The organism is Pedobacter sp., from assembly GCF_031119335.1.
GTDB lineage: Bacteria > Bacteroidota > Bacteroidia > Sphingobacteriales > Sphingobacteriaceae > Pedobacter.
This window is the reverse complement of sequence record NZ_JAVHXT010000014.1, coordinates 56283-113953: the sequence shown is the minus strand read 5'-3', so window position 1 is coordinate 113953 and position 57671 is coordinate 56283. Positions and strand designations below refer to the sequence as shown.

Here is a 57671-nt window from a genome sequence, read left to right as displayed (position 1 = left end):
TCGCTATTACCTACCACCACTTCGTCTTGATAGTTGTGTACGAAGGTTTGCTCATTGTTTCTGTTTAAAAACACTTCGCGACCGGTAGCTGGATCTATGCCTAGAGAACGTACTGCCCATAAATCAGAAGGACTGCCGCCATCATAGTAACGCACTAAGTTTCTGCTTCTGTTGTTCTCGTTAAAGCTATTTAGTTGATTGCCCATGTTTTCGTAACGGGATCTTAATTGGCGCATATTCATGTTTACTCTCCAATTAAAATTATTACGTCTAATTAGGTTGTAGTCTGCTACTATGGTGAAACCCTTTGTTACTTGTCCACCAATGTTTTGTGCCACTCGCTCTACACCTGTAGACGAAGGAAGTGTTGCAAAAACGAGCAAAGGGTCTGTGTTTTTGACAAAATAATCAGCGTTAATTCTTAACCTATTGTCTAGAGTTATTAGATCTAGACCGATGTTTCTATCTAACGTAGTTTGCCATTTTAGATTTCTATTTCCAATATTGCTGATGATGGTACTTGCACCAAAAGGGTTTCGGTTTTCGTTATTGTAACGATAAATCCGCATCGAGATATAATCATCGAAATTTTGGTTTCCAGGATTACCTACCGAGCCACGCAAACGAAGTTGATTTATCCCTTTGAGATTATCTTTAATCCAGGTTTCTTTATGGATATTCCAACCTAAACCTACAGACCAAATGGTAGAAAATTGCCTGTCGGAACCATAAATTGAGGAACCATCTAGCCTCATGGTAAAATCTACCAAATAGCGCTGGTCATAAGCATATCCACTATTGATAAAGAAGCTGGCGCCTCTTCGAATTGATTCTGTATAATCTGCACGTCTGCCCGTAGCGTAGCCCAACGCAAAATTCGGATTTGCAAATTCATCGTCAACAAAACCCTGTGTTTGAAATGCACTTCTATGACGGGTGTTTTGCTCCATACGCATACCTGCGACAGCATTTACCATGTGTTTTGCCGAAAAAAGTTTTCCAAAAGTCAAACTGAAATCGCCATCTAGGTTAACATTTTTGCCATTAGCCTCATTATATAAGCCTTTTTCCAATGGGTCTGTTTCTTCGAACTCGCTATTAAATGGCGAACGAAATAATTCTTCGCTAGAAGATATACTGCGTATACCAAAACGACCTCTAGCACGCAGCGATTCTAAAATTCGCCATTCCATCTCCAAATTGTTGGTAAAGCCCCAAGATCTTTGCGAATTGATGTTCAGGTTGCCTTGATCATACATTGGGCTAAAAATAGGATCAAGATCGGCAATGCCTGTAGTGCTAAAATCTTCCAAAATCTTGACTACATTGCCAAACTCATCGTATTTTCTGAAATATGGATTTGCCCTAGAGAAACTTGCAAAGGTTTGGGTTTCCTTATTGGCTTTCACATCATCAATACTCAAAGAGTTATTTACCGATAGCTTACCTTTTCTGTATAATAAACGGATGTTACCATTGGTTGCCTGTCTGTCAGATCCATGCATTACACCATTAGTTAAACCATAATTAAAAGATGCACTGTAGCGTAGATTTGCGTCACCACCTTCGGCAAAAAGTGTATGTCTTTGCGTTAAAGCTGTACGCAAGGGTTCGTTTGCCCAATACGTATTTACACCTCTATTTACTTCTTTTAGACGAGAAAAATATTGAGCCTCATTTTGCAAGTTGGCGCCTACAATGATATTCCCGTCGGCATTTAGGTTTCCATAAAAGCCAGATAACAACTCAAATTGCAGTTTTTCTTCTGCATTCATCAAATTATAATCCGTAAGGTCGGCAAAGCTAACCGTAGAATTTAGATTATAGTTAATCCTTAGCTGTCCGGCTACAGGCCTTTTTGTTTCTACTACAATTACACCGTTTGCAGCTTTTGATCCGTAAATGGCAGTAGCCGACGCATCTTTTAAAACAGTAATGCTTGCAACCCTATCCATACTCAAATCGCTGATAATAGCTAATGTGCTTTCAAAGCCATCTAAAATAAACAAGGGCTGATTTGGATTGGAGCTAAATTCGTCTGTTAAGCCAATCACACTGCTTTTTCCCCTTACCTCAACATCTGGAAAACGGTTGGGGTCGGAGCCGAATAAATTATTGTCTATGATGGCGAAAGATGGGTCTAGCGTTTTTAAACTCTGCAGAATGCCTTGGTTACCTACAACTTGTAAATCTCTGGTTGTATAAACTGCAGAAGAACCCGTATGGATTTCTCTATCACGTTGGTAAATTCCCGTTACCACAATTTCGTTAATTACGCTTTCCTCAGATTTAAGAGCTACGTCTAGTTTAGGTTGTTTTAGGTAACTAATTTCCTGCGCTTTCATTCCAATGTAGCTAAAAACTATCACCGGATTTTCTTTATTGCTAGGTATACTTAGTTGATATTGACCTTTCGCATTGGTTTGCGTTCTAAAAGAGGTGCCTCTTAGACTAACATTTACGCCTTCTAGGGGCTGCTTTGTTTCTGAGTTCGTAACCGTTCCAGTAATGGTAAACTGCTGTACACTTGTAGACTGAGTTGGGTTGGGTAACGTTTTAGGAACTGCACTTGTAAGTGATATGGTTTTATCTTCTATGGTAAAACCTATGCCTTGCCCTTGTGTTACCTGCTCCATAAATTGAGCTAACGACATATTTTTTACGTCGATAGTAATAGGATTGGCAGCCTCAAGTAACTTTTTTGTGCCGAACACCGTATATCCGGTTTGTTTTCTAATAGCATCCATCACATTAGAAAAAGAAATATCTTTTCCTTTGAGCGTGACTTGTTGGGAGTAGCTGGAAGCGCTTACGGTCATAATTCCAGCTAAAAGAATGAACATGATGATCTTCATCACTCTTGATAAGTAATTTTTATTCATTAATTTTAGTTTGTTGGTTAGTTCAATTGTGCTTTAAGAGGAGCTACTATGGCTAGCCGATATTTTAGTGGGGAAGGATGCCAGTCCTTTCCCATTTTTCGTTACCATAGTTTTTAGGTTAGATTGTGTTTACTTCATGGTTGGTTTTTTAGGGTTAAATGTTGTTTTATTTTTTTCCTTTGATAATCAATTTTCTACTGCGAACATCTAAGTGGTAGTCTATCTCTGCTACTTCTAAAAGGCGTAACACAAGGTGGATATTTTGGTTACGGAAAGCATCTCCAATTAATTCTTCGTTGGGAATGGTCTTTTCATATATAATATCTAAATTATACCATCTGCCAATTTCCTGCAGCGTTTCTTTGAGTGTTTTGCCATCGAAACTAAATTTGCCTTGTTGCCAGGCAATGTAGTGCTCGCTCGCTACTTCTCTTATGGTTGTCTTGTTGTTTAATGTTATAGCTTGTTCGTTTGGCTTTAGCATAAACCTGCCATTTGCATTAGCTACAGCTACCTTGCCCTCAACTAAGGTGGTTCTCGCATCTAATTGGTCTTCGTAACAGCTCATGTTAAATTTAGTGCCCAATACCTCTACCAGCTGCTGGCGGCTCTGTACCTTAAATGGAATTTTAGATCCATCGGCCTTATAAGCTGCTTTAACTTCAAAGTATGCCTCGCCCTCAAGTTCAACCACACGTTGTTCGGCAGCAAAAGTAGATGGGTATTTGAGTGTAGATTGGGCGTTTAGCCATGCTTGTGTGCCATCTGGAAGTGTCACTTTATAAGTGCCTCCTCTTGGCGTGCGTAGTGTGAAAACTTGTGTAGTTAATTCTGGATTTATATCTCCAATCGATTCTCCATCTGCGTAGGTTACTGCTTTATTTGAAATAATACCAGCTTGGTTGTTGCTAAGCACAATTTCTCTCCCATCTTCTAAAACTAAAGTAGCCTTGTTACCTCCTGGCACAATTTGTTGTTGGGCAAGATTTTGTTGCTCAGTTGACTTTCTGTTACTTAAGATGGCCCAAGTACCTAAAGTTAATAGCAATATTGCAGCTGCAGCAGAAATCCACGATGATCTATGAAGACGTTTTACAGAGATTTCAGATGGTTCTTCTTTTATCTTTTGTGAAATAACTTCCATCATCCGCGACTTTACAGAAGCTGCGGAGTCTGATTCTGTAACAATCGTAACTTGTTCATCATTGTGGCTGTTGTACCAATCCGTCAGTGTTTTTAGTTCATCAGTACTAATACTGCCTTGGTTAAATTTATAAGCCAAACGCTCAATAAGCTCGTAATTTTTAGACATATTTATGCTTTTCTATTTACATAGACAGCAAAAATGTGAGTAGGGGTGGGTGTTGATGTGTTTTATTTGAAATTTCTCACTCTAAGTTCGAAACATACAACAAAAAGTATTGTACTTTATCGGGTTATAGAACAACCTTCCTCCTCTGCAGTCATGAACTAGCGGTTCTAAATCAGCAGAATAAAAAAACAACCGTCATGAATATTCGTTAATTTAGCTGTACCAATAAAAAATCACTCATGCCAAAAATTGCCATTATATCCGCCAGCGTTAGAAAAGGACGCAAAAGCCATAGCGTAGCCTTATTTTTTCAAAAGTACTTAGCGCAAAAACAATTAGCAGAAACAGAAATTATAGACTTAGATGCATTTGATTTCCCCATTTTCGAAGAACGTCTGCGTTTAATCGAAAATCCAACAGAAGAAATGTTGCAACTGGCAAAAACCATCACGGCAGTAGATGGTGTCATTATCGTTACTCCAGAATATAACGGTGGTTATCCTGCAAGCTTGAAAAATGTAATAGATTTATTATATGCAGAATGGAAACGCAAACCAATTGCGATCGCAACAGTTTCTGCTGGACCTTTTGGTGGGTCGCAAGTAATTACTTCGCTACAGTTCATTCTTTGGAAAATCGGTGCCTTGCCTGTTCCGGCAATGTTTCCTGTAGCCGCCGTAGAAAAATCTTTTAGTGAAGATGGTACACCTACAGATCGAGAAGCTTCAGATAAAAGAGCCAATGTTTTTGTTAACGAATTGCTGTACTGGATCAAGGCCAAAGCGGCAAATGAGACAGATAAATGATGCTTAAAAAACAAATTTAAAATTCATTTGCAACAGATATTAAAATGTTTATCTTTGCAACCTCGTTACGAAATCCTAGGATCAAATAACAGAGAAAAAGGTGATACCACCATCGGGGTGTAGCGTAGCCCGGTATCGCGCCACATTTGGGATGTGGAGGTCGTAGGTTCGAATCCTGCCACCCCGACTTCAGAGGACAAATCAAATTTATGTTTGGTTTGTCCTTTTTTATTTTCCTCTAAATTCTTGTTAATCAGATGTTATATGGGCTGCCGTATTGAGCCTGGCGGTTCTAACACCATGTCCGTCAAATGTTAAATTTTCTTTCTATCCCAAATAAATTTTTCTTTAATTACCTTATGATAATTTTATAGAAGAAGAAGATAATTACTTGCATATCCCTTATGGCTATAAAATAGAGATTTGTTGCTGTAACTAAATATAAATTATGGGTGCAACAAAAAACGAGAGTTTATTTCTAAATCTCTATCCTGTCTGGATAATTCTGTCCTCTTTAATCGCTTTTTTATATCCGCCCGCTTTAATGTGGTTTACAGGTAATTTTATGGTGGTTGGTTTAAGCATTGTGATGCTGGGCATGGGCTTTACTTTAAAAGTAAACGATTTTAAGCAACTACTAAAAATGCCGGGTTCCGTAGTATTAGGTTTTGTAATTATGTATTCGGTAATGCCTATTTCGGCATGGACTATTGCTAAATTTTTAAATCTGGAGCCTGGATTAGCCGTTGGTCTGATTTTACTAGGTTGTTGCCCTGGAGGAACGGCATCTAACGTTATTGCATTTATCGCCAGAGCTAATGTGGCTTTATCGGTTATTTTAACAACAGCATCAACCCTCGGTGGTATTATTGTGAAGCCCCTGGTGTTTCAGGCATTGGCAGGTCAATATATTCCTATAGAACCTTGGGGTATTTTCTTCACCATGGTTAAAATGATTTTAATACCGGTAGCTATTGGAGTGTACTGTAACTATAAGTTTCCAAAATCAGTAGGTAAAATTTCAGTATACGGTCCTTATGTTTCGGTAATAGCGATCATATTTATTGCTGGAGGTATTGTTGCCCAAAGTTCACATGCAATTGCAGAATATGCAGGTAAGTTGTTTATCGCAGCTTTCCTTTTGCACATACTAGGGTTTTTACTAGGCTATTTTATCACAAAAATATTCAAATACGATGAAAGAACTTCGCGTACCATCTCTATAGAAACGGGTATGCAAAACGGTGGTTTAGCTGCCGTGTTAGCTAAAACTAATTTCCCTATGCAACCTCTTGTGGCTGTACCTGCTATTTTTAGTAGTGTAATACAAACATTGGCCGGAGGTGTGATTGCTGCTTATTGGCGAAGTAAAAAAATAGAAGATACAGATACGGAGAAATAAGCATTTGATATGGAAATTAGAAAAAATATATATTATTGGAAGTCTGATAGACCTTATGCAGAGGGCAATGTTCAAGTTAACGATGAAGATGATGTAGAAGACATAGAAGCCTCATTAGAAAACTATTTGATTGATTATTTTGGAACGGATAATTTTACGCTGCTGCCAGGTAGTGGACAAGGAAACCATAAAACTTATGTGGTAGCACATAAAGGCACAAAATATTTCATCAGGATAGAAAATGGTCCCGAAAAAGATGATTATATGGATGTGGAATCCGAAATCATTGGGCTTATTGGAAAAATAGGCGTGCCTTGTCCAACGGTTTTCCATTCCGATGCCAACAGGAATAAAGTGCCCTACGCCATTCAACTGTTGAACTTTATTGATAGTAAGGACCTCAACGAGCTTTACAAGAACGATGAGTTAAGCCTTAATGAAATAGCGCCGAGCATAGGGAGGTATATTGCCACCTATCAACAACTAACTTTTGATAATTTTGGTTTGTTTAACCCCATTAAACTAAGGAAGGAAGGAAAGCTGATCGCTTACCATGAGACCTATCTCAAATACTTTTTTTTAAATTGGGAAGGACATTTGGAGTTTTTGACAAAGGAAAACTTCTTAAGTGCCGAAAATGTAGTTGAGATAAAAAAGACGGTGAACCAATATATCAGTCTTTTGGATGTGGAAAGGGGCTGCTTGGTACATAAAGATTTGGCACTCTGGAATATTTTAGGGACTTCAAAAGAAATAAAATCAATTATAGATTGGGATGATGCCATTAGTGGCGATCCAGTAGACGACATTTCGCTACTAGCTTGTTTTCATTCTGGAGATATTATTTTACAGGTCATGGAAGGTTATCGGTCTGTAAAACCATTACCAGCTAATTTCGAGAAGCGATTTTGGTTGCATCTTTTAAGAAACATCATTTTCAAATCAATCATTAGGGTTAGGGGAGGTTATTTTAATATGGGACAAGATTTTTTTATGTCCAATAACAATCATACTGTTTCGTTAAAGGAGTTTACATTTCAACGCATATTATTCGCTTTAGAAGGATTAAAGGGTAAATATCAAATTAAAGATTTAAATTAATGGCAAATACCAACACATTTTATGGAACATGGCTAACTGCTGGAAACCCAGCATTAGCAGAGTTGGCTAGCATGTACAACTTCGATTGGTTTCTGTTTGATTTGGAACATGGCTTTTTAACCGTTCACGATTTATTAGGCAATCTGCAAGCGGTAAAAAATAGCGCTACTAAAAATATGGTGAGGGTTGGTGGTGTTGATCCTATTCAGATTGCCAAAGTATTGGATTTAGGAGCAAATGGTATCATGGTGCCACACGTGTCAAATGCTGTATTGGCAAAAACTTGTGTCGATGCTATGCTATATCCGCCATATGGACATAGGGGCTTCAGTAGCTCTGTACGTGCATTCAATTATGGGTTAAATGTGCCAAGCGATATACATGCAGATAAACCAGTGTTGCTTGTACAGATAGAAGATGTAGAAGGAGTGAAAAATGCAGATAGTATAGCTGCTGTAGATGGTGTAGATGTATTATTTGTTGGTCCTGCAGATTTGAAATTAAGCTTAAAGCATCAAGAAAAGGAAAATGCCATTTCGTATGAAGAAGCATTACAAACGGTAATTAACGCTGTTAAAAAGAATGGTAAGTTGGCGGGTATTTTAGTCCGTAGTTTAGAAGATACTTCGCACTTAATAGAAATGGGTTTTACCTATATTGCCCTAAGTTCTGATACTGCTATCTTGAAATCGGGCTATCAAAATATAGTTAAGTTTATAGACGAGTTAAAGAAATAAGATGAAACGTATACTTGCTTTTGCTTTGCTTAATGTTTTTTGTGGATGTGTATTAGCACAAAATATTAAGGATACTTTATATAATGGCATTGTGATCTCAAAAGTATGGCCGCCAAAAACTCAAAGTGTCAAATCAAGTACGCCAATGGAGGTGCCTTACCTAAAGCATATTCCCGAGGTAATTCCTATAAACAAGGGCAGACAATTATTTGTGGATGACTTTTTGATAGCACAGACTAATCTTATTCGTGAGTTTCACCAAGCAGAAAAGTACGAAGGCAACCCGGTTTTTAGGCCTACAACAGCAGAAGAGTTTGCAGTTAAAGATGAAAATGCAGCGGTTACTTATTTGGGACATGGCGGCGTATTTTATAATCCTCAAAAAAGTATGTTCGAAATGTTTTACACGGGGGGCTGGCGTGGCGGATTAAGCTTGGCATTAAGTAAAGATTTGATGAATTGGGAGCGCCCAAACTTGGGGATTAACAAAGGCAATGTTGTGTTGCCATCGGGCGCAATGATGGCGGGGGGCGATAATTCGATATGGTTAGACCTTGATACGAAAGACACTTCGCAGCGATACAAGGCAATTATTGAGAGAGGAGTAGATGGTGCCTGGCAACAATATTTCGATAAGAAAACAGATGGCCCAACACATACCATTCATTTTTCTGCCGATGGCAGGCTTTGGTCGCAGGGAATTACTACAGGGCGAGCCGCAGATTATACTTCTATTTTTTATAATCCTTTTAGGTCGGTTTGGGTTTACAGTATCAAACAAAATACCGATAGGGGTAGGGCAAGAGCTTATGCAGAAAGTAAAGATTTTATGCGTGGAGCAGAATGGAAGAATAGGGTGTTTTGGGTAAATGCAGATAAGCTTGACCAGCCAGATCCAGAAATTAAAGACTCTACACAATTATATAGCTTAAATGCTGTAGCCTACGAAAGTCTGATGTTAGGCCAATTCTATATCCATTTGGGACCTCATAACAAAGTAGCGGAAGAGGGAAAATATCCTAAAGTTACAGAAATAAAAATGGGCTTTAGTAGGGATGGATTTCATTGGGATAGACCAGACCGCTCTACTTTTATTGCCGCTTCTAGAAAAGAAGGTACTTGGGATAGGGGTTATGTACACGGCACTACTGGAATAGTTTTGGTCAAAGGCGATAAATTATGGTTTCCTTACACCGGATTTTCGGGCATCGCCCCAGATGGGCACAAAGGAATGTACACCGGAGCAAGCATTGGCCTGGCCACACTAAGACGCGATGGTTTTGCTTCTATGAATGCTTCAAAAAAAGAAGGTACATTAACTACAAGGAAAGTTAGTTTTGACGGCGAATATTTATTTGTAAACGTTGATAGCAAACAAGGCGAACTAAAAGTAGAAGTACTTGATGAAACTGGTAAAGTGCTTGCAGGGTTCTCTAAAAAAGATTGTGTTGGTGTAAAAACTGATAAAACTATACATCAAATTACATGGAAAAATGGTGGAAAGCTTGCTTCTTTAAAAAATAAGCAGGTGAAATTCAGGTTTTATTTAACTAACGGAAAACTGTACTCATTTTGGGTTAGCCCAAATGAAAATGGAGCCAGCTTAGGATATGTTGGCGCAGGTGGGCCAGGTTACGAAGGAACTATTGATGATAAGGGCATATTAGCTTATCAATAACAGTTAAATAAAGACATTTTCATACAGATACTTTCGTTTGTACTCTGCTGGCGTAAGTCCGGTAATGTTTCTAAAGTGACGGTAAAAGTTAGATAAATGATTGAAACCACATTCGTAACAAACTAAATCGGTGGTAGATAGTTTATCCTCTATCAACATTTTTTTAGCCTGATTAATTCTAGTATGTATCAAAAACTCATGAAATGTTTTCTTGGTCATCATTTTAAAGTACCTACAAAACGAGGTTACACTCAGGTTGGCAATTTCCGATATTTCTTCAAGCGTAATCTCTTTTTGATAGTTGGCAACTACATAGTCGTAAACTCTAGTTAATCTGTCTGTATCGTTTTTATTTATACTTATCTTTAATGGACCGGTACATATTGACGTAACCTCTTCACTTTCACTTAAAATTGTCAACATCGAAAGGATGGAAAGGATACGTTTCATCCCGGTAGTTTTAACCGTGTTTTTCATGTGTGCCAATAGTTTCTTTTTTGTGGCACCAGTAATTACCAAACCTTTTTTTGCTCTTTCAAAAAGCACCAATATTTGTTCTGCTTCTGGTTTGTTTAAAAAGTCTTTGCCTAAAAATTCTGGAAGAAAGTGAATGACGATGGCCTCGGCGGTTATGTTGGGATTGTTCTGGAAATATTCCTCATTACATCGCCACATATGAGGTATGTTTTCGCCTAGTAGTAACATTTCACCTGCTTCGAAGCTACTGATGTTGTCTCCGACAAAACGCACACCTTCACCCCTAATGATATAATGGAACTCCAGTTCTGGGTGGTAATGCCAAACAGTCCCGAAATTGGGCAGTACATGTTGTCTGGAAAGGTAAGAGGCCTGCATATTGCCCGGCACCAAATGAAATTTTGGCTTCATACGTAAATTGTTTTGGTTAGCTCTAATTTAGACCATTAATATTAATTATACAATAAAGTAAAGTGCGTATGATTTAGATTTTGTTTTTATTTTGTTGTTTTTCAGATGTTTATTTGTTTTTTGTTTGTTTTTTGATGATAATTTCATGCATATATATGATAATTTTGTGCACTATAAAAAGCGAAATTTAAGAGAGTTTTGAGATAAGTTTTATCTAACCAATAAGTATGAACCCTATCTTAAAAAGCAGTGCGATATCAAAACTGCTACTAATGGCGGTAATTTTTTTTTACGCCGCTACTTCTTCAGCGCAGTATACTACTGATTATGCTTCAGAAACACCAATAATTAATTCAAATCCTTTACCTAAGTATAGTTTGGACAGTTTAGATTATAGCATGACTATCGGTATAGAGCGTACCGCTAAAGGTCGTATTTGGGGTGCATGGGTAGCAGGGGGAGATAATGAAGATGCTTTTTTTGTATTGGCTACTAGCGATAATCAAGGTAAAATATGGTCTAGCCCACGGATGGTGATAGACCCACACGATACCAAATTGCCTGAAAAGAGAAGGGCGCTAGTAGGTACACTTTGGCTTGATCCTCTAAATAGGCTTTGGTTGTTTTTTGATCAGGCTTTAACCTATTTCGACGGTAGGGCAGGCAACTGGTATACCATATGTGAAAACCCAGATGCGGATAACCCAACTTGGTCTGCACCTCAAAGAATTTGGCATGGAGCAACTTTAAATAAGCCTGCAATACTTAAAGATGGTACCTGGGCTTTACCAGTATCGTTATGGGACAGGAAAAAAATAAAGTCTGATCTTTTTAAAACTTCTTATCAAGAATTGGATAGCCTGAGGGGGGCACACTTATTTACTTCTGTTGATAGCGGTAAAACATGGATAAGACAGGGCAAGGTGACTTTTCCAAGCCCACAGTTTGACGAGCATCACATTACAGAACTTACCGATGGTAGGCTGTGGATGACCGCTAGAACAGCTATTGGGATGCACCAAAGCTTTTCTTCTGATAAGGGCAAAACATGGAGTAAACCCGAGTTTTATATGCCACATATCGGTTCTCGACATGTCATCAAAAGATTAAAATCAGGCAAGTTATTATTGATTAAGCATGGGGAGCTTAATGAAAAAACACGCACACGCTCAAAAATGTATGCCTATCTTTCTGATGACGAAGGAAAAACTTGGTACGGTAAGCTATCCATAGATGAGCGTAGAGGTATTTCTTACCCTGATGGTTTTGAAGATCCGAAAGGAAATATCTTCATTTCTTATGACAGAAATAGAGATACAGATGGTCAAATCTTGATGGTAAAATTCACGGAAAAAGATATCGTTAATCAAAAGGTTATTGATATTAAAGATAGGATAGTGATAGCCCAGCCTAGAGGGTTGGATAAAAAACAATAATTATATAAATGAGCGATGGATATTTCATGCTAATTTTTTAGAAGAAAAGGATAATTGCATGGATTTGGTGAACGCCGATTAGTGGGAAATTTGATATAGACAAAGCCACTTCATAAATTGAAAAAGGTATTTGTCGCTAACCAAATGTATTTCTTATGAAAATGTTAAGCTTTTTTGGCATCAAAAGGTTTCTGATAAGTTGCACAAGACCAATCTTGTGTAAAGCTGTATTATTGACATTACTATTTTTAACATTCAAAACGAGCGGCTTTTGCCAAAATGCACAGCTTAATTCAACATTGGAACGTTTTAGAACAGCGTTGGTAAATGCAGATCTAAAAACACTCGAAAATCTTACTTCAGATAAGCTAAGCTATGGTCATTCCAATGGTTTGGTCGAAAACAAGAAACAGTTCATTGAAGCATTTAGCAATGGAACATCGAAATTTACCGCATTAACTTTTACATCACAAGAGGTTTTGGAAGAAGACGAAGTATTTGTGGTAAGAAATATATGGAATTGCAAAACTCACAATAAGGGTGCTCCACCAGATGAATTTAACCTCGCTGTGCTTAGTATCTGGAAGAAAAATAAATCAAACGAAATTATCCTCTTAGCTAGGCAAGCAATTAAACTTAAATAACTCATTTTGTTCTTATCGCTCTTAAAACATTATCTGTATAGATGATAGGGGTTGTTTTTAGCCCAGTATTTTATAAACCAACAAATTATGCATCAAAAAAACTTAAAATATTTATTCCCTTTTAGGAGCTTGTTTTTAAAGATGATGATATTCTTCTGTCTGGTAACGGTTTCAGCATTTTCTTCGCATGCTCAAAAAACCGGAACCATTAAAGGGAAAGTTATCGATAATGAGGGGCAACCTATACCTGGCGCCAGTATAAAAATAACACCCGGTAATAGAAATATCGCTTCTAACAATGCTGGCGAATATAATGCTGTGTTGCCCGAAGGTACCTACACTTTGGTAGTTTCTTATCTATCGTATAAAACCATTACAGAAACAAATGTAAAAGCAGAGGCAGGTAAAATTACAACGAAAAACTTTGCGTTACAGGTAGATGCCATTATACTCGAAGAAAGGGTTGTAGTAACGGCCTTAGGTATCACCCGTGAGGAAAAAAGTTTAGGCTATGCCAATAGGGTGGTTAAAGCAGAAGAGTTGACGGATGCCATTTCTAACAACTGGACAGACGCCCTATCAGGTAAGGTGGCAGGTTTGAACTTGGTGCGTTCTGGTGGTGGTCCAACAGGTTCAAATTCCATTATTTTAAGAGGAGAAAGCAATCTTACTGGAGCAAATGATGCATTAATTGTGGTAGATGGCGTGGTAATTAATCACGGCAGTGGAAGGATGGTGGGAACCGGTGATAACGCTTATGCCAATGCAGATTCGCCTGCAGATTTTGGTAGCGGATTAAATGACATTAACCCAGAAGATATAGAAAGTGTAAACGTATTAAAAGGTCCCGGAGCAGCCGCTTTATACGGTCAACGAGGTGCAAATGGTGCCATCATTATCACTACAAAATCTGGGCAATCTAAAAAAGGAGTAATAGGAGTAACCTTAAATTCGAATTCTTCTATAGAGCAAATTTCCAGATGGCCAGATTGGCAATACGAATACGGACAGGGAACTACTGATACTTACTATTCGTGGGGAACTACCGTTGACGGGGCAACCACCAGAAGTACAAGTGCCGCCTGGGGACCTAAATTTGAAGGGCAATCGTATTATCAGTACGATCCTGCTACCAATGGAAGAGGAGCAGAAAGAACACCTTGGATTGCTTATCCAAATGCGGTGAAAGATTTCTTTGAAGTAGGCAAAACTTTCACCAATTCTATCACCCTTGATGGTGGAAATAAGGACACCAAAATAAGATTTTCGTTAACAAACGTAGATAACGATTGGATTATACCTAATACCGGCTACAAAAGAAATACTGTTTCGTTATCGGCAAGCCATGTGGTTAATGAGAAGCTAAGTATCTCTAGTAAAATAAACTACACCAATAAATGGAGCGATAATTTGCCGTCTACCGGTTACAACAACCAAACCATTATGTACTGGACCATTTTTTGGGTACCTAATGGAAGTTTAGATTGGTTAAAAGATTACTGGGTGCCAGGGCAAGAAGGCATCTTACAACGATATCCATTTAGTCCTAACCCAGACAATCCTTATGTAATAGCCAACGAAATGCTTAATAAAAGCAATAGACATGGAATTACTGGAAATATCAATGCTACTTACAAGTTCACGAAAGATTTCAGTTTGATGGTAAGAACCTCTTTAGATTTTTCTACGGATAAAAGGTCTCAACAACGCCCATTTGATACCGAAAAATTTAAAGAAGGAATGTACAGAACCCAAAATATTTACTCTCAAGAATCTAATTCCGATTTCCTATTTAGATATAACAAAAAGATCAGCAATAAATTTCAAGCCAGTGTATCGGCAGGAGGTAGCCATTTACAAAACAGTTACGTAAGCGATGATATTTTTTCTAATGCCTTGATTTACCCGCAAATATTTACGCTAGCCAATAGTAAAGATGTATTAAGGGTTACGCCGTATAGAAGTCAGTACGTAATCAATAGTTTGTATGGCTTTGCGAACTTTAGCTATAACAATTATCTCTTTTTAGATGTAACTGGGCGTAACGATTGGAATTCTGTTTTAGCAACACCAACCTCTACCGATAATGTCTCATTTTTTTATCCTTCGGTAAACTTAAGTGGCATTGTTTCGGATATGGTGAATTTGCCAAAAGTTATTTCTTACGCAAAAGTTAGAGCTTCGTTTGCAGGCGTGGGAAGCGGAAGAAACATACCGTATCAAACTTTTGTAGGTTATACCCCTGCAGTTTCGTTTCCCGGTGGGCTTTATAATCAAACTAGTTTGGCTAATCCTAACCTAAAGCCCTTATATACTACCAGTATAGAAGTAGGAGCCGATTTAAAATTGTTAAAGAACAGAGCAGGGTTAAGCTTTACCTTATATAAGAGCAATACAAAAAATCAAATATTGGCAGCTGGCCTTGATAGGTCTACAGGCGTAAATACAGCTACTGTAAATTCTGGAGAGGTGATGAACAAAGGCTTAGAAATTGAGGCAGATTATCAACTGCTTAAAAAGCCTAAGGGTTTAAATTGGAAGATATTCTCTACCTACTCGGTAAATATTAATGAGGTACTTTCTTTGACCAATGATTTACCTTCTCTAACCTTACAAACAGGCCCATCATCTTCGGCGGTAGTAGAAGCCAGGGTTGGAGGTAATATGGCCGCATTGTATGGTGTAGGCTATCAACGTTCGCCACAAGGAGAAATTATATTTGAGAATGGCTATCCATTATTAACGACAGACATGGTTTATCTGGGAAACGTTACTCCAAAATGGAAGGCCAGTATAGGGCAGGAGTTTAGGTTCCGTCAGTTTAAGCTTAACATGCTTTTTGATGGACAATATGGCGGAGTAGCTTATTCTACTACCAACGCCGTAAACATGGAGTTTGGTAAATTGAAAAGCTCGTTGCCTGGCCGTGATAACGGAATTATTGGAAAAGGGGTCATTAGAAATTCGGATGGTACTTTTAGACCTAACGATGTGATAGCAGAAAACATCGTCACCTATTACACCGCAATGGGAGCTAGAGCCAACGCTGAAGGAAATACCTACAGCACCAACTTTATAAAATTTAGGGAGGCGAGGCTAGATTATACATTTAACGCAAAGCTCAACAAGAAATTTAAGACGCAAAAATTCACCGTTGGTGTTTATGGTCGAGATCTTTTCATTTGGTCTAGTTGGCCTGCATACGATCCAGAATTTGGAACACTTAACAACGGCACTATTGATAGAGGCTTCGAGGTAGCTCAATTCCCATCAACAAGAACTTTTGGCTTTAATTTTACTATTGGCATTTAAGATATCAGCATCATGAGAAATTATAAAAATTATATAAAAATTGCCTTTTTGCTGGCTGTATTTATCTTGCCATCATGCACTAAGGATTTTAAGGAGTTGGCGGTAAACCCTAATAGCAGTACCTTGGCATTACCGCAAACGCTACTTGCTCCAGCCATTACCGATTTGGTTTCACGCAACATGACCCGAAATCAGCGGGTTAATAATGAGTTGATGCAGGTGCATGTAGATCAGGGAGATACCGAAGGACGTATACATAGGTATGATATTAGACCAACCGAGGCTACAAGTATGTGGAACAATTGGTATCTACAATTGACCAATATCAGGGATATTTATTCTTCCGGCAAAAAAAGAGATGCCATAGGTGAAACACAAGGAAAAACCTACATGGGAATTTCTTTAATTCTAGATGCTTGGGTGATGTCTTTAATCACTGATATGTATGGCAACTGCCCTTATACAGATGCAGCTAAAGCAAAGGAAGGCATTTTTCTTCCAAAATTTGATAAACAAGAAGATATCTATACAGATCTTCTAAGGAAACTTGAAGAAGCAAATACGCTACTAACTATAGGTTCTAATTTACCAGCTGATCAGGTTTCGGCAGATCCGTTGTATAATGGTGTGGCTTTAAATTGGAGGAAATTTGGAAACTCCATCTATCTACGTTTATTGTTAAGAATATCTGCCAAGAAACCTACAGAAGTAGCGGCTAAAATAAAGGAAATAGCAGAAACAAAAGTTTCAACCTATCCGCTTATTGCTTCTAATGCAGAATCGGCAATATTAAAGTGGACAGGTGCCGACCCTTATAGATCGCCTTTTGCGATATGGAGACCAGCGGACTGGGTATCGCCAGGCTATGCCGAGTTTTTTGTGAAGAATTTAATGGATTGGGGCGATCCACGGATTACCAAATGGGCAGATTTATATTTAGGTCAATATGCGGGTATGCCCTCAGGATTTGAAGCGGGTGTGGTGCCGCAACGAAAATCTAAACCTTTACCAGCATTAATGAACGAACCACTTTTAGGAAACGTAATTAACTACGCGGAGGTTCAGTTTATGTTAGCTGAGGCTGCTGTAAGAGGCTACTTTAATGGTAATGCCAAGACTTATTATGATAATGGCATCACCAATGGTATCACTTTGTGGGGACTTACTTTACCAACTGGACACCTTACTAAGCCCGATGTGGTATGGGATGAAACCTTAGGCCTTCCAGGGAAATTAGAAAGAATACATGGACAAAAATATTATGCCTTGTACTACACCGATTTTCAGCAATGGTACGAGTATAGACGCACGGGATATCCAATTTTACCTAAGGGGGCGGGCTTAAGAAATAACGGAGAAATGCCAACCCGTTTAATTTATCCAGTTTATCTATACTCCACAAATAAGCAAAATTTAGATCAAGCTATTGGCCAACAAGGGGCAGATAATATGCTTACAAAAGTTTGGTGGCAAACACCTAATTAATCATCATAAGAGAATATTATGAAGAAGATATATTTATTAGCCTTGTTAACTACAGTAGTATTATTAGGCTGCGATAAAAGAGAATACTATCAAGGAGATCCTAGCTCAATTATAGCAATTTCAGATTTGAAAAAGCTTTTTAAAGGTAGTGATGTCGGCTTGAATAAAACCAACATGAAGGGGGCTTATCAGATTAGAGGAATAGTAATCTCAGAACCTTCGAATGGGAATATTGCACCAGGAGCGTTTATTTTACAAGGTTATAAGAAGGGTGCGGTAAGAGGAATTGGAATAGCTACTAATTCAACTTCAACTACCTATCAATATGGAGATTCTGTGGTGGTAACTATTGATGGCGCAACCCTTAAGAGTGTTAATGGCAGTTTACAGGTAACGGGTGTAGCAGCAGACAAAGTGCAGAAAATATCGGCCAATAATACGGTAAATCCAGTAGAGGTAACGGCTTATATGTTGGATAGTCTGAAAAATAATTATGAATGCACACTGGTTAAAATAAATGCAGCTTATTTTATCAATGCTGCCGATGTCAATCAGCCTTATAAAGGAGATAAAGAGATCTCTGATGGTTCTACAAGAAATATAAAACTGCACACAGAAGAAGGAGCTTCTTTTGCCAACAAGCTAACCAAAGGAAGTGCCACTTTTTTAGGTATTCCAATAGTAGCTAATACGGGAAGTGCTACGGAAATAAAACTATGGCCTCGTTCCGAAAATGATATTTTAAATGAAGCTGGTGCAGTGTATGCAGGCTTTCCAGAATCATTTGAAGGGGCTACTAAAACCTCTTATGCCACAGCTACAGTTACTTTAAATTCAAGGGTTTGGAATTTTGCTAATTCTATGTTAGGGGCTTCATCAACAGATAGAAAACTACCGCCAACATTACAAGCAGTTCGTTTTAATCAGAACTTAACCACTTCTGCTTATTTGCAGATGAACTTTAACTTAACACAAGGAGCGAGTAAGGTAACCTTTACTTATGGCAGTTTTTCTACCGATGCTTCTAGCTCTTTTGAATTGCAGTATTCTATCAATAGTGGTACTTCATGGACCTCCATTGGCAATGTAATTACAGATGCTTCCAGTACTTATAAGTATATCACCTATATGGTAAATATATCAGGTAATGTAAGGTTCAGGATACATAAGCTAGGTTTGGGCACCACAGATAATATCACTGTGTTTAATGGAAGGCTCAACGTAGACAACTTCGCTGTATACGCAAATAATTAGTGATAGTGATATCGAAGAATTGAATTAGAAATTTAAAATAGAAGAAGAATGAGAAAGGTAGTTTTTATTATAAGCTTATGTTTTTGTACAATAGTTGGCTTTGCTCAACAAAAGAATGTTTATCAAGGTTTTCCTGAAACGTTTGAAGAACCAGATCAAGAAACCAAATCTAGTTATGCCAAGAAAAATGTGCTTTTGAAAACAGGTACTTGGGCTTTTGACCAAGTGATTTTAGCCAACTTGAAAGGTAAAGATAGGTTTAACCCAGATGGAAAACAGGGTGTTCGTTTTGCACAGAATAAAAGTATACCGGGCTATTTACAAATGAATTTTGATGTGCCTAATGGTGCTTCTAAAGTTACTTTTCTTTATGGCTCATTTAGAGATGACGCCTCTAGCACTTTCCGTTTAGAGTATTCGGTAAACGGTGGTAAATCATGGAAACAGGTAGGAGAAGATATTAGTGATGCTAATGCGCAAGCAAAAACGGCATCTTTTGATATCGATGTTAAAGGAAAGGTACGTTTTCGCATTCAAAAACTTGGCTTAGGTTCTATGGAAGAAAATCCAAGTATTAAAAATGGCAGATTGTGCGTAGACGATTTCACCATCTATGAAAATTAAATATTCAACCTTAAATAAAATGATATGAAAAGACTTTTACTAATAATGTGTATTGCCTTGTTTAGTGGCAATATTTATAGCCAAGAGCGGTTGTTGGCTTGGCAGTTTAGCGTTGATTCTAGAAATACAACTGGTCAGGAATTAACTCATTTAGCTACTTCACTTCATCCTGCTTTATCAGGATCGATATTAAAAAGAGGAAATGGACTTGCTCCAGCATCCTCTACATTGGCTAGGGCATTTGCAGCGGCTACCAATACAGTAACCATTCCAACTGCAGGCGAAATCCCAACAACACAAGGTGATGCGGAAACAAAAAATAGCTATTTTGAGGTTGAAGTTTCTCCTAGAGTTGGCTTTAAATTAGCATTGTCTGAAATTAGAGTGAATATTAGACGTACGGGAACAGGGCATAACAAATACATTTGGAAATATAGCCTAAATGGAGGAGCATTTACTGAGTTAACCCCGTCAACATACGAAATAGCTCCAAACAACCCAGGCGGTACATTAACAGCAGACCAAACTTTAGATACTGGTACGCCTGTGTATACAAACTTATCGTCTATCCCCGCTTTACAAAACCTAAGTGGTAATGATAAACTGATGCTTAGGCTTTATGTATGGGGTGCTACAGCCTTGGCAGGAACATCGGCTTTTGGTAGAGGTACAGCTAACGATGCTACGTATTTCCCTTTGGCGATACATGGAACAGCAAGTCCTGAGGTGGAAAAGACCCTTCTAGGGTTTGATTTTGCAAATGAAACTGGTTTGCAGGAAACATTTAATGCAACTACCGTTCATAGTAATATCGAGCTTTCTACCTTAACTCGTGGTGCTGGTTTAATTCCTGCTTCAAGTGGTATACGTCATAGTATAGCTTCAAATCTTAAAGATTTTAACGAAACCACCAATAATAGACCTACCTTGAATGAAGCCATTAGCCAAGACGACTATTATCAGGTTACGGTAAAGGCTAAGCCAAATAATATTGTTTCATTATCATCTTTAGATGTTACTTTGAGAAGGAGTTCTATCGGCGCTGTAAATTATCAGTGGAGGTATAGTTTAGATGGCAGTTCGTTTAATGATGTAGTGGGAGGTGCAGGAACAGTACAGTTTGAGGCTACTTTAGGTTTCGCACAACCAAGTGTTAACTTGGCCAATGTTCCACAGCTTCAAAATGTTGCTAGCGGAGCAACGGTTACTTTGCGTTTATATGTATGGGGAGCAACGGGTAGTACTGGGGGCAGTATCTCCATAGGAAGGTATGATAATGTAGGTGGAACCACTACTATTGTTGCCAACAGTTTGGCCATAGGGGGTACAGTTTCTTCTGTAACACCTGTTAAACTCACCTCTTTTACTGCTCAAAACCAAGGTAAATCGGTAGTGTTGAAATGGGCTACTGCATCTGAAACAAATAATTCCCATTTTGACGTGTTGCGCTCTCAAGGCTCAGAATTTAAGGTGATAGGTACTGTTACAGGATCTGGAAATTCCAATACACCAATAAATTATACTTATATCGATACTAATGCTCCTGCTGGTACCTTATACTACCAATTGAAACAGGTAGATTATAATGGAGATCATGAGCTATCAAAAACGGTATCGATAAATAATTTGCAAACTATTGATCAGTTAACAGCTTATACCACCGCAGGGAAAAAAGCCGTTAATGGTAGTTTTTATAGTGATAAAGTAGGCGAAGCCCAATTAGCTGTTATTGATATGAATGGAAAAATCATTGCTAAAAAAACAATGCTTGTAACTACGGGTCAACTAAATCAATTTGAAGTTCCTGTTGAAGCCAGCACAGGTATCTATATCCTTAAATTACAGCTTAAAGGCGAAAGCAAAGCCACAAAATTTGTAATGCAGTAATTAAGCTGATAAATATTCTTTTATGGGTTTAAAATCGGGTTTCATAGTAGTTTTAATGGTGCTGCTTGGCGTGAGCCATGCCAAAGCAGTACCATTTACGGAGAATTTTTTCCAATCGGATACCATTGTTAGGGTAGGCAACCGAGATATACATACCAATAAGTACACAGCAGATGGAACACCTGTAGTACCTATGTGGAATGCACCTATGCCAAATGCTAACCAGAGTACTGGAGCGGGGTTTCCCGTACTTTCGCAAGCGCAGCACACCATGGTTTGGCAGCCAGCTAACAAAGATCAGGGAGCTTATAATCATTATGCTTGCCTTATTTTTTTTAAGGGCAAGTTCTTTGCCATGTGGGGTAACCATACCTTGGGAGAAGATGCTCCAGGTCAACGTGTACTTTTTTCTATGTCGAACAGTTGGGGCAATTGGTCTGGCCAGCAAGAACTTTTTGCCGCACCAGGCCCAATAAAACCAAGAGACGAAGAAGGTATACATTTAAAACCAGATAGATGGGTAGTAATAGATAATACACTTTATGCGGTTACCTATGTACATGGTGCTGGGAGATACCCAATAGCTCGTTCGGTAGATGAAAATGGAAATATTGGTGCTCCTTTCTTGGTAACTACACTCCCAAGTGGCGCTGAATTGCCTTCTTATATGACAGGGACTGATCCCAACATATTACTGCCTGTAGCGAGCCAAATTAGAAGTTGGTACACAAGTAACGATGAAATAAGCTGGTGGGCAGCTGGGGCAGAAGGCGTGCCACGTACTGGTATTGACGGGTCACAATTGATAGAGAGTTTCTCATACCGAGCTAATGATAACAGTTTGGTGCTAATGTTGAGAAATTGGGGCACGCCAAGCAATCCAGTACATAATAACCGTATGTACGCAAGCTTTAAATCTGGTAGTGGGAGCTGGACTAGTCCATATCCTACAGATATTCCAGATGCACCTAGTAGGGCGCAAGCAATTAGATTACGTAACGGAACAATTTTGCTCATTGGCAACCAAATAGCACCAACTTTCGATAATGCGCTATATCTGGATCGAGACCCCATGACCGTATCTGTAAGCAAAGACGGTTTTACTTTTAACCAAGTTTTTGCCTATAGAACGGCAGCTCCTACATCATTTAGGTTTTCGGGTGTTGGTGGCAGAAATTTAGGCTATGGTTATTCAAGTTCTATTGTTCACGAAGATTGGCTTTATACACTATATTCTATTGGTAAGGAAGATATGGCCATTAGCAAGGTACATCTTTCAGAGATAGATCCGTTATATGGGAAAACAAATTTGTTAACTTGGCAATTTCATGAATCTAATGTAAGTGTAGGTAACGAAGCTACTTATATTGCTACCTCATTAAATCCGGCTGCTGCAGGTTCAATATTAAAACGGGGAGATGGACTTAAACCCGCAGGCTTAGCTCGTGGTTTTGCTTCTTCATCTAGGTTATGGTATTCAAGTACAGGAAGCCCAACCTCATCCATTCCGGTAACCAAAGCAATGGCTGTTGCCGATAATGCTTTTTATGAATTTACGTTTTCTCCCAATCCGGGATATAAAATTTCTTTAACAACGCTTCGTGCCAATATTAGAAGAAGTTCATTAGGTTGTTCTGGCTATATATGGAAATATAGTAAAGATGGAGTTAATTACATCGAAATACCTACCGCAAATGAAGTCGCACCCCATAACTTTGGTGGTACTATTGTGCAAACGCTAGATACGGGTAACCTAGTAATAACAGGGCTGGACAATATTCCCGATCTGCAAGGTCTCGTTAATGGTACATCGGTTACCTTTAGGCTGTATGGTTGGGGGGCAACTAGCGAGGCTGGTAGTTTTTCTTTTGGAAGAAGTTCAATTACGGTGAGTGCTGTAGAGTATAAAACTATTCCACTAATACTTTCGGGCAATGTAGAAATGGACAACACTTCGATATTAGCTTTTAACCTATTAAATGCTAGTGGATCAGAAGCCGCTTATACTGCAAATGCTAGTCATCCAAACTTGAAACCATCCGCAATTACTAGAGGCACAGGATTAGAACCTTATGTTATTGCACGAAGTATGGGGTCTTTATTAAGAAACTACCAGTCGGATACTAGGCAAACATTGTCAAAGGCCATTGAGTATGGAGATTATTATGAATTTTCTGTAAGTCCAGAAGAAGGTTACTTGGCCTCTTTAAGTTCACTTTCATTTGTATTGAGAAGAAGTACTTACGGGGCATTGAAATATCAATGGAAATACAGCACAAATGGAACTGATTTTTACAACATAGGTAGCTACAATGACATACAAATCCCTTTGATAGGGTTAAGCCAGCCACAGATTAATCTGGCTAATATTGCCGAATTGCAAGGGATTTCTCACAGTTCATCTGTTGTATTTCGTTTGTATGTTTGGGGTACAGCTATGGAAACGGGCACGATAGCCATTGGTAGATATGACGTAGGGCAGAATGAGGCAAGTTTGATAATAGGAGGGACTGTAGAAACTATAACAGTACTTCCTGTAAAACTTACAAGCTTTAAAGCAAGAACAACAAAATTTGGAACGGTAGAATTAAATTGGAAAACCACCGAAGAAGCCAATAATTCACACTATGAAGTTTTACGATCGAGCGATAAAAATTTTATAAGCATTGGTAAAGTTGCGGGACATGGTAAAACAAAAGGTTCAAGCTATACTTTTACAGACCAAAAGCCTTTTACAGGTGTTTCATATTATCAATTAAGACAGGTAGATGTTGATGGGAAATATTGGCTTTCTGATATTGAACATGTAAAAAATGCGCTATTATTAAAGCAACTTTCTGTTTATGCTTCTAAACAACAAGGGAAAGTAAACGTCAATTTTGTATCGGCAAACGAAGGTAATGCTAAGATTAGTATATACGATGTTAACGGAAGATTGCTACATACGGAAAGTATCGCGATAGGCGTATCAAGCAATCAATTTAAATTATCTTTAAACTCATTAAATACTGCTTTGTACGTTTTAAATATCGATTTTAAGGGAGATAACTATACGGTCAAATTTATTCCGCAATAAAACAAATTTTTATGCTAAAACACAATCTTACAATTCTTTTATTACTTGTTTTTATTGCCAATGCAGCTAATGCTAATCATAAGCTTTTATCTGACACCACATTGAAAATAGGTCACAAAACCATTAAAACAACCAAGCGTACTAAGGTAGGCACTCCTGTTATACCTATGTGGGAGGCAGGAACACCAAATCAGAACTTAAGAGATGGTGCTGGTTTCCCAATCTTAACAGGAGCACAACACGCTGCGGTTTGGGGACCAGAAACTAAAGAAGAAGGGGCTTATAATCACTATGCTTGTCTTATATTTTATAAAGGAAAATTTTTGGCGATGTGGGGTAATCATCCATTAGGAGAAGATGCCCCCGGACAAAGAGTGTTGTTTTCTGTTTCAAATGAATGGGGGAAATGGGCCAAGCCCACAGAAATTTTTGCTGCTCCTGGTCCGGTAAAGCCGAAATCAGACGAGGGGATACACCTTAAACCAGATAGATGGATAATTATAGAAGATATATTGTATGCCGTTACTTATGTCCATGGTGCAGGTAGATATCCAATAGCTCGCTCAGTTAGCGAAAATGGTATTTTGGGAGAACCTTTTTTAGTTAGGGATTTACCAAAAAATGCAAAGTTGCCTATCTACATGCAACAAGCCAATGCTTTACAGCCAATTGGCGATAAAATAACTAATTGGTATGTGCAAAATGACCAAGTGAGTTGGTGGGCAGATAAAAATGAAGGTGTAAACAGAAAAGGAGTAGATGGAAGTCAGTTGATTGAAACGTTTTCATACAGAGCAAAAGATGATGGTTTGGTGTTGATGTTAAGGAATTGGGGTACACCAAGTAATCCAGTACATAATAACAGGATGTATGTCAGTTTTAAAAAGGGGAAAGAAGGCTGGGGTACACCTTATCCCACCGATATTCCAGACTCTCCAACTAGAGGGCAAGCATTAAGGTTAACTGACGGAACCATTTTATTGATAGGAAGCCAGAATGCACCTATTTTTGATGAAGCACTTTATTTGGATCGTGATCCCATAACTATTTCAATAAGTAAAGATGGTTATACCTTTGATCGTGTTTATGCGCTAAGGACAGCTTCGCCAAAAAAGTTTAGGTTTAGTGGTGTAAAGGGACGTAATCCGGGCTATGCTTATTCAAGCTCTATTATTCATGAAGGATGGCTTTACACTTTGTATTCTATAGGTAAAGAAGATATGGCTATTAGTAAAGTCGCATTGGAAAAGTTATTAGGGGATAAATAGGACGTGATATAATAAAGATTAATTACTTATATGTTTTAATTTGATGTATCAATACATTATTTTAAATCTTAAGTAATAAAGTTTTCGAACTTCATTAGGGTTAGATATTCTATGTAATTTTACTTCGCTAGTAAAGACGTTAAATCTACTCCCCGAGATGTTTTTGTGTAAAAATAAACTCATACTGCTCCTGCTAATTTCTTCAAATCATGTGAAAAATGTTTTGAAATTGTTCCGTTATGACGACTAAATGCCTTCTCTACCATAGGGGAGGCATTTTTATTTTTTAGGGTTTTCTGCCTTTTTTCTTATTCCAAGAGTTGATGCCGCCTTCTAAATCGTATATTTTTTGGAAGCCTAAAGAATCTAGTTTCTTCGCTGCTTTACTGCTTCTTTTTCCACTACGGCAATAAAGGTAAACAGGTTTGCCTTTATCTAAAGACTGCACAGCCTTTTCAAAATTGATATCCTCTATATTAACGTTAACAGCTTTTTCGATATGCTGCTCGGCAAATTCTTTTTCAGTACGAACGTCTATCAGCTGAATATTTTTCTTTAGTTTCCTTTCTAATTTTCGTGGCGATATTTTCTTGACGTTGCTTTTTTCTTGTGCATTGGCATTAAAAAATAGCAGAGATATTGGCAACAGAAATAAAATTAACTTCCTCATCATCATTTAATTTGCGTAAAGTTAGGTTAAAAAACAGCCTCTTTTAAACATTTTTCTTGTGTAGCTGTTCTTAAGTTATCCATCACTTCTACCTCATTTAATTACGCTGGTTTTGATTTTAAATTGCGAATTGATGAAGTTGCTTCCTGTTTTTATATTTTCTTTTTTATTAAATGCTCTCGCGGTTAAAGGGCAAGGTGCCGATACATTAAAACGACCAATAGCTGTGCAGCTAAACGTAGGTACGCAAGGTATTGGAGCGGCTGTTAACTATGGGGTATATGAAAAATTAGCGCTTAGATTGGGTGTAAACGCTATCCCAATTAAGGCTAACGATGTGTTTAAAATTTCCGGTTTTAACTCTACTTCTCATGTTTCGGCCGATTTTTACAATATCCATTTATTGGCAGATTACACGCCATTTAAACAACAGCCTTGGTTTAGGTTGGTTGGTGGTTTTGCTTACTTCCTTAAGGCAAATGGAAATGTACGTATCATCCCTTCTGATGATTATAAATATGGAGATTTAACCTTAACGGAAGATCAAATTGGGTACGTAGATCTAAATGTAGATTGGAAAGGTTTAGCACCATATTTAGGATTAGGGTTTTTAAAGACTTTCCCTAAAAGGAAGTTTAATATTAATCTGGATTTAGGCACTTATTATCTCAATAAACCCGAAGCGGACATCATTGGAACAGGTATCTTAACAGGTAATTCTTCGCAAACCGAGCAGTTTCAATCTAATATTAAAAACTATCGTTGGTTGCCAATTTTGCAGCTCAACTTCAACTATAAATTTTAAAGGCAATGAGAGCAATTAGGTCAAGTATATTTATGATGGTTTTAGGTTTTATTGCTTGTAAGAAACCTACAGAAAATATCAAAATTGTAGTAGATACTGATATTATCAAATATACTGCATTGGTACAGGTTACAGATGCGCAAACTGGAAATGCAGCTCCGGCAAATGCCACAATTACCGTGGTTGGAGAAAATGCAGCAAATATTTATGAAATATCAGGTAAGAAGGAAATCAGTCTTGTGCAAGGGATGGTAACTATTGGCTTGCATCCAAATCTGGCACCTACAGCAGAAGTACCCATCAATACTACCGTAGAAATTGCGGCTCCTGGTTACACAACGCAACGTAAGAATATCAGTTTTACTGCAGCGCAAAGGCAACAGATAGTTCCTATAGGAATTTCAAGAGTTGGAAATACTGCCCCGCCAATAGTTGTTCCGCCGCCGCCGGTTTATCAAGATGTATCATTAAATTTTACAGGTACCTGCCCTAATAGGCCTGATATAGAAATCAGACCAAGTGTTTATGTGTCTTTCAAAAAAACGGGCGGTACAGAGCCATATCGATATCTAGGTTATATGGACAAAGGAAATATCAGTACTAACCTGCTTGCACTAGGCGAAACTTACGATTTCCAGATTGTATATGGTGGGCAAAGTTATATCGTAGCGCAAAAGATTGATCAGAGCAGCTACAACTTAACACTTAACATGGCCGAGGCATGTAATTTTTAACAGTCATTCAAGTTTATAAAAAATACTTGTCAATCTGAGCTTGTCGAAGACTATTTGGAGCTATGTTTTTTTGAGTGAAGTCATCTTGATTTGAGAATGAGTCGCTTTGCATTTCAAACATCTTTCAATAAAACTTATTTGTTTAAGTCGCTGTTTTAATAAATGAAAGGCATTTCTTTCGCTTTGTGAGATTTTTTTTACAATGTGATTAATCCTTTTAGAAAATAACGTTGTCTTACATAGGAAACTAAACCAAAAGATATGAAACGTAATATTCATAATTTTTATATGAGCGTAATTTTGTTTTGTTGCGCAATCATATTGTCTTCTTTTGTTCGGGTTATTAGTGCATCCGATAAAATTGCAATGCCCTACAAGAAGTCGGGTTTAAGCAATGAACAGGCGGCAGCACACCTATTAAGTCGCTTTACTTATGGTGCACAACCTGGGCAGGTGGAAGAAGTGGTAAAGGTTGGATTGGATAAATGGCTTAAAAAGCAGCTTGACGGTAATTTGGAAGATAAAAATCTTAACCAAATGCTGTCGCAGTACGATGCCATTAACATTAGCAATAGTGAGGTGGAAGATCTTTTTCCGCAGGGACCACGTGTTAGACGCTGGGCAATTAGAGATGGTTATATCCATAAAGATTCAATAAGCTCAAACAACAATAAGTACGAAAGAGAGCTTATCCAAACCTACATGAAGGATAAGGGATATCGTCCCCTACAAGAGTTGTATCGACAATTTTTCAATCAAAAAATACTTAGAGCTGCATACGGCGAAAATCAGCTGAGAGAAATCATGACCGATTTTTGGTTTAACCATTTCAACGTAGCGCTTAATAAACCGCAGTGTGCCAGTTTTGTGCCAGCCTATGAGAGAGATGTGATTAGACCAAATGTATTTGGAGGTTTTGAAGATTTGCTATTAAGCACCGCCAAATCGCCAGCAATGCTGATGTATTTAGATAATTCTTCAAGTTCTGGTGTAAACGTGCCTATGTCAGATCAAGAGATGATGTCGATGAGTGATATGGGGATGTCTACCGAGCAAAAAGCAAAGAGGAAAGAACGGGTAAAGAAAATCCAACAGCAAATTCAGAATAAAAAGAAACAGGGTGGTTTAAATGAGAACTACGCTCGTGAAGTGATGGAGTTACATACCTTAGGTGTTGATGGAGGGTACACGCAAAACGATGTAACCCAAGCGGCAAGAGTGTTGACTGGCTGGACGGTAGCGCCACTAGGTAAGGAAGGTTACGGTGCAGGAAATAAAAACCTAATTGAACGCTTAGGTTCCAGTGGTTTAAAGGAAAAAGGTTTTGTATTGGATGGCGATTTCTTCTTTAATGCCAATAGACACGATAACGGAGAGAAGGTAGTTTTGGGCAAGAAATTTCCTGCTGGCGGCGGTTATGATGAAGGTGTAGAATTATTGAAAATGTTGGCACATCATCAGTCTACTGCTAAGTTTATAGCTAAAAAATTAGCAGTACGTTTTGTAAATGATGTTCCGCCAAGTTCGCTAATAGATAAAATGGCTAAAACTTTTATAGCAACCAAAGGTGATATCAAAAGCGTATTGATTACCATGGTAAATGCACCAGAATTTTGGTCGGAGCAAGCATTGAGGGAGAAAACCAAATCTCCTTTTGAATTAGCTATGAGTGCGGTAAGAAGTTTAAATGCAGAAATTACACAACCTTATGAGCTTTACAGCTGGATTAACCGCATGGGGCAGCAAATGTATTACTACCAAGCGCCAACAGGTTTCCCAGATAATGGACAATATTGGATCAATACTGGTTCTTTGTTAAATAGAATGAATTTTGGCTTGGCATTAGCTTCGCAACGTATACCGGGCGTAAAATTGAATTTAGCCAGCTTAAATAATAACAGAGAGCCTGAAAGTGTGGAAGCAGCTTTGCTCACATATAGTAAGTTAATTATGCCAGAAAGAGAATTGGCACAAACAGTGGCTCGTTTAAAGCCAATGTTAAATGATCCTAATTTGCAACAAAAAGTGGCCAAAGCTGCCGAGCAAAACAGTGCAAAGAAAGACAATAATAACACTGGTATGGAAATGCAGAGCATGGATAGCAAACCAGTAAAAGAAGAGAAAATGAAAATGGGAAGTGGAAGAAAAGCTAATGAAAACCCACCGATTAAAACGCAGGCAGGTAATAATACCATGTTGGCCCAGGTGGTGGGCGTAATTATTGGCTCTCCAGAATTTCAACGTAAATAATTAGAGTTATGGTATCTAGAAGAGGATTTTTAAAAGCTGGAGGTTTAGCCTTATTTGGAATAGGTTTAGGTGGCATTCCCGGATTTCTTGCCGATGCGGTTGCAGGTACTGTAAATCCATCTTTGTTTAAAAAGAAAAAGATATTGGTTTGTATTTTCCAACGTGGGGCAATGGATGGCTTAATGGCTGTAACACCATTTACCGACGACTATTTGAAAGCTGCACGTCCGAGTTTGTTTATGACTGCTGCTAAAGGAAGTGCTAATGAAAAACCACTGATTGACTTAGACGGAAGATTTGGCTTGCACCCTTCAATGGCTGCTTTTGAGCCTATGTTTAGGGAAAAAAGGTTGGGAATTGTGCATGGCATAGGTTCTCCAAACAACACCCGTTCGCATTTTGATGCACAAGATTTCATGGAGTCGGGTACGCCATTTAAAAAAGGGACTACTAGCGGCTGGCTAAATAGGGCAGTAGGCTTGTTGGGCCACGACGCAGCTACACCATTTCAAGGTGTAAGCTTAACTTCATCATTACCTCGATCGTTTTATGGCGAAAATCCAGCAGTAGCTATTAGAAATTTGGCAGATTTCAACATCCAAATGCGAGGTAATGTTTCAGGAGCTAAAATGGCCTCCAAGAGTTTTGAGGATTTGTATGACCAAACTTCATCTGACTTGTTGAAGAACACTGGAAAAGAGAGTTTCGATGCCATAAAAATGCTTCAAAAAACTGATGTAAGGAATTACAAGCCAGAAAATAATGTAGTTTATCCAACAACAGCTTTAGGAAACTCGTTGAAACAGATTGCACAATTAATTAAAATGGATGTGGGTTTAGAGGTAGCCTTTGCAGAGTCTGGCGGTTGGGATACACATTTTAACCAAGGCAAAGACACGGGTGTTTTTGCTCGTAACGTAAATGACTTGAGCAATTGTATGATGGCATTTTGGAATGATTTGTCGAGATATCAAGATGATGTAACGGTAATGACCATGACAGAATTTGGACGTACTGTTGCGCAAAATGGTACAGGTGGTACAGATCACGGTCGTGGATCTTGTAACTTCATTTTAGGAAATAGTGTTAACGGTGGTTTGGTACATGGTGTAGTCAATCCTTTGTCTAAAGATAACTTGGAAGATGGTAGAGATTTGGCTGTAACCACCGATTTTAGAAGCGTATTTAGTGAAGTTGCCGATGTTCATTTAGGCATCGACAATGATAAGGTCTTATTCCCAGATTTTGATGGTAAGAAAATAGGAGTGATGCGGGGATAATTTTTAGAATTACTTTTTTTTGAAATTGAACCAGGATGGCAATTGCTATCTTGGTTTTTTGTTTATGGTAATTTTACATTCAGGTATTTAATTTCCATTATTTTTGCCTCATGAAATCGATGAAAAAAGTTTGGTTAATTTTTGCTTTGGTGATTTGTTGCATTCAGATTTTGTATGCCCAAGATCTTTCGCAGCAGGTGGTAGCCAATCGAGCTAATGATACTTCGCAAATCGATAAACCTTACATCATCTATATTTCTGCCGACGGTTTTAGAAATGATTATGCCGATAAATACCAAGCTAAAAATTTGCTGGCATTAAGAGCGAAAGGTGTACAAGCTACGGCCATGAAGCCTTCTTTTCCTTCGGTTACTTTTTCTAATCACTACACACTGGTTACCGGAATGTATCCTTCTCACCACGGTATCGTTAATAATTCGTTTTACGATCCAAAGAAGGAACAACTTTACGTAAAAACAGATCCTAATGCCGTAAAAGATAGTACTTGGTATGGTGGTGTACCTATTTGGGTTTTGGCAGAACAGCAAAAAATGTTGTCGGCAGCGTTTTATTGGTTGGGCTCAGAGACGCCAGTTCAGGGAGTTAGGCCAACCTACTGGTACAACTTCAATACTAAAATACCGATGGATAAAAGGATTGCCGCAGTTAAAAATTGGTTGGCATTGCCAGAAGAAAAACGTCCGCACTTAATTAACTTTTATTTCCCAGAGGTTGATGTTGCGGGACATTATTTTGGAACAGATTCTAAAGAAACTGCCGCTGCAGTAAAGTTGGTAGATGATGCCGTTGGTGAAATGGTTGAGCTAGCAAAAATGACTGGCTTGGCTGTTAACTTTGTGTTTGTTTCAGACCACGGCATGACCAATGCAGACAATGTAGATGCCATGCCGCTGCCTTCTATTATCGATAAAGAAAAGTTTATTGTGCCAAACGGTGATGCCCTTTTGCAAATTTATGCGAAGGATAAAAAAGATATTAAACCGTTATACAAAGCTCTTAAAAAACAAGGCGCAGATTACGATGTATACCTTACCACTAAAATGCCTAAACGTTGGCATTACCGAGCAAAAAACAATAAAGATGGTAGGATAGGAGATATCATTCTTATTCCTCGCCTACCAAAAATATTTAATCTTACAGGCAAGCCAACAAATATTGGCAAGCACGGATTTGATAATGATTTGCCAGATATGCAAGCTACTTTCTACGCTTGGGGGCCAGCTTTTAAAGAAGGTTTAACTGTCAATTCTTTTGAAAATGTGCATGTTTATCCTTTGTTGGCTAAAATCTTAGGTTTGTCTTATCATCATAAAATTGATGGGGATATGAAGGTATTGGAGCCGATATTGAAGTAGCATGTTTTCATCAATTTAAAATGTCACCCCCTTCGGGGTTTTGCATTCTTCCTGTTTATAGGTTATAGTAGTTTCATCCCTTCGGGATTGATCATCCACAATTGTCATTATAATCGGTTTTTGGTATCTAGTATTTTTAAGCCCTAAGGGATGGCATTACCTATCATGGCCATATTGTTATATGGCCCTTAGTGATTGATTATATGCAATTTTCATTATAATCGGTTTTTGGTGCCTGTATTTTTTAAGCCCGAAGGGCTGATATTATTATAGCAATAAGTTAAACATTAAAACCCCGAAGGGGTGAAATTATTTTTAAATATCTTAATAAGCAGCAGCGGAGAATCTATTCTATCCAATCAAATAGAAATTCTTGTCGATGTTCGATTTCAAATTTTAACAAAAAATCAAAATATTCCTCTCTAAATGTTTTCTTCTTATGGTGTACTTCTTGATTTAAAATATAGTTATAAACTTGATTTACTTGGGAATGTGTATAAGAAAAAGCACCATATCCTTCTTGCCATTGAAATTTGCCTTTTACCCCAATTTTTATCGTTAACAAACTTTGAAGAATTATTCTTGATATCCCTTCGTAAATCGGATAAACTCGTAGAAGGCTTCAAGCCAATAAAGCAATGGATGTGGTCTTTATAGCAATTAACAATAATCGACTTATGTCCTTTAGCAGTAATAACACCTCAGATGTAACTATAAAGCCCATCTTTCCAATCAGATTGTATAACATTAGCCCTTCCCTTAACAGCAAATACAACTTGTATGTATAACTGCGAATATGTTCCTGCCATAATAAATAAATGTGTATTCAATTTACAAAAAATCAGTAACATTTTAGTTCACTTTACGCTAAATCATCTTCATTACTGATATTTATATCAGCAAACCTTACACTAATAAAAATGAAGAAAACTTTTACCCTTGCAACAGCGGTATTACTACTTGCCAATTTTGCCTTTGCTCAACAGCGTTCGCAAACGCAAGCGGGCAGTCCTCAACGTGGAAATGCTCCTGCGGCCGCACAATCAACTGCTACCAAAGAAGAAGCACCAGTTAAAGCAAATACCAACATCGCTTCAAGAAACATTGTTCCCGAAAGCTCTGTAATTACCAACCATACCGTAGCCATTAACGGAAAGGCAGTGCCTTACAAAGCAACCGCAGGTACTTTGCCAGTTTGGGACGAAGAAGGCAAAACACTAGCAGGCCTATTCTACACTTACTACGAAAGAACCGATATCAGCAATAAAGAAAGTCGTCCTTTGGTAATTTCTTTTAACGGCGGTCCAGGCTCTGCCTCAGTTTGGATGCACATTGCTTACACCGGCCCAGTAGTGCTAAAAATAGACGACGAAGGTTATCCCGTACAGCCCTACGGTTACAAAGACAACAGTACTTCCATACTCGATGTGGCAGATATTGTCTATATCGACCCGGTAAACACAGGTTATTCTAGAACTGTGGGCAAAGATGTAGCCACCAACCGTTTCTTTGGAGTAAAAGCCGATATCAAATACCTAGCAGAGTGGATTAATACTTTCGTAACTCGCACCAATCGTTGGGCATCGCCAAAATATCTGATAGGCGAGAGTTACGGTACAACACGTGTATCTGGATTGGCTTTAGAGCTGCAAAGCAACCACTGGATGTACCTAAACGGAGTAATTTTAGTTTCTCCAACCGAGTTGGGTATAGAAAGAGGTGGTGTAATGGATGCCGCTTTGCGTTTGCCTTACTTTGCCGCAACAGCTTGGTATCACAAAGCTTTACCAGCCGATCTACAAGGTAAAAAGCTAACCGATATGTTGCCAGAAGTAGAGCAATTCACCATCAATGAATTGGTGCCGGCAATGTCTAGAGGCGGTTTCATTTCTGCAGATGAAAGAAGCAAAATCGCAGCAAAAATGGCTCGTTTCTCTGGTTTGCCCGAAAAAGTGATACTTCAAAATAACCTTAACATTTCTACCAATCTGTTTTGGAAAGAGCTTCTTCGCGACAAAGGTTTTACCGTTGGTCGTTTAGATTCTAGGTATAAAGGTATCGACAAAAATGACGCTGGCGAACGCCCAGATTACAATGCAGAGTTAACTTCTTGGCTGCATTCTTTTACGCCGGCTATCAATATGTATCTGCGCAACGAGCTCAACTACAAGACCGATTTAAAGTACAATATGTTCGGCCCAGTACATCCTTGGGATAGAACTGGCGACAATACCGGCGAAAATTTACGTGCAGCAATGGCTCAAAATCCTTACCTGCATGTGTTGGTGCAATCTGGTTATTACGATGGCGCTTGCGATTATTTCAACGCAAAATATAACATGTGGCAAATGGACCCAAGCGGCAAACTGAAAGATAGAATGAGTTGGGAAGGTTACGAAAGTGGGCACATGATGTACCTGCGCAAAATAGATTTAGAGCTGGGCAACAACCATATCCGCGATTTCATCAAAAAATCAACACCAAAACCTGGCCAAGCAGCTAAGTTTTAAAAATATTTGAAGCGCAAAAGCAGAGCTACTATCTAACAGAAGTCCTGCTTTTCACTACAATCTTTTTGCCCATGTCACCCTAACAAACTTCGTAAGTTTACAAAACTTACGAAGTTTCAATCAACGCATCTACAACAAAAAGTATTTTCGTTTCAATCAGGGCTATTGTTTAAAGAATGTGCTATTGGCAAGTTAGGAGTCAGCGTAAGTGCTTTGCAAAGTCAGCAAAAATCCTTACCTTAACGTTGCGCAATTCAATTAAAAGATGAAAATTGTTTTAACTTTTCTTAGCTTAGTTTTTGCAATTTATGCTGCTGTTAGAGGTATAGATTTCGTACAGCGTGAAGATAATACATTCGTTTTGTTTGGCGTTGGCTGCTTGTTATTAGCTGTAGGTTTAGCCTATATCACAGTAAAATCAGCGCTTAAAAAGAAGTCGCATTAAATTATTGTCTATAGTTTCCATATAAATGCGTAATTTTACAGCCCCAACTATGGAACAACTGAAAACATCTTTTGATTTTGAAAAGCCTTTATCAGATTTGTATCAACAAATTGAAAAGGTTAAGCAGATTGCCGATAAGACCAAGGTTGATATGTCGGCTACATTGGCAGAGCTAGAAGAAAAAGCAGAGCAGACCAGTCAGAACCTTTACAGCAACCTTACAGGTTGGCAAAAAGTTCAAATGTCTCGCCATGCAGAGCGCCCGCAAACCTTAGATTATATCAACTTCATCTGTGACGATTTTATTGAGCTTCACGGAGATAGGACTGTTAAAGACGATAAAGCTATCATCGGAGGTTTTGCAACTATCGATGGTCAAACCGTTATGATAATAGGTCACCAAAAAGGAAAAAATACGAAAGAGCGCCAGTTTCGCAATTTCGGTATGGCCAATCCAGAAGGTTACAGAAAAGCCTTACGTTTAATGCGTTTGGCAGAGAAGTTCAATAAGCCTGTAATTTCTTTTATCGATACCATGGGGGCTTACCCAGGTTTAGAAGCCGAAGAACGCGGACAAGGTGAGGCAATTGCACGTAACTTGCTAGAAATGTCGGTGCTTAAAGTGCCAATTCTTTGCTTTATTGTAGGCGAAGGCGCTTCAGGTGGTGCATTGGGTATCGGTATCGGCGATAAAGTGTATATGCTAGAGCATACTTGGTATTCGGTAATTTCTCCAGAATCTTGTTCTTCTATTTTATGGAGAAGCTGGGACTTCAAAGAAAAAGCAGCAGAGTGCCTAAAGCTTACTTCAGAAGATATGCACAAAAACCAATTAATTGATGGTGTGGTAAAAGAACCTCTTGGAGGTGCGCATCAAAACCCTGAAGAAATGGCTCAGACTTTAAAAGCTCAAATCTTAGACGATCTAAAAGCTTTAAAGAAAGTAGATTCAGAAAAATTGATCGCTAAAAGAATTGATAAATTCTGCTCAATGGGCGTAGTTAACGAAGGTTAATATTTAGAAAATATAACATATAGAAGCACAATCAGTAATGGTTGTGCTTTTTTGTTTACACACACTCCTCACAGGTTGGCGTCCCTTCCGTTTTTCGCATTGCAAGGAGGCACTACGAAGCAATCTCTCTTAACCTCAATTCGATTATTAAATAACGTGAGTTGGGATAAGAAAAATAAGTTTTTGGCTAGCGATAGCCCCTGAAATCTTCGTTCAGCTAATTTTCGGGCTCTTATTTTTCGGATTGCAGTAATAAGCCAAAGCACTTTCTTTGAAAGAAAAATAAGCAACCGGGAGTTTTTGTTACTTTTTGCGGTCAAAAAGTAAGAGCCTAGCGGCGGCGAGCGAAAAACTCGTTTAAACACCTAATATATAAGGTTGGTAGAATTGCTTAACCCGAACTCACGTTAAATAGGCTAAAACAGACCGTTAAAACTAGTCCCGAATTAATTTCGGGAGACGAACTACGAATATATCGTCACCCTGAATTTATTTCAAGGTCAGTTAGACTAAGGCACACAATATAGAGCTATAAATCAGTCAAATAATAGTCGAACTCACGTTTTTAGGAACTATTTCCTTCGCTAACGTACACTCTCTAGCGCAAGCATTAGCGTAGCGGTGCTTGTGTTAATAAACTTGTAATGGATGTCTCGAAACTCGACACGACAGGTATAAGGGTTCGCATCTGATTGATTCATCTTCGCAAAAAAAAGCCGTCCCGATTTAAATCGGGACGGCTGTGTAATAGATTATAAAATTGCTTACAAATTCATGAAGTCTGGAGGAAGTTCCCCAAAATATTGTGCAAAGTTACCGTAGGCAAATAGAGATTTAATTTGCGCTTCTAGATCTTTCGCCAATTTAGGTTGGTTGTGCTGCAAAGCTACCTTCGCCATTGGCATTAATCCGTAGAATAAACCAATTTGGATATTTCTGTCGCCTACCAATTTACCTTTGCTCTTGGTAACATCACCTAAGTAAGTGATCTCCTTGCCAACAAAATCAGCGTATTTTTTAATCAATGCATTTGCTTTTTCTGTTTCGCCTAAAAGGTATAAGTTCTGCGCCATTGTTGCCGCACCCATAGCAGCACGCATACCATAAATTTTCGATGGAATAACCTCATCATATCTCTTCATTACCTTTTTAGCATCTTCCAATCTTCCAGCTTTAATTAACGAAGTTGTTAGACTATTAAAGATGTTGTTGAAGATAGAGATATCATCAGCCGACTGAATATCTAAGTACTTAGCGTTTTTAATGTTGCCCCACTTAAACTTATTCATTACGTGGTCGTACATAGGGTCTAAGTTAATTGGTTGCTCTTCTTCTTCACCTCTTTTTGATGGATCGATAGGCAACAACCTCAACGCCAAACCTTCGCTGTATAAATATTTGTCTAAACCATTAAACTGCTCTGAAGGCACTGTGCTGGCAAAATAAATTGGACGCTTCCAGTTGTTATGCGCCAAAATATCTAGCATCGCTAAATTACCTTTGGTTACATAGCCTTTGTTAAAAGTCCACTCTACGGCAGGTACAATTTCTCCTGCACGACTTTCAGGTAAAGTCTTCGTAGCAATTACATCTTGCGGATTAACGGTCAACTTAAATTTCTTAGTAGGAATAAAGTTGGTCATAGAGCCATCTTGTAGCGGTAATTTGTCTTCCGAATCGTCAGATAACAATAAGTCTACAATTTGTTTAAGCTCAACAGGATCAGCAATGCCCATGTCTTTGTGGTACATTACATCCCTTATACCAGAAACATATTGTTTTTCTGTCATAGAGATTGGTAAAGCCTCCGATTCGTGAACCTTACGTTTCATTCCGTTGATATACCAATCTGTATCGAATAAACTTAGGTTTACCAATCTAATATCAGGTCTAATACCTTCAACTTCCTGCGCATACCACAACGGATAAGTATCGTTATCACCGTAAGTAAATAAAATGGCATTTGGTGCACAAGATTCCATGTAACTTATCGCAATATCACGAGCTAATGTTTTCTCAGAACGGTCGTGGTCATCCCAACCTTCTTTGGCCATTAATACTGGTGCAATTAATAATCCGATAACGCTAGCAGCAATAGCTCCAACTTTCGGGTCTAATTTTTTAAGCAGCCATTCCCTAATAGCGATAATGCCTAGCCCAATCCAAATGGCAAAGGCATAGAAAGATCCAACGTAAGCGTAATCTCTTTCTCTAGGTTCCATTGGCTTTTGATTTAGGTAAAGCACAATAGCTAATCCTGTAAAGAAGAATAACAAACCAACAATACCAGCATCTTTAGGATGGCGACCAAAATGCCAAACTGCACCGATAACGCCCAAAATTAACGGCAAGAAATAAAAACGGTTATACGAGTTACTTTCTTTAATAGTAGGAGGTAGGTTGCTTTGATCTCCGTACAACATTCCGTCAATTGGCTTAATACCACTTATCCATTGGCCTTCGTACAAACTGCCCTGACCTTGGTCTTCATTTTGGCGACCAGCAAAGTTCCACAAGAAATAACGCATGTACATAAAACCAACTTGATGACGCATGAAGAAACCTAAATTGTCGAAGAAGCTTGGGAAATGCTCATCGCTCATTCCCATCATGTCTTTATAGTAATCTACATGTCGTTGTTCATCACTGTACATACGAGGGAAAAGAACTTCGTGTTGTAACCTGCGAATACTGTCTGGAAAGGTTTCGTTTTCTCCGTAAATACGTTTTGATTTTGTTCCTGATACTTCATACTTCGTATCACCTTTACGATAGGTTTTACCAGTTTCTACATAGATCGGTGCAGAACCATCGTCTTTATATTTAGGAATTGAGTTGTAGTTAGGCCCTAACAATAATGGTCTGTCGCCATATTGCTCACGGTTAAGATAGCTTAAAAATGAGAAAGCATTATCAGGATCACTGTTATTCAGGTTTGGTTTTGCTTGCGCCCTAATGATAATCATGGCAAAAGAAGCGTAGCCAAAAATGATTAATACAGTAGATAACAAGGCTAAATTCAGTACTCTTTTTTGGTGTTTGATAGAATATCTGATACCCCAAACCAATCCGCCAATTAATAAGATGGCGAAGAACAATACGCCAGTACCGAAGCCCAAGCCTAAAGTGTTAACAAAGAAAAGATCGAAGTAGGCGCCGAAAGAAACTAAATATTGAATGATACCATATTGAATTACTGCTAGAATTAATATACCAACACCAAGTGTTTTGAAAATTCCAGAGGTGGTTGGTTGTTTCTCTTTTTTAAAGTAGTAAACAAATGCTATTGCTGGTATAGTAAGTAAGTTTAATAAGTGGATACCGATAGATAAGCCCATGATGTAGGCAATAAACAATAACCATCTATCTGCTTTTGGTTCATCCGCCACGGCTTCCCATTTTAAGATACCCCAAAATACAATTGCGGTAAATAATGATGAAAGCGCATAAACCTCTGCCTCAACAGCTGAGAACCAGAAACTATCTGAGTAAGTGTAAGCTAAAGAACCAACTACGCCTGCACCCATAATGGTGATTAAGTTTGCAGTAGAAATTTCTTCTCCTTTTTTAATGAGTACTTTCTTTGCTAATGCGGTAATAGTCCAAAATAAGAATAGGATGGTTGCACCACTCGCTACTGCAGAACCGAAGTTCATAAAGTAGGCAATTTTTGTTTTATCGCCCATAGCTAATAAAGAAAAGAAACGCTCTATCATTAAAAACAAAGGCGCTCCAGGCTGGTGCACCACCTGCATTTTATAAGCCGAAGCAATAAATTCGCCGCAGTCCCAGAAGCTTGCGGTTGGCTCTAACGTTAAAACATAAGTGGTTGTAGCAATTAAAAAACATGCCCAGCCAATAATATTGTTTATTTTCTTGTATTCCATATTTTGAATATGATGGTATTTAAAACCTATAGTTTGGTGCAATAAATGCTGCCGAAAATAAAAAAATAGATTGATATAGGAGTGAGTTAGGTGCCTTATTTAACAAAAAATAACTAAATCTCCCTGAGTGTCAGTGAGGCTAATAAATAAATTTAAAATATTTTGTGTAGTTATTTGCAAGTATCGAAAAAGTGCGTACATTTGCATTCCGTTTCGGCAAGACGCTTGAAAGAGTGTTCGAGAGAACGTTGAAATAGGAGATTGTCCGATAGTATAAGGGTAGTACGACAGTTTTTGGTACTGTTTGTCTTGGTTCGAATCCAGGTCGGACAACAAATCACTTCGGGTTGTGAATAAAACCGCAACCCGATTTTTTTTTAACAAGCATTGATATCCGCAAATCATGCCATTGCAATTTAACCCCGTTAAAATTTTTGCTGGAAGTGGAACCAAAGACCTCGCTAGCAAAATAGCCGAAGAATACGGCAAACCACTAGGTAATGTTACCCTAAGTAAATTTAGCGATGGCGAATTTCAGCCTTCTTTTGATGAATCGGTTAGAGGATGTGATGTTTTCCTAGTACAGTCTACGTACCAACCCAGTGATAATTTAATGGAACTTTTGTTAATGGTTGATGCCGCTCGTAGAGCATCTGCGCATTACATTACCGCTGTTGTTCCTTATTACGGTTTGGCTCGCCAAGATAGGAAAGACAAACCAAGGGTAGCAATAGGAGCTAAGTTGGTAGCAAACTTGTTAAAAGCGGCTGGCATACACCGTATCATGACCATGGATTTGCATGCGGCGCAAATTCAAGGTTTTTTTGATATTCCGGTAGATCATTTGGATGGGGCAGTAATTTTTGTGCCATACATTAAGAGCTTGGGTTTAGAGAATTTAACAATTGCTTCGCCAGATATGGGAGGTTCGTATAGAGCTAGAACGTTTGCGAAATTCTTCAATGCTGAGGTGGTAATTTGTGATAAACGTCGTAAACGTGCCAATGAAATCGAATCAATGTCGATTATTGGTGATGTTACCGGACAAGATATTGTGCTGATTGATGATATTTGCGATACGGCTGGAACTTTAGCGAAGGCTGCAGCGCTGATCATGGAAAACGGAGCGAAAAGTGTGAGGGCGGTTTGTACGCATCCAGTATTGTCTGGTAAAGCTTACGAAACAGTTGAAAACTCAATGTTGGAAGAGTTAATTGTAACGGATACTATTCCGTTGAGAAGAGAAAGCCCGAAAATTAAGCAGTTAAGTACCGCCAAATTGTTTGCTAAAGCTATTGCTAGCGTGAACGAATATGGCTCAATTAGCGAGCTTTTTAGAGTTTAGGTTAATTGTTGGAATTGGTTATTCGGTTAACTGATTTGAATACTAAGATAATAAAAGGTTAATTGTAGGACTGGTTATTCAGTTAACCGATTTAAACACTTAACCAGTTAAACAAATAAATAAATATAAATATGAAAACTATCGCTATTAGCGGTTCTACAAGAGAGAACGTAGGGAAACGCGATGCCAAAGAGCTTCGCTACGAAGGTAAGGTTCCCGCTGTATTGTACGGAGGTACTGAACAAGTACACTTTGCTGTTACAAGAACTGATTTAAATGATGCTATCTACTCTCCAGAAGCTAGCTTTGTTGAAATTACAGTTAACGGTAAAGCTGTAAAAGCTATCGTAAAAGATACTCAGTTTCATCCATTAACAGACTTATTATTACACGTTGATTTTCTTCAATTATTTGATGAAAAAGAAATCACTATGGAAATTCCAGTTAAATTAACCGGTACTTCTCCAGGTGTTAAAATGGGTGGTAAATTAGTTCAAAAATTACGTAAACTACGTGTTAAAGCATTGCCTAAAAACATGCCTCAAGTAGTTGAAGTAAGTATTGCTAAGTTAGAAGTAGGTAACTTATTCCGCGTTCGCGATTTGGAAAAAGGCGATTACTTTGTAACTAACACTCCTGAAGATACTATCGTTTCTGTTGCAATGTCTAGAGCGTTGAAACAAGCAGAAAACGAAGCTAAAGGTAAAAAATAGTCAGGATTTAAGGATTTCTTGATTTACAAGATAAAATGGCATTCCAAGATGGGATGCCATTTTGTTTTATACATAGTTCGCAATTTAAGTCTTTGGTCTTTTAGCTTAAGTCTTTTAACTTCGCAGCATGAAATTTCTGATTGTAGGCTTAGGAAATATTGGTGCTGAGTACGTTGGCACCAGACACAATATTGGTTTTGACATTGCAGACGAATTGGTTGCAGGATTTGAGGGCAGCTTTGAACATGGTCGATTGGCTTACCATGCGGAAGTATCTCACAAGGGCAAAAAGCTACATGTAATTAAGCCTACCACCTACATGAATTTAAGCGGAAAAGCAGTAAACTACTGGATGAAAGAGTTAAAGGTTGCTCCTGAAAACGTTTTGGTTTTAGTAGATGATTTGGCGCTGCCACTAGGCAAACTGCGTATGAAATTACAGGGCAGTAGCGCTGGCCATAATGGTTTAAAAAGCATAGAAGAGCTTTGTGGTGGGCAAAACTACGCTCGTTTGCGTTTTGGTATTGGCAATGATTTTCCGAAAGGTAGACAAGCAGAATTTGTGCTTGGTCAGTTCGATAAAAATGAGAAAAAAGAACTGCCCATATTAATTAATAGGGCAGTAAGTATGATTAAAAGTTTTGCAACCATTGGCGCTGCGCAAACTATGACTTTATTTAATAAGTAGCTATTTTCTCAAAAGCCTGCTAATTTTTTCGTGTAGTATGTCTATTTTAAATGGCTTACCTATGATATCGTCGGCACCTACTTCTTTAGCTGTTTCTTTGTCTTGCTCTAGTACTCCGGCAGAAAACGAAATAATTGGCAGTTTTTCCTTTCCAGGAATATAACCAGTTCTAATTTTTTTGATCGCTTCTAAACCGTTCATTACCGGCATATAGGTATCCATTAGTACTAAATCAAAGTTTTCTCTTTCTAATGCTTCTAAGGCTGCAGCACCGTTGGTTACTACTGTGGTTTGCACCTTCCAGTCGTTTAGTATCTTTACAATTAAGAAAACATTGATAGAGTTGTCTTCTGCAACTAAAATCTTGATACCATCTAATGTAGGTAATGTCGAATGTGCTTTAATAAGTTTTTCTTCAACCTTTTTATCTACTGTTTTGTACCATTTCGTAAAAGAAAACACGCTTCCCTTGCCAAGTTCACTTTGTACATCTAATTCGCCGCCTTTAAGTTCTGCCAGCTTTTTAACGATGGATAAGCCTAAACCAGTGCCACCATAAACCCTAGTGTGTACATTTTCTACCTGTTCAAAAGATTGAAAAATAGACTGGATGTTTTCTTTGGAAATGCCAATGCCAGTGTCTATAACCGAGAATTTTAGTAAAGATGTATTTGGTTTTTCATCTAACACTTCGAGTTTAAATATGACTTCGCCTTCGTTGGTGAACTTAATAGCGTTACCCAATAAATTCATGAAAATTTGGTTAAGACGAAGCGAATCTGCCATGATGTGTCTTGGTAGTTTTTCGTCGATATCCAATTTTAAAGCAATGTTTTTCTCTATTGCTTTAACATTAAGTAGGTTGGTAGCTTGTTTTGCTAAGTCTTTAATGTCGGTTTCTGCAAAGGCAATAGTATACTTGCCAGCTTCAATCTTCGAGAGATCGAGAATATCGTTAATTACACCTAGTAAAGAGTTAGACGAAACATCCAGCAGGCCAATTATTTCAGCTTGATTTTCTGTAAGTTGTTCTTTCTGGAGCAAGTGCACCAAGCCAATAATACCATTAATAGGTGTGCGTATTTCGTGGCTCATATTAGCCATGAAGTTTTCTTTGGCTCTTTTGCCCAGTTCAGCTTCTTCCTTGGCCTTAATTAAATCTGTTTGTATCTTTTCTAGTTGCTGGTTTTTGGCTTTAATTTCCTTTTGGGTTTTTACCAATTGGATAAAAGAATCTACCTTGGCTGATGTGATGTATGGATCTAAAGGTTTGTAAAGATAGTCTACAGCACCAGCACTTAATCCTTTTATGGCGTACTTGGTCTCGGTAGAAATAGCAGTTACAAAAATGATCAAAATGTCTTGAGTGCGGGTGTTGTTTTTTAGAATTTCAACTAGCTCAAAGCCATTCATTTCGGGCATTTGTACGTCTACAAGCGCAATAGCGATGTCTTTCTCCCAACAAATGCGGAGTGCTTCATTAGGAGATGTTGTAGTGATAATATTAATATCATTCCTGTTTAAAAGGGCTTCTAAAGCAATAATGTTTTCTTGCTTATCGTCTACTATTAAAAGGTTGATTTTATTCATTGAATGGAAAGTTAATTAATTTTTTGGTAAATGTTGTTCTTCTTGTCTACTGCTTTAAATTTCTTGGCCAAAAGTGGGTCGCGAATGGTTTCTTTACCCCCCAAGCATAAGAACCCGAAATTGGCAAGGCTTTCGTAGAAAAGGTTGATGACGTTTTTTTGTAATTCGGGATTAAAATAAATCAGCACGTTTCTACAGGAAATTACTTGAAACTCGTTAAAAGGGCCGTCTGATACTAAATTGTGCATAGAAAATAACACATTCTTTTTCAAATGTCTTGAAATAGAGGCGGCATCGTATTGCGCAACATAGTGGTTTGCTAATGATTTTCCCCCTCCCAAAGCAAGATAATTTTCGGAGTAGTGTTTCATTTTCTGCAAGTCGTAGATGCCTTCTTTTGCTGTTTCGAGCACTTTGTGGTTAACATCTGTTCCGTAAAAAAAGCTTCTGTTGTACAATCCTTGTTCTTCAAATAGTATGGCAAACGAATATAGTTCTTCACCTGTAGAGCAACCTGCGTTCCAAACTTTAATATGCGGAAAAGAGCTTAGGTAGGGAAGTACGTTTTCTTTCAAAGATTTGAAGAACTTTGGATCGCGAAACATCTCTGTCACATTCACCGTAATTTCGTTAATGAAATAGTGAAAGAAGTCTTCATTATTGGTAAGTGTGCTTTTTAAGTCGAAAAAATCTAATCGTTTAAGCAACATAATTCTATTGAGACGTCTTTTTAGCGACGCTCTAGAATAGCCATCAAAATCGAAATCGTATATGTTTTTAGTAACGAAAATAATCTCCTCTACTTGCTCATCAGTAATCATGTCTTTCATCATTTTCTATACCCGCTAACTTAACCAAACCCTTAGCATAGACAACAACTTATCAATATCAACGGGTTTTGAGATATAGTCGCTGGCACCTGCGGCAATGCATTTCTCACGATCGGCTTTCATTGCTTTTGCGGTTAATGCTATAATAGGCAGGTTAGCTAAATGTCTTTGCGATCTTATCTTTTTCATTGCTTCATAGCCATCCATTTCAGGCATCATGATATCCATCAATACCAAATCAATTTCTGTATGTTCCGAGAGTTTTTCTAGTGCTTCTACACCATTATTGGCAATAATTACGTTTATTTTATAGTCTTGCAAAGCCGATGAAAGTGCGAAGATATTACGCATGTCATCATCAGTAATTAAAATGGTTTTATTCTCTAATGCTTTTTCAATGGTTGGCGCATAGTTTTTAGGTGCTTTGGCTACTGTAGCAACTTCATCCTTTTTAGGTGTTTCTGCCTGCAATTTGTTCATGAACAAGCTAACTTCGTCTAAAAGTCTGTCGTTAGATTTGTTGCTTTTTAATACCATAGCCTGCGAATAACGCATAATATGAGCCATTTTGTCTTTGTCTAGCTCCATCGCAGTGTTAATAATAACTGGGATGTCTTTGGTGTCTTCGTTAGTTTTAATTTCGTCTAACAGATCAAAACCAGAAATATCAGGTAATTTAAGGTCTAGGATGATGCAATCGAAAATCCCTTCTTCCAACATTTGTCTGGCTTCTGCACCGGTATAAGCTTGCGAAACTTTTGCGCCTTTTTTAATCAATTGCTCGGTAAGCTCATTGCTTTGTAGTATCTGATCTTCTACAATAAGTACATTATTAAAATTATAGATATATTGATTAGATAGCAACTCAAAAGCGTGGTCTAGCTTTTCTTTTTCTACTGGTTTTTTAAGGAAACCAATGGCACCTTCTTTTTTCGCCTTGCCCGCTTTTTCTTCGCCGGCCGACATCATGTGGATAGGGATGTGTTTTGTGGTTGGCTCTGCTTTCAGTTTTTTTAGGATAGCCCATCCATCCATTACCGGAAGCATTACATCGAGTACAATGGCATCTGGCAATTCGGACAAAGCTAATTCCAAGCCCGTATCTCCCCGATGGGCTAAAATAGGTTCGAAGCCTTTTTCTATGGCATAGGCTTTTAAGATCTCCGCAAAATTTTCATCATCCTCAATAATTAACAATCTATTGCCATCTCCTCTAGCTTTAAACGCTTGTTGGCTATTTAAAACCACTGGCGTAGGCGTAGCTTGTGATACAACCATTGGTTTTTCTACTTCCGGTTCTTTCATCTCTACCGGTACGCCAAGTTCTTGTGGTATAATTAAAGTAAAAGTACTACCAAAGCCTACTTCACTTTTTAGCTGAATTTCGCCACCAAGTAAGTTGGCAAGTTCTCGGCTAATGGATAAACCTAGTCCCGTGCCGCCATACTTTCTGCTGGTAGATCCATCTTCTTGCTGAAAAGCTTCGAAAATAACCTGTTGTTTATCTAAAGGAATACCAATTCCACTGTCTGAAACAGCAAAGTAAATCAGCTTGTCTTGGGTGGTTAGCGACGAGTTATATTTGATGTCTTCTTTTTGAGCTAAGCCTATTTCTACTGTCACATTTCCGCCCTTGCGTGTAAATTTAAATGCGTTAGAAAGTAAGTTTTTGATAATTTGTTCTACCCTCGCTTGGTCGGTAACAATGCTGGTGGGTATTTGGTCTTTCAGCTTAAATTCAAAATTGATTTCTTTCTGTTTGGCTACTTCATTAAATAAAGATTCTACCTGAGCTTTTATAGATGAAGGCTTTACTTGTTCAATAATCAGATCAACTTTTCCAGATTCTATTTTTGAAAGATCCAGGATATCATTAATCAAAGCCAACAAATCTGAACCAGCATTATGTATAACCCCCGCGTATTTAATTTGTTCATCAGACAGATTATTGAGCTTGTTGTCCTTTAATATTCTGGCTAAAATCAGGATGCTATTTAATGGTGTGCGTAGCTCGTGGCTCATGTTAGCCAAAAATTCTGATTTATATTTACTACTTAAAGAAAGTTCTTCTGCCTTTAAGCTAATTGCTTCTTTCGCTTGATTAATAGAGGCGTTTTTTTCTTCTAATAGTTGCGCTTTTTCTTCCAGTTCTGAATTAGCTTGTTGTAATTCTTCTTGCTGTACCCTCAGTTCTTCTTCCGAAGCTTGTAATTCTTCGGTTTTGTGCATCAAGTCTTCGTTGGTAACGCGTAGTTCTTCCTGTTGTGCAGTAAGTTCTTCTGCCTGTTGTTGGGTTTTCTCAAACAACTCTTGCAACTTAACTTTAGCCACCATACTGTTTACAGCAATTCCAATATCTTTTGCTACCAGCTCCAAAAAAGATAGATGGTTTTGTGATGGTTCAGAAGTGAGTCCTATTTCTAAAACGGCAATGGTCTGCTCTTCGAATAAAACGGGCAAACATAGGATGTGAGTTGGTGTCACATTTCCTAAAGCAGAGCTGATTTTAAGATAGCCTTCTGGAACGGGACTGAAAATTTTCACCTTTTTTTCCAATGCCGCTTGGCCAGCTAAACCCTCTCCAAACTTGTATTTTCTATCATCTAAAACTTCGTTTATAGCGTAAGTTCCCCTAACTCTTAAAGTTTGTTGGCTTCTATTTACCAAGTGAAATACGCCAACAGGATAGTCGAGCAAGTTACATATTTTGGTGATGATGTTGTCCGCCAACTGATCCATTCCAAAATCACCACGCATTACATCGTTTACTTGTGCTTCGCTACTCAACACCCAATTATGGTATTCGTTTTTCGCAGAAAGTTTTTCTAACTCGGTGTTGGTAGTTAAAATTTGTTTTTGCGTTTCTCTTTGCTGGTCAAAAGTTTGGCGAATGTATTTGAGTAAAAACAGAATTAAAGCAAAAATTAACAGCGAACTACCAATGATAACAACAATGGTTCTATTGCTTCTACTAGTAACAACTTCTTGCCTTTCATTCAATAGCTTATATTCTAGAGTAATCAGTTCATCAGAAAAGGCTAAAAACTTTATTTTGTCAAGTCTGCCTCTGTCGGTTAGAAACTGTTGCTTGGCACCAACAAAATTTCCAGCACTTCCTTTAGCTGCAATTTGTTTCAACTCCGTAACTTTAGCTATTGCATAAAACCTAATGCTGTCTATTTTTTGTAGCTGTTTAGGATTATCTTCTACCATATCAGCCAATTGCTCTACCATCGGTAAAATAGCGTTGATGTTTTCGTCGTAAGGTTCGCGATAATCTGCTCTTTCTGTTAAAATATAGCCTCTCAAAGATGCTTCAGAATGTAACAATCTTATTTCTAACCGTTCCGCCATTTTAGCTACATCATGCGTATGTGCTACCCATTTATAGCTATCATTTAGCGAATTGATACTTAGGTAGGAAGCTATTGCAGAGATTAAGACAAAAGTTAATGAGACCGCAAATCCGGTAAGTAATTGCTGCTTAAAAGATAGTTTGAGCATAAGAACCCTATTGATGTGATATAAAGGTAGCTAAGATACACATTAGGGAAATAAGAAGGGAACTAAAAGTATCAGCTACTAGGGAAATTGCTTTTGAAAACAATTTTGGCTAAAGCCTTGTTTGTTTCCCTAAATATCCGCCCCATAAATGGGACGGCAATGAAACGGCATAAAGGAAATTCATTGCCGTTTGGCTTCAGCCAACGGACAGTATAAAAGGTTACAATATGGCTTTAGCCAAATCTTTTTGATTTTTAAAAGCGATTTACCTATATCAGCTAATAACTGGTTTATTTAAAGTGCTTAGTTTTATTAACTTTAGCGCTTCAAAAGAAATTAAAAACAATGAAACTATACGGCATTCCCAATTGTAATACAGTAAAGAAAGCGCAAGACTGGTTAAAGAATAATGGCAGCGAATATGAATTTCACGATTTTAAGAAAAAAGGAATTACTGCCGAAAAATTAACCGAATGGTTTAACACTTTTGGCTGGGAGAAGGTGATTAACAAAGCGGGTTTAACCTTTAAGAAGTTGACAAAGGAAGAACAGGCAAAAATTAATACACCCGATGCCGTAATTGAATATTTGTTAGCCAACACAAGTGCCATTAAAAGACCAATTGTAGAAAAAGATGGTAAAGCGATTTTGCTGGGCTTTAAGGAAGAGGAATATCAAGCTTTGCTAAAGTAGTAATAGGCTTGTTAAATTTTGTTAAACGGGTTACGCAAAGCGTAAAGTAACTTACATTTGATGATGCTGAAGAAACTATATTTATTTATTTTTTTGTTATTGCCCTGTGCTGCAATGGCTCAAGAGACTTATGTTACCGGAAATGTTTTTGATAACGAACAACGTGGTACTGCCCTACAAGGTGTTTCGGTAAGAAATTTAACTTCTAAAGCGGTAGTGCTAACCGATAAAGACGGACGTTATGCCATACAAGCAAAAAAGGGAGATCTTATATCTTACGCTTCTATGGGCTATCAAACCGATACTGTTTACTTGGTAAATTTATTTCCCAAGAATATCTATTTGAGATTGGCAGTGAATACCCTGAACACGGTAGATGTTACCACCGTAAAGATTTCTCCGTATTTGGATACTAAAGACCCAGATGCAGTAGCAGCTAAAAGGGTAGATGCTTCGAAAGAAAAGGGAGGGCTGCGTTTAAACTTAGGTTATGGCAAATGGCGTAAGCAACAGGCAAAAGAGCGTGAGCTCGAAGAAGCAGCAGATATTAATGAAGAAATTTCCAAAAACTTTAATAAAACGGTTATCCAGAAACTGGTAAACTACAAAGAAAAGGATTTGGATGATTACATTGGCTTGTACCGCCCAACGGTAGAACAAGTAAAGGCAGACACACCTTTTGACTATACTTATTACATTGCAACCACTTTTAATGAGTGGAAAAAACTACCTGCCGATGCTCGCAAGCTACCTGCTTTACCAAAATTGAAAGGTAAACCCTAGTCATTGGTAATATTCATGTGCCAAAATTGAAAATTGCTATTTTCCATTTACCTTAGCAACAAAATAATTAAACATGCAAAAAACCTTATTGAAATCATTTGCGGTTGCAATAACCGTATTATTTGGACAATTGAGTTTTGCTCAAGATAAGCTAGTTTCTAAATATGTACCAGAAGAAGCTTTCAGTCCACTTTTTTATACCCAAAATGGAAACGAATATCGCTCTGCGAGTGGTGCTCCAGGTCCTAAATATTGGCAAAACCGTGTAGATTACAACATCAGCGCCACGCTAGATGAAGCTACCAGTAAAGTTAAAGCTACCATTACTATCACCTACAAAAATAATAGTCCAGAGAAATTGCCTTATTTGTGGTTGCAGTTAGATCAAAACTCATTTAAAGAAGGTTCTCGTGGTTTGTCTATTACACCAGCTAAAAGTAGATATGGTGCGCAGGGCGAAAACTTCAGCGGTGGCTACGAAATTACCAACCTGTCTGTTTCTCAAAAAGCAAAAACTGTCAAATTTACTTCTTTGGTAGAAGATACACGTATGCAAATCCGCCTAGAACAACCAATGGCTGCAAATGGCGATGTAGCAGTAATCAAAATGGACTATACCTATCAAATCCCTGTGTTGGGCTCAGATAGAACAGGCCATTTAACCACTAAAAATGGAGAAATCTTCGCGGTAGCACAATGGTTTCCACGTATGAGCGTATATGATGACGTTTTAGGATGGAACACTTTGCCTTATTGGGGTGCTGGTGAGTTCTATTGCGAATTTGGTGACATCACTTTCGATGTAACTGTGCCTGCAAACCACATTGTAATGGGTTCTGGAGAGTTATTAAACCCACAAGAAGTATTTACGGCAACACAACTACAACGCTGGAATGAAGCTAAAAACAGCGATAAAACGGTTCACATCAGGTCTGAAGCTGAAGTAACAGATCCAAAATCTCGCCCTGCAAAAGATAAATTGACTTGGAAATTCAAAATGCTTAATACCCGCGATGCAGCTTGGTCGTCATCAAAAGCCTTTGTTTTAGATGCCGCACGTATCAACTTGCCTAGCGGTAAAAAATCGTTGGCGGTTTCTGCACATCCGGTAGAGAGTAATGGCAACGATGGTTATGGTAGAGCGGTAGAGTACGTAAAAGCTTCTATAGAGCATTACTCAAAAATGTGGTTAGAATATCCATACCCAATGGCGGTGAACGTAGCCACAAATATTGGCGGTATGGAGTATCCAGGTATTGTGTTTTGCGGTTGGAAAGCTAAAAAAGGCGATGCTTGGGGCGTAATTGACCACGAGTTTGGCCACATTTGGTTCCCAATGATTGTGGGATCTAACGAACGTAAATTCGGTTGGATGGACGAAGGTTTCAACACTTTCATCAACGATTTATCGAGTACAGAATTTAACAACGGCGAGTACAAACCACGCAAAATGAATATGCACGCCATCGGTAAACAAGTTATTGGTAATCCAAAATTCGAAAACATGATGTTAATGCCCGATGGTATGGCTGAAGCTAACATAGGTATCAACTTGTATTACAAACCTAGTTGGGCACTCCACATCCTAAGAGATCAAATTTTGGGTAAAGACAGGTTTGATTACGCCTTCCGCCAGTATATCAACAACTGGGCTTACAAACACCCAACACCTAATGATTTCTTCCGTACTATGGAAAATGCAGCTGGCGAAGATTTGAGCTGGTTCTGGAAAAGTTGGTTCTTGAACAACTGGAAAATGGATCAAGGTATTTCTGAAGTTAAAGAGCTTAAAAATAATGGTGCTATCACGGCTTATAACATCAAAGTTGATAATTTAGATAAAATGCCAATGCCAATCATTTTAGGTATTAAAACCAAAAGTGGCAAAACAGATTTAGTTAAAGTTGCTGCCGATGTTTGGATGAAAAATACCAGCTGGGTGGTGCGTTACCCAACTACAGAAGAAGTGGTAGAGGTGGTGCTAGATCCGCAACAAACATTGCCAGATAGCAATGCTGACAATAACAAATGGACAGGTAACTAATAACCATCCTAAGCACATATCAATCCCGTAAGTTAACCCTTGCGGGTTTTTTTGTTTTAGAAGAGCTTGTTCGCTGCATCTATCTCAAACCCGCCCTGCTTTCCGCTTTATTTGCCCATTGCATGGGCTGCATGCACGCTACAATCAGGTCTAATTAACATAAGTTTGTGCGGGAATTATCCCCTCAAATTGTACTACGTTGAACATGACATTGCCGTCTACTTCAAATATTTCTCGACTTTGCATTGCCTCGCAGAGGCATACTTTTGGTAGCGTAATCATCCAATCGACATAAGCTCCGTAGGAGTGGCCTTTCTTGTAATGTTATGTTTTTTATAAGGTCGCTCCTACGGAGCTTTAGCAGAAGGCAGTAGTTTGTTACCAATAGGTCGCCTCTACGAGGCTTTTACTATATCAACTAGAATTCTGGCAGTTGTGTGTTTATCATCATAAGTGTTCGGAAGATTAAAAATTAACCACAAAGACACAAAGGAACACAAAGATTTTTGTATCATTTGAACCTTAAAGCCCTTATTTCTATTTGTGGTATGTAAGAATTAAATGCTTTAAATTCTTCCGAACACTTACGGTGTTCTCTCAACCTATAACTAAATCATCGCTTTTGATGTTTCTCGACTTTGCATTGCCTCGTAGAGGCATACTTTTGGTAGGGTAATGATCCAATCAATACAAGCTCCGTAGGAGCGACCTTTTCTGCGCATCTAATCAATGAAACCTATTGTTAATTCACCATCATATCCCAACCAAATTTCCACTAGCATCACACTTAGAAAAATATTTATAAAATTTTTCAGAAAAAGTGTCACATTCCAAATCGCCTTGCGTCTTATGAATTGTAGGTCTTAAAATCCGAGCCTGCACAAAACCAAAAAAGACATAAATGAAAACAAAACTATTTCTGATCATCTGCTGCCTATTAACTACGAAGACTTTCGCACAAAGCCGCTTGTCTGGTAAATTACAAGCCGAAACCAATAAGGAAGCTGTGGCTTATGCTGCCGTACTATTAACCGAACAGGCAGATTCGAGCAAGAGAACAGGTGCATTAACCAGTTTTAACGGAGAATTTTCATTTAAAGATCTAAAGAATGGAAAATACAACCTTAAAATTTCAGCCTTAGGTTATAAATCTATTTTAAAACCAATAGAAGTAACTGGAAACTTAGAATTGGGAACTTTGCAAATGCAGGAAGATGCGTTGAAACTTAAAGAAGTAAACGTAACGGGTCAGCAGGCCAATGTTAAAATAAAGCCCGACACAATAGAATACAATGCTGGAGCTTTTAAAACCCAACCAAACGCAGCCGTAGAAGAATTGTTGAAGAAACTTCCCGGGGTAGAGGTAGACCGAGATGGAAATATTTTGGTGCAGGGACAAAAAGTTTCAAGATTAACTGTTGATGGAAAAGATTTTTTCGGTACTGACCCCAAAACTGCAACCAAGAATTTACCAGCAGATGCTATTGCAAAAGTACAAGTGATAGACAGTAAAACACTGGAGGCAAAAGCCACAGGTATAGATGATGGCCAACGTGAAAAAGTATTGAACTTAACCATTAAAGAAGATAAAAAACGTGGATGGTTTGGTAATGCGAACTTAGCAAGTGGCACAACCGATCGTTACAACAGCTATTTGAGTGCAAATCATTTCAATAAAAATCTACAGTTTGCAATTTTGGGTATGAGCAATAACCTTAGCAATGCCAGCTTCCAGTTCGAAGATTTAAACAGCTTTACCGGCGGAAACATCGGGAACATTTTTGCACCACCAGCTGGAGGCAGCTTCTCTATCAACGTAAATAACGGACGCACCACCATTGGCGGTTCTGGTGTGTTCGATAATAATGCGATAGGAGAGGTCACCACCCATAGCGGCGGCCTAAACTACAGCAATAGCTGGGGCAAAAATAATAAACTGGCCATTAGCAGCAGCTACTTCACATATTTTTCAAATGGTATCGGTAATCGCTTATCAACTATTCAGGATATCAATAGTAATGATGTGCTAAGAACATCGGAGCTTTCTATACGAAATTCTGACAACCAGGCACACCGCTTTAATTTCAAGGCAGAGTACCATCCAGATTCTTTAACCGATATCACGTTCAGACCAAACATCATCCTTAACTACACCAGAAATATCAACGATCGTAGGTTTAATTCTGCATTCGATGCGGCTGGCAAAACTAACGATGGAACGCAATATTTCGATCAGAAAAATACCACTCCGGCACTCTTTGGCGAATTTGCGGCATTACGTCGTTTAAAAAATGGCTCGGTTTCCTTAAGGTTAAATGGTACACAGAATACCTACAACGCAAATTGGACCAATAACTCATTGATCAACAAATATGAGAATGCTACTGCCGATCAAGATCTGATTAATCAGCAAGCTCAACAAGAAAATGTTTCAAGATCATACACCCTTAATTTAAACTACATGCGCCAACTGAACAAGAAGTGGAGCGCCAATGTTGGATATCTCTATAACCAAAGTAGGGTAGATGCAGAACAACTTACATTCGATTACAATACAATTACAGATAGGTATGAAACCATAGTGTCCGATTTTTCAAATTCGCTCGATAATAGGAATTGGCAGCAAAGTGCCAGATTTGGTTTTATCCACACCCGCAGTCAATGGACTTATAACTTTGGCTTTGGCCTACAAGAAACTGGTTTAGACGCTACTGCATTCAATAGTTCAGGAGCAAGTATCAACCAATTAGACAAAAAATACTACAATATTTTACCGCGACTAACTATCAATTTTAAGAATAAAGCTAATCATACGATACAGTTAAACTATAACTCTTCGGTTAACCTACCATCGGTTAACGACCTGCAACCGGTACAAAACAATAACAACCCATTGTATCAAAGAATAGGAAATCCAGCTTTGGAAGCTACTAAAAATCACCGTATGGCAATTAATTTCAATACGTTTAGTGCAGATAACAACAAGTACTGGAATGGCTATTTCCTAATCAACTATTCGATTGATGCCATCGGTAATAGCGTAAATTATGTAAATGGCGTTCAGCATGTACAGCCAGTTAATGTAGATGGCAATTACTTCATCAATACGGGTACCTTCTTCGGTCAGCCAACAAAAATTAAAGGGCTAAGAATGGGTTATGGCGTTAACTTCTTTACATCACACCTATCTTCATATATTAACGCCCAGAAAAATGTGACCGATAGATACAACATTGGCCCGAATGCTAATTTTAGCTACGATATAGATAATAAGTTAAACGCTGGTGTTTATTTGGGTGTGCAATACAGTATGGTAAATAATTCTCAGCCCGCAGCTATTGATAACAAGTATTTCAGCTTTTGGAACAATGCAAGTGTAAGTTGGGAGTTTGTTAAAAATATGCGTATCACCACAGAGTTACAGCATAACGGTACTGCAGGTAGGGCCGATGGATTTAACAATAATATATTCCTGCTAAACGCCGGTTTGGAACAGTACCTTATGAAACGTAGAATTACATTAGCAGTCAAAGGGTTCGATATCTTAAATCAGAATACTAACATAGATAGAACTGTAAATGCAAGTAGGATGGAAGATGTACGTTTCAATACCATTAACCGCTATTTTTATTTCTCATTGAATTATAAGATATCTAAAGCTGGGGCTACAAATACCAGATCTAATCCGAGAAATACAGTAGGTTAGTTTTTTATCTTAGCTGTAATCGTTAGCAAGGTGCGGAAACTAAATTTCCGCACCTTTTTGTTGCCAGATGGAAAATTTCGTAAACTGAAAAGAAAGATACAACAACTAAAAATAGCGTAACATATTGTTTGTACTCCTTTTGGTTGTATTAATTATTTGATTTATAAGTGTTTGAGTTTGTATAATGAGGAGAGTGTTACGCTAACTGGGTAAAAACAACAACAACGAAATGGTGGTGTTTATATTGTTCTTAACGTAAATATAAGGTTTTTAGTTGTTTTATGGTGCTTTTTTAATGTGGGCATAAAAATTGGCTATTGAGGTACAAGTACGTTGTGCGTTTGCAAACATACATTTTACCACATCAACCTATGAAAAACATTTTAAGAAGCATTACGCTTTGCGTATTGTTATGCGCATGTGTGCAGTCTGTTAATGCACAAGTAAAGATTGGCGATAACCCTACAACTATTAACAAAGCCTCAATTCTGGAGTTAGAAAGCAGTAACAAGGGATTGTTGTTCCCAAGGGTAAACCTTACCAATACCACCACATGGGGTTTGGCGACAGGAAGCACACCGGTAGCGGGAATGATGGTTTATAATATCAAAACTATTGCTACAGGTTTTAGCGGTACAGCAGCTTACCCTGCACATACACCAGATGGTACTGGAGTTTATTATTGGGACGGTACTGGGTGGGTATCTTTGAGAGGTTTAAAAGGAGATACTGGAGCCGTTGGTCAACAAGGGGTGGCTGGTGCTACTGGTACTCAAGGACCAATTGGTGCCACAGGTACTGCTGGTAAAGGTATTACTTCTACTATATATAATCCGGCAACAGGTATAGTTACCATAACATTTACCGATGGCACTAGCTCGATGACAGGTGATCTTCGTGGTGCAGCTGGAGCTACAGGTGCAACTGGCCCACAGGGTATTCAGGGTGCAACAGGCGCTGATGGTGCGGTTGGGGCTACGGGTGCCACTGGCCCACAGGGCGCCACAGGTG

38 protein-coding genes, 1 tRNA gene and 1 pseudogene (1 of these 40 only partly in view) are annotated in these 57671 nt (G+C 38.3%); 31 read left to right on the top strand and 9 right to left on the bottom strand.

Annotation, left to right across the window (positions count from 1 at the left end):
- Together REI64_RS14785 and REI64_RS14780 are read right to left on the bottom strand one after the other, a co-directional pair.
- Window positions 1–2882, bottom strand: the 5' portion of a protein-coding gene (locus REI64_RS14785; protein ID WP_308850911.1) for a SusC/RagA family TonB-linked outer membrane protein. Its footprint begins 463 nt before the window's first position; only the first 2882 of its 3345 coding nucleotides appear in the window; its start codon is at window positions 2880–2882; its stop codon lies off the left edge, out of view.
- A 166-nt stretch (window positions 2883–3048) separates the two neighbouring features.
- Window positions 3049–4194, bottom strand: coding sequence for a FecR domain-containing protein (locus tag REI64_RS14780; protein ID WP_308850910.1), 1146 nt, complete (start codon window positions 4192–4194; stop codon window positions 3049–3051).
- Window positions 4195–4433: 239 nt separating this feature from the next.
- On the opposite strand from REI64_RS14780, the gene REI64_RS14775 reads away from it, so the two are divergent.
- From REI64_RS14775 to REI64_RS14750, 6 genes are all read left to right on the top strand, one after another.
- Window positions 4434–5000 (top strand): NAD(P)H-dependent oxidoreductase, encoded by a 567-nt coding sequence (locus REI64_RS14775; protein ID WP_308850909.1) that lies wholly within the window; start codon window positions 4434–4436, stop codon window positions 4998–5000.
- A gap of 113 nt (window positions 5001–5113) precedes the next feature.
- A tRNA-Pro gene (locus REI64_RS14770) sits at window positions 5114–5187 on the top strand.
- Between the two features lie 261 nt (window positions 5188–5448).
- A complete protein-coding gene (locus REI64_RS14765) occupies window positions 5449–6402 on the top strand; it encodes a bile acid:sodium symporter family protein (RefSeq protein ID WP_308850908.1) in 954 nt (317 codons plus the stop codon).
- A 9-nt stretch (window positions 6403–6411) separates the two neighbouring features.
- On the top strand, window positions 6412–7503 hold the full coding sequence (locus tag REI64_RS14760; RefSeq protein ID WP_308850907.1) for an aminoglycoside phosphotransferase family protein: 1092 nt from the start codon (window positions 6412–6414) through the stop codon (window positions 7501–7503).
- Window positions 7503–8240, top strand: coding sequence for an aldolase/citrate lyase family protein (locus tag REI64_RS14755; RefSeq protein WP_308850906.1), 738 nt, complete (start codon window positions 7503–7505; stop codon window positions 8238–8240). The genes REI64_RS14760 and REI64_RS14755 overlap by 1 nt, the downstream gene beginning before the upstream one ends.
- A gap of 1 nt (window position 8241) precedes the next feature.
- On the top strand, window positions 8242–9918 hold the full coding sequence (locus REI64_RS14750) for a hypothetical protein (RefSeq protein ID WP_308850905.1): 1677 nt from the start codon (window positions 8242–8244) through the stop codon (window positions 9916–9918).
- A gap of 3 nt (window positions 9919–9921) precedes the next feature.
- Here the strand turns inward: REI64_RS14750 and REI64_RS14745 are convergent, their stop codons facing one another.
- Window positions 9922–10806: an AraC family transcriptional regulator gene (locus REI64_RS14745; RefSeq protein ID WP_308850904.1), complete on the bottom strand. Its 885-nt coding sequence runs from the start codon at window positions 10804–10806 to the stop codon at window positions 9922–9924.
- A 227-nt stretch (window positions 10807–11033) separates the two neighbouring features.
- Here REI64_RS14745 and REI64_RS14740 point away from each other — a divergent pair, with 227 nt between their 5' ends.
- The 9 genes from REI64_RS14740 to REI64_RS14700 all read left to right on the top strand — a co-directional run bounded on the left by REI64_RS14740 (window position 11034) and on the right by REI64_RS14700 (window position 25792).
- Complete coding sequence (locus REI64_RS14740; RefSeq protein WP_308850903.1) at window positions 11034–12242, top strand: sialidase family protein; 1209 nt, start codon at window positions 11034–11036, stop codon at window positions 12240–12242.
- A 299-nt stretch (window positions 12243–12541) separates the two neighbouring features.
- Window positions 12542–12886 carry a nuclear transport factor 2 family protein gene (locus tag REI64_RS14735; RefSeq protein WP_308850902.1) on the top strand — a complete coding sequence of 115 codons (345 nt, stop codon included), beginning with the start codon at window positions 12542–12544 and terminating at the stop codon, window positions 12884–12886.
- A 141-nt stretch (window positions 12887–13027) separates the two neighbouring features.
- On the top strand, window positions 13028–16198 hold the full coding sequence (locus tag REI64_RS14730) for a SusC/RagA family TonB-linked outer membrane protein (RefSeq protein ID WP_308850901.1): 3171 nt from the start codon (window positions 13028–13030) through the stop codon (window positions 16196–16198).
- 12 nt (window positions 16199–16210) lie between these two features.
- Window positions 16211–17683 (top strand): SusD/RagB family nutrient-binding outer membrane lipoprotein, encoded by a 1473-nt coding sequence (locus tag REI64_RS14725; RefSeq protein WP_308850900.1) that lies wholly within the window; start codon window positions 16211–16213, stop codon window positions 17681–17683.
- An 18-nt stretch (window positions 17684–17701) separates the two neighbouring features.
- Complete coding sequence (locus tag REI64_RS14720) at window positions 17702–18937, top strand: DUF5689 domain-containing protein (protein WP_308850899.1); 1236 nt, start codon at window positions 17702–17704, stop codon at window positions 18935–18937.
- 48 nt (window positions 18938–18985) lie between these two features.
- Entirely contained in the window at window positions 18986–19561 is a 576-nt protein-coding gene (locus tag REI64_RS14715) for a hypothetical protein (protein ID WP_308850898.1), read from the top strand.
- Window positions 19562–19585: 24 nt separating this feature from the next.
- The gene (locus tag REI64_RS14710; RefSeq protein WP_308850897.1) at window positions 19586–21448 is read left to right on the top strand and encodes a T9SS type A sorting domain-containing protein; all 1863 of its coding nucleotides are present in this window, start codon (window positions 19586–19588) and stop codon (window positions 21446–21448) included.
- 22 nt (window positions 21449–21470) lie between these two features.
- On the top strand, window positions 21471–24524 hold the full coding sequence (locus REI64_RS14705; RefSeq protein WP_308850896.1) for an exo-alpha-sialidase: 3054 nt from the start codon (window positions 21471–21473) through the stop codon (window positions 24522–24524).
- Between the two features lie 11 nt (window positions 24525–24535).
- Window positions 24536–25792, top strand: coding sequence for an exo-alpha-sialidase (locus REI64_RS14700; RefSeq protein WP_308850895.1), 1257 nt, complete (start codon window positions 24536–24538; stop codon window positions 25790–25792).
- Between the two features lie 286 nt (window positions 25793–26078).
- Here the strand turns inward: REI64_RS14700 and REI64_RS14695 are convergent, their stop codons facing one another.
- Window positions 26079–26462, bottom strand: a complete 384-nt coding sequence (locus REI64_RS14695; RefSeq protein ID WP_308850894.1) for a rhodanese-like domain-containing protein — start codon at window positions 26460–26462, stop codon at window positions 26079–26081.
- Between the two features lie 133 nt (window positions 26463–26595).
- Here REI64_RS14695 and REI64_RS14690 point away from each other — a divergent pair, with 133 nt between their 5' ends.
- From REI64_RS14690 to REI64_RS14670, 5 genes are all read left to right on the top strand, one after another.
- Window positions 26596–27267, top strand: a complete 672-nt coding sequence (locus REI64_RS14690) for a hypothetical protein (protein ID WP_308850893.1) — start codon at window positions 26596–26598, stop codon at window positions 27265–27267.
- 5 nt (window positions 27268–27272) lie between these two features.
- Window positions 27273–28001 (top strand): hypothetical protein, encoded by a 729-nt coding sequence (locus REI64_RS14685; protein ID WP_308850892.1) that lies wholly within the window; start codon window positions 27273–27275, stop codon window positions 27999–28001.
- Between the two features lie 261 nt (window positions 28002–28262).
- Entirely contained in the window at window positions 28263–30251 is a 1989-nt protein-coding gene (locus REI64_RS14680) for a DUF1800 domain-containing protein (protein ID WP_308850891.1), read from the top strand.
- Window positions 30252–30259: 8 nt separating this feature from the next.
- Window positions 30260–31531, top strand: coding sequence for a DUF1501 domain-containing protein (locus REI64_RS14675; RefSeq protein WP_308850890.1), 1272 nt, complete (start codon window positions 30260–30262; stop codon window positions 31529–31531).
- Window positions 31532–31641: 110 nt separating this feature from the next.
- A complete protein-coding gene (locus tag REI64_RS14670) occupies window positions 31642–32907 on the top strand; it encodes an ectonucleotide pyrophosphatase/phosphodiesterase (protein WP_308850889.1) in 1266 nt (421 codons plus the stop codon).
- 467 nt (window positions 32908–33374) lie between these two features.
- On the opposite strand, the gene REI64_RS18310 is transcribed toward REI64_RS14670, so the two are convergent.
- Window positions 33375–33539 carry a hypothetical protein gene (locus REI64_RS18310; protein ID WP_375141998.1) on the bottom strand — a complete coding sequence of 55 codons (165 nt, stop codon included), beginning with the start codon at window positions 33537–33539 and terminating at the stop codon, window positions 33375–33377.
- A gap of 288 nt (window positions 33540–33827) precedes the next feature.
- Here REI64_RS18310 and REI64_RS14665 point away from each other — a divergent pair, with 288 nt between their 5' ends.
- The 3 genes from REI64_RS14665 to REI64_RS14655 all read left to right on the top strand — a co-directional run bounded on the left by REI64_RS14665 (window position 33828) and on the right by REI64_RS14655 (window position 36877).
- Complete coding sequence (locus REI64_RS14665) at window positions 33828–35417, top strand: carboxypeptidase (protein ID WP_308850888.1); 1590 nt, start codon at window positions 33828–33830, stop codon at window positions 35415–35417.
- A gap of 265 nt (window positions 35418–35682) precedes the next feature.
- A complete protein-coding gene (locus REI64_RS14660) occupies window positions 35683–35862 on the top strand; it encodes a hypothetical protein (RefSeq protein ID WP_308850887.1) in 180 nt (59 codons plus the stop codon).
- 49 nt (window positions 35863–35911) lie between these two features.
- Window positions 35912–36877, top strand: a complete 966-nt coding sequence (locus REI64_RS14655; protein ID WP_308850886.1) for an acetyl-CoA carboxylase carboxyltransferase subunit alpha — start codon at window positions 35912–35914, stop codon at window positions 36875–36877.
- Between the two features lie 764 nt (window positions 36878–37641).
- Here the strand turns inward: REI64_RS14655 and REI64_RS14650 are convergent.
- A complete protein-coding gene (locus REI64_RS14650; protein ID WP_308850885.1) occupies window positions 37642–40764 on the bottom strand; it encodes a DUF2723 domain-containing protein in 3123 nt (1040 codons plus the stop codon).
- A gap of 403 nt (window positions 40765–41167) precedes the next feature.
- On the opposite strand from REI64_RS14650, the gene REI64_RS14645 reads away from it, so the two are divergent.
- The 3 genes from REI64_RS14645 to pth all read left to right on the top strand — a co-directional run bounded on the left by REI64_RS14645 (window position 41168) and on the right by pth (window position 43510).
- Window positions 41168–42109 (top strand): ribose-phosphate pyrophosphokinase, encoded by a 942-nt coding sequence (locus tag REI64_RS14645; protein ID WP_308850884.1) that lies wholly within the window; start codon window positions 41168–41170, stop codon window positions 42107–42109.
- A gap of 131 nt (window positions 42110–42240) precedes the next feature.
- The gene (locus tag REI64_RS14640; RefSeq protein ID WP_308850883.1) at window positions 42241–42822 is read left to right on the top strand and encodes a 50S ribosomal protein L25/general stress protein Ctc; all 582 of its coding nucleotides are present in this window, start codon (window positions 42241–42243) and stop codon (window positions 42820–42822) included.
- 127 nt (window positions 42823–42949) lie between these two features.
- Complete coding sequence (gene pth / locus REI64_RS14635; protein WP_308850882.1) at window positions 42950–43510, top strand: aminoacyl-tRNA hydrolase; 561 nt, start codon at window positions 42950–42952, stop codon at window positions 43508–43510.
- Here the strand turns inward: pth and REI64_RS14630 are convergent, their stop codons facing one another.
- Genes REI64_RS14630 through REI64_RS14620 form a run of 3 tightly spaced genes read right to left on the bottom strand, consistent with a single transcriptional unit; the run spans window position 43511 to window position 49434 of the window.
- Window positions 43511–45100, bottom strand: coding sequence for a response regulator (locus tag REI64_RS14630; protein ID WP_308850881.1), 1590 nt, complete (start codon window positions 45098–45100; stop codon window positions 43511–43513).
- An 11-nt stretch (window positions 45101–45111) separates the two neighbouring features.
- Window positions 45112–45933 carry a protein-glutamate O-methyltransferase CheR gene (locus tag REI64_RS14625; RefSeq protein ID WP_308850880.1) on the bottom strand — a complete coding sequence of 274 codons (822 nt, stop codon included), beginning with the start codon at window positions 45931–45933 and terminating at the stop codon, window positions 45112–45114.
- Between the two features lie 12 nt (window positions 45934–45945).
- Window positions 45946–49434 (bottom strand): response regulator, encoded by a 3489-nt coding sequence (locus tag REI64_RS14620; RefSeq protein ID WP_308850879.1) that lies wholly within the window; start codon window positions 49432–49434, stop codon window positions 45946–45948.
- Window positions 49435–49779: 345 nt separating this feature from the next.
- Between REI64_RS14620 and REI64_RS14615 the strand changes: the two genes are divergently transcribed.
- The 5 genes and pseudogenes from REI64_RS14615 to REI64_RS14595 form a co-directional block, all read left to right on the top strand.
- Window positions 49780–50127, top strand: coding sequence for a Spx/MgsR family RNA polymerase-binding regulatory protein (locus REI64_RS14615; RefSeq protein ID WP_308850878.1), 348 nt, complete (start codon window positions 49780–49782; stop codon window positions 50125–50127).
- Between the two features lie 63 nt (window positions 50128–50190).
- Complete coding sequence (locus REI64_RS14610) at window positions 50191–50910, top strand: hypothetical protein (RefSeq protein ID WP_308850877.1); 720 nt, start codon at window positions 50191–50193, stop codon at window positions 50908–50910.
- Window positions 50911–50983: 73 nt separating this feature from the next.
- On the top strand, window positions 50984–52954 hold the full coding sequence (locus REI64_RS14605) for a M1 family metallopeptidase (RefSeq protein WP_308850876.1): 1971 nt from the start codon (window positions 50984–50986) through the stop codon (window positions 52952–52954).
- Window positions 52955–53855: 901 nt separating this feature from the next.
- Complete coding sequence (locus tag REI64_RS14600; RefSeq protein WP_308850875.1) at window positions 53856–56660, top strand: TonB-dependent receptor; 2805 nt, start codon at window positions 53856–53858, stop codon at window positions 56658–56660.
- Window positions 56661–57031: 371 nt separating this feature from the next.
- Window positions 57032–57671, top strand: a pseudogene (locus REI64_RS14595) (hypothetical protein); the annotation flags it as partial.

What these genes read in the sequence shown, in the direction of transcription:
- REI64_RS14760 (WP_308850907.1), top strand. Translation starts at nt 6,412, where the DNA reads ATGGAAATTAGAAAAAATATATATTATTGGAAGTCTGATAGACCTTAT.
- pth (WP_308850882.1), top strand. Translation starts at nt 42,950, where the DNA reads ATGAAATTTCTGATTGTAGGCTTAGGAAATATTGGTGCTGAGTACGTT.
- REI64_RS14695 (WP_308850894.1), bottom strand. Translation starts at nt 26,462, where the DNA reads ATGAGGAAGTTAATTTTATTTCTGTTGCCAATATCTCTGCTATTTTTT.
- REI64_RS14720 (WP_308850899.1), top strand. Translation starts at nt 17,702, where the DNA reads ATGAAGAAGATATATTTATTAGCCTTGTTAACTACAGTAGTATTATTA.
- REI64_RS14780 (WP_308850910.1), bottom strand. Translation starts at nt 4,194, where the DNA reads ATGTCTAAAAATTACGAGCTTATTGAGCGTTTGGCTTATAAATTTAAC.
- REI64_RS14630 (WP_308850881.1), bottom strand. Translation starts at nt 45,100, where the DNA reads ATGAATAAAATCAACCTTTTAATAGTAGACGATAAGCAAGAAAACATT.
- REI64_RS14640 (WP_308850883.1), top strand. Translation starts at nt 42,241, where the DNA reads ATGAAAACTATCGCTATTAGCGGTTCTACAAGAGAGAACGTAGGGAAA.
- REI64_RS14620 (WP_308850879.1), bottom strand. Translation starts at nt 49,434, where the DNA reads ATGCTCAAACTATCTTTTAAGCAGCAATTACTTACCGGATTTGCGGTC.
- REI64_RS14615 (WP_308850878.1), top strand. Translation starts at nt 49,780, where the DNA reads ATGAAACTATACGGCATTCCCAATTGTAATACAGTAAAGAAAGCGCAA.
- REI64_RS14675 (WP_308850890.1), top strand. Translation starts at nt 30,260, where the DNA reads ATGGTATCTAGAAGAGGATTTTTAAAAGCTGGAGGTTTAGCCTTATTT.
- REI64_RS14730 (WP_308850901.1), top strand. Translation starts at nt 13,028, where the DNA reads ATGATGATATTCTTCTGTCTGGTAACGGTTTCAGCATTTTCTTCGCAT.
- REI64_RS14715 (WP_308850898.1), top strand. Translation starts at nt 18,986, where the DNA reads ATGAGAAAGGTAGTTTTTATTATAAGCTTATGTTTTTGTACAATAGTT.
- REI64_RS14610 (WP_308850877.1), top strand. Translation starts at nt 50,191, where the DNA reads ATGCTGAAGAAACTATATTTATTTATTTTTTTGTTATTGCCCTGTGCT.
- REI64_RS14645 (WP_308850884.1), top strand. Translation starts at nt 41,168, where the DNA reads ATGCCATTGCAATTTAACCCCGTTAAAATTTTTGCTGGAAGTGGAACC.
- REI64_RS14775 (WP_308850909.1), top strand. Translation starts at nt 4,434, where the DNA reads ATGCCAAAAATTGCCATTATATCCGCCAGCGTTAGAAAAGGACGCAAA.
- REI64_RS14765 (WP_308850908.1), top strand. Translation starts at nt 5,449, where the DNA reads ATGGGTGCAACAAAAAACGAGAGTTTATTTCTAAATCTCTATCCTGTC.
- REI64_RS14670 (WP_308850889.1), top strand. Translation starts at nt 31,642, where the DNA reads ATGAAATCGATGAAAAAAGTTTGGTTAATTTTTGCTTTGGTGATTTGT.
- REI64_RS14660 (WP_308850887.1), top strand. Translation starts at nt 35,683, where the DNA reads ATGAAAATTGTTTTAACTTTTCTTAGCTTAGTTTTTGCAATTTATGCT.
- REI64_RS14625 (WP_308850880.1), bottom strand. Translation starts at nt 45,933, where the DNA reads ATGATGAAAGACATGATTACTGATGAGCAAGTAGAGGAGATTATTTTC.
- REI64_RS14600 (WP_308850875.1), top strand. Translation starts at nt 53,856, where the DNA reads ATGAAAACAAAACTATTTCTGATCATCTGCTGCCTATTAACTACGAAG.
- REI64_RS14740 (WP_308850903.1), top strand. Translation starts at nt 11,034, where the DNA reads ATGAACCCTATCTTAAAAAGCAGTGCGATATCAAAACTGCTACTAATG.
- REI64_RS14665 (WP_308850888.1), top strand. Translation starts at nt 33,828, where the DNA reads ATGAAGAAAACTTTTACCCTTGCAACAGCGGTATTACTACTTGCCAAT.
- REI64_RS14705 (WP_308850896.1), top strand. Translation starts at nt 21,471, where the DNA reads ATGGGTTTAAAATCGGGTTTCATAGTAGTTTTAATGGTGCTGCTTGGC.
- REI64_RS14700 (WP_308850895.1), top strand. Translation starts at nt 24,536, where the DNA reads ATGCTAAAACACAATCTTACAATTCTTTTATTACTTGTTTTTATTGCC.
- REI64_RS14725 (WP_308850900.1), top strand. Translation starts at nt 16,211, where the DNA reads ATGAGAAATTATAAAAATTATATAAAAATTGCCTTTTTGCTGGCTGTA.
- REI64_RS14745 (WP_308850904.1), bottom strand. Translation starts at nt 10,806, where the DNA reads ATGAAGCCAAAATTTCATTTGGTGCCGGGCAATATGCAGGCCTCTTAC.
- REI64_RS14685 (WP_308850892.1), top strand. Translation starts at nt 27,273, where the DNA reads ATGAGAGCAATTAGGTCAAGTATATTTATGATGGTTTTAGGTTTTATT.
- REI64_RS14655 (WP_308850886.1), top strand. Translation starts at nt 35,912, where the DNA reads ATGGAACAACTGAAAACATCTTTTGATTTTGAAAAGCCTTTATCAGAT.
- REI64_RS14710 (WP_308850897.1), top strand. Translation starts at nt 19,586, where the DNA reads ATGAAAAGACTTTTACTAATAATGTGTATTGCCTTGTTTAGTGGCAAT.
- REI64_RS14680 (WP_308850891.1), top strand. Translation starts at nt 28,263, where the DNA reads ATGAAACGTAATATTCATAATTTTTATATGAGCGTAATTTTGTTTTGT.
- REI64_RS14755 (WP_308850906.1), top strand. Translation starts at nt 7,503, where the DNA reads ATGGCAAATACCAACACATTTTATGGAACATGGCTAACTGCTGGAAAC.
- REI64_RS14750 (WP_308850905.1), top strand. Translation starts at nt 8,242, where the DNA reads ATGAAACGTATACTTGCTTTTGCTTTGCTTAATGTTTTTTGTGGATGT.
- REI64_RS14605 (WP_308850876.1), top strand. Translation starts at nt 50,984, where the DNA reads ATGCAAAAAACCTTATTGAAATCATTTGCGGTTGCAATAACCGTATTA.
- REI64_RS14690 (WP_308850893.1), top strand. Translation starts at nt 26,596, where the DNA reads ATGAAGTTGCTTCCTGTTTTTATATTTTCTTTTTTATTAAATGCTCTC.
- REI64_RS14650 (WP_308850885.1), bottom strand. Translation starts at nt 40,764, where the DNA reads ATGGAATACAAGAAAATAAACAATATTATTGGCTGGGCATGTTTTTTA.